Source organism: Pseudokineococcus sp. 1T1Z-3 (assembly GCF_037482365.1).
Lineage (GTDB): Bacteria > Actinomycetota > Actinomycetes > Actinomycetales > Quadrisphaeraceae > Pseudokineococcus.
This window is the reverse complement of the sequence record NZ_JBBHZF010000026.1, coordinates 55,610-113,280: the sequence shown is the minus strand read 5'-3', so window position 1 is coordinate 113,280 and position 57,671 is coordinate 55,610. Positions and strand designations below refer to the sequence as shown.

Here is a 57,671-nt window from a genome sequence, read left to right as displayed (position 1 = left end):
CTCGCCCTCGTCGTCGAGGGGGTAGCCGAGGATCGTCAGCGGGTCGCGCTCGTCCTCCTCCACCTGCCCCTCGGTGCCCGGGTCCCCGTCCTCGCCGGAGGCCGCGCCACCCCCCGCGGCGCGCACCCTCCCGGGCGCGTCGACGGCCGGCGCCCCCAGCAGCTGGCGCGCCTCGGCGGCCACGGTGACCGAGCCGGTGACGAGGACGCCGCCGCTCCCCTCCCCCGAGGAGCCGACGTCGGCGAGGTCGACGGCGAGCGCGAGCGCCTCGTCGAGCCGCTCGGCCACGTGCACCCTGTCCTCGCCGAAGACCTCGCGCGCCAGCTCGGCGAGCTCCTCGACCTCGACCGCCCGCGGCGAGCTGGACCGGGTGACGACGACCTCGGCCAGCACCGGCTCCAGCAGCGCGAGGACGCCCTCGGCGTCCTTGCCCTGCAGCACGCCGACGACCCCGACGCCGTACGCCACGGCGAAGGCCTCCTCGAGGGCGTCGACGAGCCCCGCGACGCCGGCCGGGTTGTGCGCGGCGTCGACGAGCACGAGCGGCGAGGGCCGCAGCACCTCCAGCCGCCCGGGCGAGGCGACGTCGGCCATCGCCGCCTCCAGCACGCCGCCGTCGACCGCACGCTCGCCGCCGCCCAGGAGGGCCTCGACGGCGACGACCGCGAGCGCGGCGTTGTGCGCCTGGTGCGCGCCGTGCAGCGGCAGGAACACGTCCTCGTACCGCGCGGCGAGCCCCTGGACGGCGATGACCTGACCGTCGACCGCCACGGTGCGCCCCGCGAGGGCGAAGTGCTCGCCCTCGGCGACGAGGCGGGTGCGCAGCGACGCGGCCCGCTCGGCGATCACCGGCAGCACGCCCTCGGGCTGGCGGCCCACGACGGCGATGGCGTCGCGCCGCAGGATCCCGGCCTTCTCCCCCGCGATCGCCTCGACGGTGTCCCCGAGCAGCTCGGTGTGGTCCAGGGAGATCGGCGTGATGACCTGCACGGCGGACTCGACGACGTTCGTCGCGTCCCACGTGCCCCCGAGCCCGACCTCGACGACGGCGACGTCGACCGGCGCCTCGGCGAAGGCCGCGAAGGCCATGACGGCGAGCGCCTCGAAGTAGGTCAGCGGCACCTGCCCGCGCCCGCGCAGCTCGCCGTCGACGAGGGCGAGGAACGGCGCGACGTCCTCGTGCAGGTCGGCGAAGGCGTCGTCGGCCAGGGGCACCCCGTCGACGCTCACGCGCTCGGTGACGCTGTGCAGGTGCGGGCTCGTGAAGCGCCCGGTGCGCAGGCCGTGCTCGCGCAGCAGCCGCTCCGCCACGCGTGCCGTCGAGGTCTTGCCGTTCGTCCCGGCGACGTGGACGACCGGGTAGGCCCGGTGCGGGTCGCCGAGCAGCTCCAGCGCCCGGCGCACGGGGTCCAGCCGCGGCTGCACCGAGCTCTCGGGGGTGCGGGCGAGCAGCTCGGCGTGCGCGGCCCGCAGCCGCTGCGCCGGCGACCCGGTCGAGGACGGCGTCGGCGCGCTCACCGGGCCCCCTCCGGGACGCGCCCGACCTGGGCGGGGACCCGTTCCACCCGCACCCGGACCCTCACGTCGTCCCCGACGCTCCCGTCGGAGATCCCGCCCGCCGGGTCCTCCGGCGCGTCGGCCAGCGCCCCGGCGGCCCCACCGAGGTCGCGGGCGGCGGCGAACGTCACCGCCCCGACGCTGTCGGCCAGCACCTCGCCCATGAGCAGACCCTGGTGGGTCATCACCGCCTGCCACACCGCCTCGTCGCCGAGCACGGTGAGCCGGATCCGCTCCCCCACCGCCAGCCCCGCGTCGCGGCGGGCCTGCTGCACCGTCCGGACGACGTCGCGCGCCAGCCCCTCGGCCGCCAGCTCGGGCGTGACCTCGGTCGAGAGCACGACCCACCCGGCCCGCCCGGGCAGCAGCGCCGTCGCCGTCCCCGGCGCCTGCTCGCCGACCACCCGCTGCACCTCGTACTCCCCCTCGACCAGCTCGACGCCGCCCGCGACCACGGTGCCGTCGGCGCGGACCTCGACGTCGCCCGCCTTGGCCGCCCGCAGCGCCACCTGCACCTGCTTGCCCAGGCGCGGCCCCGCGGCGCGGGCCAGCACGACGACCTTCTCCTGCACCCCCGTGGTCGCGTCGGCGACGTCGACGAAGGTGACCTCGCGGACGTTGACCTCCTCGCGCACGAGGTCGGCGAAGCCCGCCACCTCCGCGGCCCGCTCGACGACGACCTCCAGGCGCGCCAGCGGCAGCCGGGTGCGCAGCCCGGCGCCCTTGCGCAGCGACGACGCCGCCGAGCAGACCGCCCGCACCCGGTCCATGACCGCGACGAGGTCGCCGTCGTGGGCGAGCCCGTGCCCGCCCTCGGCGAGCGGGCCGGGCACCGGCCAGTCGGCCAGGTGCACGCTGCGCCCGCCCGTCAGGCCGCGCCAGACCTCCTCGGTCGTCAGCGGCAGCAGCGGCGCCGCCACCCGGCACACCACCTCCAGCACCCGCGCCAGCGTGTCCATCGCGGCGGCGTCCTCGGCCCAGAAGCGCGCCCGCGAGCGCCGCACGTACCAGTTGGTGAGGACGTCGACGTACTCGCGCACCGCCTCGCAGGCCCCGGCGAGGTCGGCGACGTCCATCGCCGCCGTGACGTCGTCGACGAGCGCCGCCGTCCGCGCGACGACGTAGCGGTCCAGCGGGTCGGGCGAGGCCTCGGCGTCCAGCCGCGCCTCGCGGCCGGCTCCCTCGTCGGCGCTGTTGGCGTACAGCGCGAGGAAGGACCACGCGTTCCACAGCGGCAGCAGCACGGCGCGCACGCCCTCGCGGATGCCCGCCTCGGTGACGACGAGGTTGCCGCCGCGCAGCACGGGCGAGGCCAGGAGGAACCACCGCATGGCGTCGGAGCCGTCGCGGGCGAAGACCTCGCCCACGTCCGGGTAGTTGCGCAGGCTCTTGGACATCTTCTGGCCGTCGTCGCCGAGGACGATGCCGTGGCTGACCACGCGCCGGAACGCCGGCCGGTCGAACAGCGCCGTCGCCAGCACGTGCAGCGTGTAGAACCACCCGCGCGTCTGGCCGATGTACTCCACGACGAAGTCGCCCGGGTAGTGGTGGGAGAACCAGTCGGCGTTCTCGAACGGGAAGTGCACCTGCGCGAAGGGCATCGAGCCGGAGTCGAACCAGACGTCGAGCACCTCCGGCACCCGGCGCATGGTCGAGCGGCCGGTCGGGTCGTCTGGGTTCGGCCGGGTCAGCTCGTCGACGTACGGGCGGTGCAGGTCGGTCGGACGGACGCCGAAGTCGGCCTCCAGCTCCTCCAGGGAGCCGTAGACGTCCGTGCGCGGGTAGGCCGGGTCGTCGGAGACCCACACCGGGATGGGGCTGCCCCAGAAGCGGTTCCGGCTGATCGACCAGTCCCGGGCGCCCGCCAGCCACTTGCCGAACTGGCCGTCCTTGACGTGGCCGGGCACCCACTCGACCTGCTGGTTGAGCTCGACCATGCGGTCGCGGACCTTCGTCACCTCGACGAACCACGAGGAGACGGCCTTGTAGATCAGCGGGGTCCGGCACCGCCAGCAGTGCGGGTAGGAGTGCACGTAGGAGTCCGCGCGCAGCAGGTGCCCGGCCTCGCGCAGCCGCCGCGTGATCGGCGTGTTGGCCTCGAAGACCTGCTGCCCCTCCAGGCTGGGCACCACGGAGGTGAAGCACGCCCGGTCGTCGACCGTCACGACGGTGGGGATGCCGTGCTCGGCGCAGACCCGCTGGTCCTCCTCGCCGTAGGCCGGGGCCATGTGCACGACGCCGGTGCCGTCCTCGGTCGTCACGTGGTCGCTGGGGACGACGACGAAGGCCCGCTCGGTGCCGAAGACGTCGGCGTCGGTCAGGTCGTCGAACAGCGGGGTGTACCGCCGCCCGACGAGGTCGGCGCCCGTGAGGCGTGCCACGACCCGCGCCTGAGGCTCCTCGCCGAGGTCGAGCGCAGCGGCGTAGGCGCCCAGCCGCGCCGCCGCGAGGACGTACCGCTCCCCCGCCCCGCCGTCGGCGGCCTGCGGGCCGGCCTCGACGACGACGTACTCGACGTCGGCGCCCACCGCGACGGCGAGGTTGCTCGGCAGCGTCCAGGGCGTCGTCGTCCACGCCAGCAGCCGCTCACCGGTCTCCAGGCCGAACCACACGGTGACCGCGGGGTCCTGGCGCTGGGCGTAGACGTCGTCGTCCATCCGCAGCTCGTGCGTGGACAGCGGCGTCTCGTCGCGCCAGCAGTACGGCAGCACCCGCTGGCCCTGGTAGACGAGGCCCTTGTCGTGGAGGGTCTTGAAGGCCCACATCACGCTCTCCATGTAGGAGAGGTCCAGGGTCTTGTAGTCGTGCTCGAAGTCGACCCAGCGGGCCTGGCGGGTGACGTACTCCTGCCACTCGCCGGTGTAGCGCAGGACGCTCTCGCGGCAGGCGTCGTTGAAGACGTCGACGCCCATCTCCAGGACGGCGCGCCGCCCCCCGATGCCCAGCTGGCGCTCGGCCTCCAGCTCGGCGGGCAGGCCGTGGCAGTCCCAGCCGAAGCGGCGCTCGACCCGGCGCCCGCGCATCGTCTGGTAGCGCGGGACGGCGTCCTTGACGTAGCCGGTGAGCAGGTGCCCGTAGTGCGGCAGGCCGTTGGCGAAGGGCGGGCCGTCGTAGAAGACGTACTCGTTGGCCCCGTCGACGCCGCTCTCACGGGCCTGGACGCTGGCGCGGAAGGTGTCGTCGGACTCCCAGTACGCGAGGACGCGCTGCTCCAGCCCGGGCAGGTCCGGAGAGGACCCGACACCGGGCTCGGGCGTGCCGGAGCCAGGACGGTGGCCAGCGCTGGCCTTGGGGTAGACGCCTCGTGCGCTCATCGGTACCTCCTCGCCCCGGGCGCGCGCGGCGCGCGCCTGGCCACGAGGACGAGGGCCCGGCGTCCGGCCGGTGCTCCCGCGGTACCACCTCGCTTGCCCCGCGTCACCCCCCGGTCGGTCCCGGTAGGCGGCGCGACGCCGCTCGTCTGCCAGCGGTGACGGGCTGGTCCCGTCCGGGTCTACTAGGGCCCGCCCTCACGGGGAGGGTCATGACCTGTTCTTCCGGAGGCTCACCGGTGATGGCCGGGTCGGTGCCTGTGCGGACAAGGCTACGCGGCCCGGGGCGAGGGGCGCCACGGCGTCCGTCGCGACCCTCGCCCCCGCCAGGCCGGTCAGTCGCAGCGCGCGAGCTCGACGTCGCGGTCGGTGGCGAGCTTCGCGGCCTCGTCCTCGTACCCGCGGATGGCGTCCACCTTGGCCGCCGAGGCCGAGGTGGTGTCGAAGGTGTAGCCGAGCCACTCCTTGGCCAGGCGGCGGGCCAGCTCCAGGCCGACGACCCGCTGGCCGAAGCACAGCACCTGGGCGTCGTTGGACAGGACGGCGCGCTCGACGGAGAAGCTGTCGTGGGCCGTCACCGCGCGCACGCCCGGCACCTTGTTGGCGCTGATGGCGACGCCGAGGCCGGTGCCGCAGACCAGCAGGGCACGGTCGGCCTCGCCCGCGGCCACGCGACGGGCGGCCTCGACCGCGACGTGCGGGTAGGCCGTCGACTCCTCGCCGTTGACGCCGACGTCGACGACCTCGGCGACGCGCTCGTCGGCCTCCAGGTCCGCCTTCAGCGCGTCCTTGTACTGCACGCCCGCGTCGTCGGCCCCGACGACCACGCGCCACTTCTGCTCGGCCATGTCTCCTCCTGGGTGATGTCCTTCGTGCCGTCCGGTCGTCGGGAGACGACCGCTGGTCTGCTCGCGTCAACGTCGCCGCGGCGGCCCGTCATGCCCCGGTGCTCACCCCCGCAGGTGCCCGGCCAGGGTCCGCACGACCATCCCGAAGGACGTCGCGCCCGCGTCGGGGGTGCCGACGCTGCGCTCGGCCAGCGGCCTGGCGCGGCCGACCTGGGGGCGCAGGTCGGCGGTCTGCTGCGCCGCCTCCTCGGCGGCCCCGGTGGCGGTGGCCCACGCCGTCGCGAGGTCGTCGCCGGCCTCGACCCGCTCGCGCAGCGTCGTCCGGAACGGCTCGACCGCGTCGAGCATCGTCTTGTCGCCCACCGACGCGCCGCCGAGACGCAGGAGGGTGTCCATGCCGGCGTCGACGGCGTCCGCGACGTCGGCCGCCGTCGGCACGTCCTCGTCGCCGACGCGCGTCCCGACCGCCGTGACCGCCGCGCCCCACAGGACGCCGGAGGTGCCGCCCGCGCGGTCGGCCCACGCCCCGCCGGCGGCGCGCAGGACACCGCCGGCCCCGCGGCCCTCCTGCTCGGCCCGCTGCGCCGCCTCCCGGGCCGCGCCGGTGCCGCGGACCATCCCGCGGCCGTGGTCGCCGTCCCCCGCGACGGCGTCGATGCGCCCGAGCTCCTCCTCGGCCTCCGCCATCCGTGCCGCGACGGCCTCGACGGCGGCGACCACGTCGGCCGCGAGCGCCCGCGAGGCCTGCGAGCCCGGCTGCACCTGCCCCGTCGGCGCCTCGGCGGCCGCGGCGGCGTCGTCCGCGGACCGCTCGGGGCCCTGCTCCAGGTCGGCGACCGAGCCCTTGCGGTAGGCCGGGGTGTCGGCGGCCGCCCGCCACCAGCGCTCGAGGTCGTCGTCGAGCCACATGAGGGTCAGGGAGACCCCGCCCATGTCGAGGCTCGTCACGAGCTCGCCGACCTCAGGCTCGACGACGTGCAGCCCGGCGTCGCGCAGCAGCCCGGCGACGGTGCGCCACAGCACGAAGAGCTCCTCGTACTTCACCGTGCCGAGGCCGTTGAGGACGACGGCGACGCGCTCCCCGCCGCTCTCCGGCGCCTCGGCGAGGACGCCGTCGACGAGGGTCTTCGCCAGCTCGGCGGCCGTGGGCATCCTCTCGTCGGAGACGCCGGGCTCGCCGTGGATCCCGAGGCCGAGGCTCATCGACCCGTCGGGCACCGTGAACAGCGGCTCGTCGGCGCCCGGCATCGTGCACCCGGAGAAGGCGACGCCGAGGCTGCGGGTGCGGTCGTTGGCGTGGTGGGCGGCGGCGACGACGCCGTCGAGGTCGAGGCCCTCCTCCGCCGCCGCCGACGCGCACTTGAAGACCGTGACGTCCCCGGCGATGCCGCGCCGCTTGGTGATCTCCTGCGCCGAGGCGCTCGCGACGTCGTCCGTGACGGCGACGTAGGCCGCGCGCAGCCCCTCCCCGCGCAGGTGCTCGACGGCCAGGCCGAAGTTCATGACGTCGCCGGCGTAGTTGCCGGTGGTCAGCAGCACGCCGGCGCCGCCGTCGGCCGCCCGCGCGACCGACGCCGCCTCCGAGGCCGACGGCGAGGTGAAGACGTTGCCGACGACCGCGCCGTCGGCGTAGCCGGGGCCGACGACGCCGCAGAAGGCCGGGTAGTGGCCCGACCCGCCGCCGACGACGACGGCGACCTTGCCCTCCCGGGTGGCGCGCGCCCGCACCACCCCGCCCGGGACGCCCCTCACCCGCCCCGCGTGGGCGTCGAGGAAGCCGGCGAGGGCGTCCTCGGTGAAGCGGGCCGGGTCGTCGTGCAGGCGCGTCATCGCGTCTCCGCTCGTCCTGGCCGGCGGGCCGGCCACGTCGTCGGCGACGCCCCTCGTGCGGCGTCGCACTGTTGCACTGTTGACAATGGCGACATCGGGCGTCGCCCGCAAGTCCCGCGGACCCGTCGGCCTGGGAGCAGCGGTCGGTCCGGGGGTGAGCAGTCGGTCCGGGGACGAGCGGTCGGTCTGGGAAGATCGGGCCATGCCCGACGCGCGCGCCCCGCAGGTCCCCGACAAGCCCTCCCTCGACGCTCTCGAGGAGCGGTGGGCGCCCGTCTGGGAGCAGCGCGGCACCTACCGCTTCGACACCAGCGCCACCGAGGGCGGCGAGCTGGCGCGCCCCGACGTGTTCTCCATCGACACGCCCCCACCCACGGCGTCGGGCTCGCTGCACGTGGGGCACGTCTTCTCCTACACCCACACCGACCTCGTGGCCCGCTTCTGGCGGATGCGTGGCAAGCGCGTCTTCTACCCGATGGGCTGGGACGACAACGGCCTGCCGACCGAGCGGCGCGTGCAGAACTACTTCGGCGTCCGGTGCGACCCGACGCTGCCCCACGACCCCGACTTCGAGCCGCCGCTGCGCGGGGCCGAGGGCAAGAGCGTCAAGGCCGCCGACCAGGTTCCCGTGGACCGGCGCACCTTCACGCGGCTGTGCGTCGAGCTGACGCAGGAGGACGAGAAGGCCTTCGAGGCGCTGTTCCGCCGCCTGGGCCTGTCGCTGGACTGGAGCCGGCAGTACCAGACCATCGACGAGCGCTCCCGGGCCGTCTCCCAGCAGGCCTTCCTCGCCGAGCTGGGTCGCGGCCAGGCCTACCAGGCGCAGGCGCCGGGGCTGTGGGACGTGACCTTCCAGACCGCCGTCGCCCAGGCCGAGCTGGAGGCGCGCGACTACCCCGGTGCCTTCCACCGCGTCGCCTTCGCGGGCGCCGGCGGGCCCGTCCACATCGAGACGACCCGCCCGGAGCTCCTCCCCGCGGTCGTCGCCCTCGTGGCCCACCCCGACGACGAGCGCTACCAGCCGCTCTTCGGGACGACCGTGCGCTCGCCGCTGTTCGACGTCGAGGTGCCCGTGCTGGCCCACCCCGGCGCCGAGCACGACAAGGGCGCCGGCATCGCCATGTGCTGCACCTTCGGCGACCTCACCGACGTCGGCTGGTGGCGGGACCTCGACCTGCCCACCCGCCCCGTCGTCGGGCGCGACGGTCGGCTGCTGCGCGAGACGCCGCCGTGGATCACCGCCGAGACCGGGCGCGAGGTCTACGCGGGCATGGCGGGCAAGACGGCGTTCTCCTCCCGCGAGGCCGTCGTCGCGGCGCTGCGCGAGAGCGGTGACCTGGACGGCGAGCCGGTGCCGACCCAGCGCAAGGCCAACTTCTTCGAGAAGGGCGACAAGCCGCTCGAGATCGTCACGAGCCGCCAGTGGTACATCCGCAACGGCGGCCGCGACGGCGACCTGCGCCACGCCCTGCTCGACCGGGGCGCCGAGCTCGCCTTCCACCCCGCCTTCATGCGGGTGCGGTACGGGAACTGGGTCGGCGGGCTCACCGGCGACTGGCTCGTCAGCCGCCAGCGCTCCTACGGCGTGCCGATCCCGGTCTGGTACCCGGTGGACGAGGACGGCGAGCCTGCCTACGACCGCCCGCTCACGCCCGCCGTGGCCGACCTGCCGGTGGACCCCTCCTCCGACGTGCCGGCCGGGTACGCCGAGTCACAGCGCGGCGAGCCGGGCGGCTTCGTCGGCGAGGCCGACGTCATGGACACGTGGGCGACGTCGTCGCTCACGCCGCAGATCGCCGGCGGGTGGGGTGCGCACGGCGGCGACGAGCGGCTGTGGTCGCTCGTGGCGCCCTACGACCTGCGCCCGCAGGGCCAGGACATCATCCGCACCTGGCTGTTCTCGACGGTCGTGCGCGCTCACCTGGAGCACGACGCGCTGCCCTGGCGGAACGCCGCGATCAGCGGGTGGATCCTCGACCCCGACCGCAAGAAGATGAGCAAGTCCAAGGGCAACGTGGTCACCCCCTCGGGGCTGCTGGAGGAGCACGGCTCCGACGCCGTCCGGTACTGGGCCGCCTCGGCGCGCCTGGGCACCGACGCGACCTTCGACGTCGCGCAGATCAAGGTCGGCCGGCGCCTGGCCATCAAGGTGCTGAACGCCAGCAAGTTCGTGCTGGGCTTCGGCTCGGCGCCCGGGACCGACGTCGTGGAGCCGCTGGACCGGGCGATGCTCGCCGGCCTCGCCCGCGTCGTCGACGAGGCGACCACGGCGTTCGAGGCCTACGACCACCAGCGGGCCCTCGCCGTCACGGAGTCCTTCTTCTGGCGCTTCTGCGACGACTACCTCGAGCTGGTCAAGGACCGCGCCTACGCGGGCGGGGCGTCCGACGTCGGCCCGGGCGCGCGATCGGCCCGGGCGGCGCTGTCGACGGCGCTCGACGTGCTGCTGCGGCTGCTCGCGCCCGTCCTCCCCTTCGCGACGGAGGAGGTCTGGTCGTGGTCGCACGAGGAGGGCTCCTCGGTGCACGCGGCCGCCTGGCCGCAGTCCGGGCCTCTCCTCGCGCTCGCGGGCGACGCCGACCCGGCCGTCCTCGGCGTCGTCGGCAGCGCGCTGGCCGGCGTCCGGAAGGCGAAGTCGCAGGCCAAGGTGTCCCAGCGCACGGAGGCCGCGCGGGCGCTCGTGACCGCCCCGGCCGCCGAGCTCGAGCTGCTGCGCCAGGCCACCGACGACCTGCGCGGCGCGGGCCGGGTGGAGACCCTCGACCTCGCCGTCGGCGGGGAGACCGTCGTCGTCTCCGACGTGGAGCTGGCGACCGCCGACGCCTGAGGGCTGGTTGTCAGCCCCTCTGGTGACGCTCCGCCCGGGCTCTCGTGACAGAGGCGGGCACGCGTGTCCCCAGACCCCCAGGTTCGACCGACTGGGGACGTCGACGCCCACGTCTCACGAGACCGGAGCGGCCAGCCGTCGGCGTCGAGCGGCGTGGACGCGCAGCAGCTGCTCGCGGCAGCCACCAGGGTCGGTCGTCAGCCGCTGGTGGGAGAAGCGGAGCGTCTGGATGCCGAGCTCGGCGAGACGGGCGTCGCGGGTGAGGTCGCGCTCTCGCTGCTGCGGACCGTCGTGGTACCGACGCCCGTCCAGCTCTCCGACCAGCCGCGTCTGCTCGCCGAAGAGGTCAGCGACGACGGCGCCCGCCGAGGTCGAGCAGCTGCGCCATCTCACGTCGGCCCGCGAGCCGGGAACGGCGCGCCACCTCCTGCCGCAGCCGCGGTGCCGTCGTCAGCCGCCGCTGACGGCCGCGAGCACCAGCGCCCGCCGGGCGTCGTCCACGAGCAGGGCCAGGACTCGACGCGGCCCGCTCGACCGAGACGACGGGGACTCCCCCGCGGCACCGGGCCGACGTCACCGGGAGACGCGTGCGGTGCACCCGGACCTCGACGACGTGGTCACTGCCCGCCCGCGGACGTCTCTCATGGGGGACGAGTACGTCGACGGCACCGCCGTCGGGGCTGGGAAGGCTTCGCAGTCGAAGCGCGCTGAGGTGGCTCGCGCCTGCGTCCCCGGTTGCCTGCCCGACGGCGACGGGGGACGTGGGCACCCGAGTCCTGATGCGAAGCCGGGCCCCGCGTCCCCGGAAGGGCTCGTTCGACGACCGGGGACGCTCCCGCTCGCGCCGGACGCGAGGGCGAGATGCTCGACTCAGGCCGACTTCTCGCGCCGCTCCCGCTTGCGGGGCGGGGCGGCGGCACCACCGCTGCGCGGCACCAGCGTGGGGAGGACGTTCTCGCGCACGACCTCGCGGGTCATGACCACGCGGGCGACGTCCTCGCGGGAGGGGATGTCGAACATGACCGGCATCAGCACCTCCTCCATGATCGCGCGCAGGCCGCGGGCGCCGGTGCCGCGCAGGATGGCCTGCTCGGCGACGGCACGGACGGCGTCGTCGGTGAACTCCAGCTCGACGCCGTCGATCTCGAACATGCGCTGGTACTGGCGCACGAGGGCGTTGCGGGGCTCGGTGAGGATGCGCACGAGCGCGTCGGCGTCGAGCTTGCTCACCGTCGTGATGACGGGCAGGCGGCCGATGAACTCGGGGATGAGCCCGAACTTGGTGAGGTCCTCGGGCATGACCTGGCCGAAGACGTCGACGTCCTCGTTCTTGGTGTGCAGCTGGGCACCGAAGCCCACGCCGCCCTTGCCCACGCGCGACGCGATGATCTCCTCGAGCCCGGCGAACGCGCCGCCCACGACGAAGAGCACGTTCGAGGTGTCGATCTGGATGAACTCCTGGTGCGGGTGCTTGCGCCCGCCCTGCGGCGGCACCGACGCCGTCGTCCCCTCGAGGATCTTCAGCAGCGCCTGCTGCACGCCCTCGCCGGAGACGTCGCGGGTGATCGACGGGTTCTCGCTCTTGCGGGCGATCTTGTCGACCTCGTCGATGTAGATGATGCCCTGCTCGGCCTTCTTGACGTCGTAGTCAGCGGCCTGGATGAGCTTGAGCAGGATGTTCTCGACGTCCTCGCCGACGTACCCGGCCTCGGTGAGCGCCGTGGCGTCGGCGATGGCGAAGGGCACGTTGAGCATCCGCGCGAGGGTCTGCGCGAGGTAGGTCTTGCCGGTGCCCGTGGGTCCGATGAGGAGGATGTTCGACTTGGCGAGCTCGACCGCGTCCTCGCGGGAGGTGCCCGTCGGCGGGGCCGCCTGGACCCGCTTGTAGTGGTTGTAGACCGCCACGGCCAGCGCCTTCTTGGCGGCGTCCTGGCCGACGATGAACTCCTCGAGGAAGTCGAAGATCTCGCGCGGCTTGGGCAGCTCGACGAGGCCCAGCTCGGTCGCCTCGGCGAGCTCCTCCTCGATGATCTCGTTGCAGAGGTCGATGCACTCGTCGCAGATGTAGACGCCCGGCCCGGCGATGAGCTTCTTGACCTGCTTCTGGCTCTTGCCGCAGAAGGAGCACTTCAGCAGGTCGCCGCCGTCACCGATGCGCGCCACGACCTGCTCCTCGTCTGCCGTCCGACCCGGCGGTCGCCGAGCACTGCTCCATCACACACCACACGGCGCCACCTGTCAGCGCCGACGCCCCGGCCGGCGGCGTCTCCACCCGGCCGGGCTCCCGGTCGGGTGACCCGGCGACCCCTGCGTCGAGCCGAGAACCGCTCGCGTTGAGGGGACGTCGTCGCCCGGGCACCGACGGGTACCCGGGCGACGACGAGACCTGCGCGCTCGGCCTCAGGCCGGGATCGCCACGTTGCCCTTGCGGCTCGGCAGGATCTGGTCGACGAGGCCGTACTCCAGCGCCGCGTCGGCCGTGAGGATCTTGTCGCGCTCGATGTCCAGCCGCACCTGCTCGACGTCGCGGTTGCTGTGCTTGGCCGTCGTCTCCTCCAACCAGTTCCGCATCCGCAGCGCCTCGGCGGCGTGGATCTCGATGTCCGAGGCCTGCGCGTAGTCGCCGCTGGAGAGCGCCGGCTGGTGGATGAGCACCCGCGCGTTGGGCAGGGCGAGACGCTTGCCGGGCGCACCGGCGGCCAGGATCACGGCCGCCGCCGAGGCCGCCTGCCCGAGGCAGACGGTCTGGATGTCCGGCTTGACGTACTGCATCGTGTCGTAGATCGCCGTCAGCGCCGTGAACGAGCCACCCGGGCTGTTGATGTACATGACGATGTCGCGGTCGGGGTCCATGGACTCCAGGACCAGGATCTGCGCCATGACGTCGTCGGCGGAGGCGTCGTCGACCTGCACCCCGAGGAAGATGACGCGGTCCTCGAAGAGCTTGTTGTACGGGTCCTGCCGCTTGAAGCCGTAGGCGGTGCGCTCCTCGAACTGCGGGAGGATGTAGCGGCTGCTCGGGCCGTGCAGGGCCCGGCCGCCCACGCCCTTGGCGTGCGTGCCGTGGTCAGTCATCGGGCGCTCCTCAGCTCGTGCCGCCGCCGCCGCGGACGTCCGCGGCGTGGGCCTCGACGTGGTCGATGAAGCCGTACTCGAGCGCCTCGGCGGCCGTGAACCAGCGGTCGCGGTCGTTGTCGAGGTTGATCTGCTCGACGCTCTTGCCGGTCTGCTCCGCCGTGATCTCCGACAGCGTGCGCTTCATGTTGTTGATGAGCTCGGCCTGGATCCGGATGTCGCTCACCGTGCCGCCGAAACCACCCGACGGCTGGTGCATCATGATCCGCGCGTGCGGGGTCGCGTACCGCTTGCCCTTGGCGCCGGAGGAGAGCAGGAACTGCCCCATCGAGGCGGCCAGGCCCATGCCGTAGGTCGCGACGTCCGGCGTGACGAACTGCATCGTGTCGTAGATGGCCATGCCGGCCGTCACCGAGCCGCCGGGCGAGTTGATGTAGAGGTGGATGTCCTTGTCGGGGTCCTCCGCCGCCAGCAGCAGCATCTGCGCGCAGATGGCGTTGGCGTTGTCGTCCCGGACGTCGGAGCCCAGCCAGATGATCCGCTCGCGGAGCAGCCGCTGGTAGATGTGCTCGTCCAGCCCGACGTTGCCGCCCGACGGCCTGCCCCGGCCCTCGGCGGCGTCGTGCCCGCCTGGTGTGTGCACCACGCTTCTCGCTCCGTCCTCGCCGGGGCCGGTGCGCTGCGCGCGCCGTCCCGGTCGTCTCTTCCGGTCGTCCTTGCTGGAGCGCCCGTCTTCTCGTGGAGGCCGGTCCCGCTGCCGCCCGGACGTCGGGTGGTCGTCCGCCGCGTCGCCGCGGGTGGCCTGTGTCAGCCCGTCACGGTCTGGCAGCGACCCTAACCCTCGGCCCCCGGCCCCCGTTCCGGCGCCCCGGCCGTGTTCGCCGACGGCGCACGGGTGGTCGCGGCCTCACCCGGACGGCGCAGTCTCAGGACGAGGGTCGCCGGCGCCCCAGCCCCGTGGGCCGGGGCGCCGGAACCGCCTCAGGCGCGGGTCGCGGCGTCCTCGGCCGGCGTCTCGGCGTCGCCCGCCGGGGCCTCGCCGGCCCCACCCTCGGGGGCCTCGGCCTCGGCAGCGGGGGCCTCGGGCGCGTCCTCGTCCTCGGAGAGGTCGACGCGGTTGCCGGAGGCGTCGGTGATGGTGGCGCCCTCGAGCACGACGGCGAGCCCCTTGCGGCGGGCGACCTCGGAGACCATCGCCTGCACCTGCCCGGCCTCCTGGATGGCCTGCGCGAAGGCGCTGGGCTCCATGCCCATCTGCGGCGCGGTCTGCACGAGGTACTCGACGAGCTCCTCCTGGGAGACCTGCACCTGCTCCTTCTCCACGACGGCGTCCAGCAGCAGCTGGGTACGCAGCGCCTGGCGGGTCTCCTCGACCACCTCGGCGCGGTGCTCGTCGTCCTCGAGCCGCCCCTCGCTCTCGAGGTGGCGCTGGACCTCCTGCTCCACGAGGCCCTCGGGCACGGGGACGTCGACCCGCTCGCGCAGGACGTCGAGGATCTTGTCGCGCGCCTGCACGCCCTGCTCAAGGACGGCGGCCTTGCGGGACTGCTCGCGCAGGTCGGCGCGCAGCTCCTCGGCGGTGTCGAACTCCGAGGCCATCTGCGCGAAGTCGTCGTCGGCCTCGGGCAGCTGACGCTCCTTGACCGACACGACCGTGACGGTCACCTGCGCGTCCTGGCCGGCGCGGTCGCCGCCGGCGAGGGCCGAGGTGAAGGTCGTGCTCTCCCCGGCGGACAGGCCGGTGACCGCCTCGTCGGTGCCGTCGAGCATCGTCGCGGAGCCGACCTCGTAGCTGATGCCGTCGGCGGTGTCGATGACCTCGCCGTCGATCTCGGCCGAGATGTCGACCGAGAGGAAGTCGCCGTCCTGCACGGGGCGGTCGACTCCGGTGAGGGTGCCGAAGCGGGCCCGCAGCGCGTCGAGACGCGTCTGCACGTCCTCCTCGGAGATCTCGACGTCGTCGACGGAGACCTCGAGGGAGGCGTAGTCGGGCAGGTCGACCTGCGGGCGGACGTCGACCTCGGCCGTGAAGGCCAGCTGGCTGTCGGCGTCGACCGGAACCTGCGTGACCTCGACCGACGGCTGGCCGAGCACCCGGAGCTCCTGCTCCTGGGCGGCCTGGCTGTAGAAGGTCGGCAGCGCGTCGTTGACGGCCTCCTGCAGGACGGCACCGCGGCCGACGCGCTGGTCGATGATGCGGGGCGGCACCTTCCCCTTGCGGAAGCCGGGGACGGTGACCTGCTTGCCGATCTCGCGGTAGGCCTTGTCGAGGCTCGGCTGCAGCTCGGCCAGGGGGACCTCGACGGTCAGCTTGACCCGGGTCGGCGTGAGGGTCTCGACGGCGCTCTTCACTGCGAGGGCTCCAGATGCTGTGGGACGGTGCGCCTCGACCCCGGGAAACGGGGCTGTCCGCCTTCGGACGGCGGACGGGCGGCGGGCCAGCGCCCCACGGTAGTGCCCGGCGGCACAGCGGCCGAACCGAGCCGTCGCCCGCCCGCCCCTGGAGGGGCTGGGCGGGGAGGCCAGCAGTGGACGTCGGCGCACTGGTCGGGGTACCCGGATTCGAACCGGGGGCCTTCCGCTCCCAAAGCGGACGCGCTACCAAGCTGCGCCACACCCCGTGGCCGGTCGTGGTGACGAGCAGCACGAGCCGGCCTGCTCGCCGGCAGGGTCAGCGTAGTCGCGTCCTCGCCGCCGTCGACCGACCTGGTGGCGAAGGGCCGACGGCGGGGTCGCTACCCTCGTGCGGTCGACGTCTTCGTCGGCGCTGCGGGTGTAGCTCAATGGTAGAGCCCCAGTCTTCCAAACTGGCTACGCGGGTTCGATTCCCGTCACCCGCTCCACGGGCCTCCGGGCGCCGGTCGTCACCTCAGGCCCGGACGAGCCGCCCGATCGCCAGCCGCGCGGGCAGCGCGTACCCGAGCACCACGGGCGCAGGGCCGTCGAGCACCAGCGACGTCGCGCACCCGCTCCCCCGGGCGACGACCTCGTGCTCGAGCCGCAGCCGCACGCCGGGCAGCGCGGGGCGGGCCAGGCGCACCGTCCACGCCCAGCGACGCGCGGCCTGCTCCACCTCTCCCACGGACGCCGCCACGCGCAGCCCCAGCGGCCCGACGACGACGCCTTCCGCGCCGCTCGCCAGGTGCGCGGGCAGCGACGTCGAGCGCACCTGCGGCGACCACTGCGACCAGCGCGAGGTGCGGGCGTAGCGGTCCCAGGCCTCCTGCGCCGTCGCGTCGCCCGCGGCGGCGAGCCGGAGCCTCAGACCTCCTCCGGGGCCCGCCACAGCACGACGACCGACCGGTCGTCGTCCTCGGCGGCCACGGCGTCGACCAGTCGGCGGGCGCTGCCCCGCAGGCCGGGGCCCGTCGTCAGGTCCCCGGCGGCGCTCGCGAGCAGGTCGATGCCGTCGGCCAGGTCGCGACCGGGTGCCTCGACGACGCCGTCGGTGTACAGCAGCAGCGCGTCACCAGGTTCCAGGACGCCTCGGGCGGACGGGAAGTCGACGTCCTCCAGCAGCCCCAGCGCGGGGCCTCCCTCGACCTCGGTGACCACCCAGCGCCCGAGCCCGCCGGGGCCGCCGCGGTGCCGCAGCAGGGGAGGGTGCCCGGCGCTCGCGGCCTCGAAGGCGCCGGTGCGCAGGTCGAGGGAGACGTGCAGCGCCGTCGCGAAGCCCTCGCTCCACCCCTGCTCGAGCAGGTAGTCGTTGGCCGCGGGCAGGAGGCGCTCGGTGGGCAGCGCCCCGAGCAGGCCCCCGTAGGCGCCGGCGAGCAGCAGGGCCCGGGTGCCGGCCGCGGTGCCCTTGCCCGAGACGTCGACGAGCAGGACGTCGAGCCGCTCCTCCCCCGACCGGCGCGCGAGCAGGAAGTCACCCGCGAAGCCGTCGCCGTAGGCCGAGCGGATGGCGTGCTCGAGGTGCCACGGCTCGGCCAGCGACGTGACCCGGCTCTGCGCACGCAGCCGGTCACGCAGGTCGACGAGCATCGACTCGCCCTGGGCGCCGTGGACGCCCAGCCGCTCGCGGCTGCGGGCGATGAGGACGACGACGCCCGCGACCGCGGCCAGCACCCACAGCACCGAGGGGTTGATCTGCGTCGAGATCGCGTCGACCGTCGCGCGGGTCACGCCGCGGGGGAGGATGCCGTCGTTGCGGCGCGGCACCACGTAGGCCAGGGCCGTCACGACGAGGAACAGCAGCATCGCCAGCTGCCGCAGGCGCAAGAAGTAGCCGCCGAGGACGATGACGACCGAGAGGGCCGACGCCGGCGCCCACAGCGGCACCGCGATCGCGGCGATCACCCAGGCGACGACGAGCCCGGTCGCCACCGAGAGCCGGAAGGTCTGCGAGGGCAGCAGCCGCAGCTGCACCAGCCAGGTGATCCGGCGACGTCGCTCGGCGAGCCAGCTGCCGACGCCGCTCGGCACCCACGTGGGGGCACCCGCCCGCCGCCCAGGCAGGGGGCGGCTGTCGGTGGTCACCTGGGCAGACTAACGAGCGGTCCCCGGCTGCCGCGGCGCTTCTGCGGCGCGACCGGCGGGGCGGTGGCTCAGCCCGCGGCGGCGCCCGACGCCCTCGACGCGGGGAGGACCGGTGGCACGGGCTCGGCGAGGTCCACCGCCGGCGCGAGGACCGCCGGCACGCCGTCCTGGCACACCGGGCACCAGTAGAGGTTGCGCCCGACCAGCTCCCGCGTGAGGACGGTGGTGGCGCACACCCGGCAGGGCAGGCCGTGGCGCCGGTAGACGTAGTGGCTGTCCTCGCGGCGGACGCGCCCGCGACGGCGCCCCTCGGGGCGGTCGGCGGGCAGCGTCGTGACGATGGACCCGCGCCGGACGCCGTCCTTGAGCAGGACGACGAGGTCGTCCCAGAGCAGCCGTGCCAGCTCCTCGCCGACCTGCGTACCCGGCGTGAAGGGGTCGAGGCGGGCGCGGAAGAGCACCTCGGCGCGATAGACGTTGCCGACGCCGGCGACGACCTTCTGGTCCATGAGCTGGGCGGCGACGCTCGTGCGGCTGCGGGCGAGACGGGCGGCGAAGGCGTCGCCGTCGCCGTCCCGGCGCAGGGGGTCGGGCCCGAGGCGGGCGCGCGCCGCCTCCTTCTCGGCCGTGGTGACGACCTCGCAGGCGGTGGGCCCGCGCAGGTCGGCCCAGACGCCCTCGCCGTCCTCGCCCGGGCCGGTGAGCCGGACCCGCAGGGCGCCACGGGGCTCGGGCGGCTCGCCCGTCCCGAAGGCCCACTTGCCGTAGAGGCCGAGGTGCACGCGCATCCACCGGCCGCCGTCGAAGCCGAGGAACATCTGCTTGCCGTGCGCCTCGGCGCGCTGCAGGTGCGTCCCGTCGATGAGGGCGGCGCCGTCGGTGAAGCGGCCCTGCGGGCTGGAGACGCGCAGCTCCTGGCCGCGGAAGTCGCGCGCGAAGACGTCCGCCAGCCGGCGGACGCTGTGCCCCTCAGGCACCGGCGGCGCCCGCGGTGGCCCGGGCCTGCCGCTCGTAGTCCCCGACCTGGCGGATGCGGCGGGCGTGCCGCTCGGCGCCGGAGAAGGGCTCGTCGAGGAAGGCGTCGACGATGGCGGTCGCCTCCTCCACCGAGTGCTGGCGCGCGCCGATGGCGACCACGTTGGCGTCGTTGTGCTGGCGGGCCAGCCGGGCGGTGTCGAGGTTCCACGCCAGGGCCGCGCGGACGCCGAGGACCTTGTTGGCGGCGATCTGCTCGCCGTTGCCGGACCCGCCGACGACGACGCCGAGGCTGCCCTCGTCGGCCACGACGGCCTCGCCCGCGGCGGTGCAGAAGGCCGGGTAGTCGTCCTCGGCGTCGTAGATCTGCGGGCCGTGGTCGACGACCTCGTGGCCGGCCTCACGCAGGTGCGCCGCCAGGTCGCGGATGAAGTCGAACCCGGCGTGGTCGGTGGCGACGTGGACACGCATGGGGTGATCTCAGCACATGGGCTGGCGGTGCGACGGGGGGCGTCGGGGCGGGTCTGGGACGCTCGGGCCATGGCGAGGGTGCTCGGGGTCGACGGCTGCCGCGGGCGATGGGCGGCGTGCGCGTGGGAGGGGCCGGGAACGGCGCCCGTGCTCACCCTCGAGGCCGACCCGGCCGGTGTCCTCGCCGCCGCCGACCGGCACGGCGCCGAGGTCGTCGGCCTCGACCTGCCGCTCGGCCTGGTCACCGAGGGCGAGCGGGCGGCCGACGCGGCGGCCAGGGCGTACCTGCTCGTGGCGGCCCGCCGCCGTCCCGGTCCCAACGCGCGGGGCGCGGCGTCGCGGGTCTTCGTGACGCCGGTCCGCCAGGTGGTCGCCCACGGCGGCACCTACGCGCAGGCGCGCGAGCTGGCGCGGTCGCTCGGCGCGCCGGCGCCGAGCGCCCAGGCCTACGCGCTCCTCGGCCACGTCCGCGCGTGGGACGCCGTCGCCGCCGAGCGGGTCGACGGCCCGGGACGGCTCGTCGAGGTCCACCCCGAGCTGTCCTTCACCGAGATGGCCGGCCGGCTGCTCGCCCCCAAGCGCAGCGCCCGCGGCGCCCGGCAACGGCTGACGGTGCTGGCAGGCGACCGCGGGCTCGGGTGCAGCGACGCGGCGCTGACCTCGGCGCTGGAAGCAGCCGACGTCCACATCGCCCTCGACGACGCGCTCGACGCGATGGCCGCCGCGTGGTCGGCCTGGCGCGTCGTCGAGGACGTGGCCGTCCTCGTGCCCGAGCACGAGCAGTGGGACGGACGACGGGCGGTACGGATCCACGTCTGAGGGGGCACCTACGTCGGCTTACCCAGCCAGGTGCCCCCACCGCGCCTCGAGCTCGGCCCACGGCCCCACCTCGGCGAGGTGGCCCTCCTCCAGCACGACGACGCGGTCGGCGCGGGCAAGGGCCGAACGCTTGGAGGTCGAGCCGACGACCGTCGTGCCACGGGAGCGCAGCGCCTCCCACAGCTCGACCTCGGTGCGCGCGTCGAGCGCCGAGGAGACGTCGTCGGCCACGAGCAGCTCGGCCTCCGTCGCCAGCGCCCGCGCCAGGGCGAGGCGCTGGACCTGGCCTCCGGACAGGCGGACGCCGCGGTGGCCGACGAGCGCGCCGTGACCGCCCGCGCGCTCGACGTCCAGGCCCATGCGGGCGTCCGCGAGCGCACCCTCCGGAGTGCGGGCGTGGTCGAGCACGACGTTGTCGGCGAAGGTCCCCGACAGCACCCGCGGCACCTGGCCGACCCAGGCGACCTGGCCGGGACGCAGGAAGACCTCGGGGTCGTCGACGTCCTCGCCGTTCCACAGCACCCGGCCCTCGTGGTCGACGAGGCCCGCGAGCGCGCCGAGCAGCGTCGACTTGCCCGACCCGACGCGCCCGAGCAGCAGCACGAGCTCGCCCGCCTCGACCTGCAGGTCGACGCCGGCGACACCGACCGTGCCGTCCTCGTGGACGCCGGCCACGCCCTCCAACCGCAGCGACCGCAGCGGGGTCCGCGGCGCCTCGGGCGGTGCCGGCGCCGTGCCCCCGACGAGGTCGACGCCCGGCGGCAGGCTGACGAGGTCCCCGTGACCCGCGAGCACCGAGGCGGCCCGCAGCCAGCGCCGCGCCACCGGCAGCTCGGTGATGGCCGCGCCCGCCACCGTCCCGAACCACGTCGAGCCGCTCACCGCACCGGTGACGAGGATCGCCGTCGCCAGGTCGAAGACGTCGAGGAGGTAGAGCACCCAGCCGGCGGCCACACCTGCCTGCGCGAGCACCACCGGCACGCCCTGCATCAGTGCCTTGAGCCGATTCTCGCGGACGGAGGCCCGCACCCGGACGTCGTCCACGGCAGCCAGGTGCCGGCGGACCGGGGCGACGGCGGACGCGAGCTTGACGGTGCGGACGGCGTCGAGCGCCGAGACGAGCGAGGAGCCGAAGACGGCGCGCTGGTCTCCCGCCACCCGCGCGGCCCGGCCGACGGCCGGTGCCCCGAGCGCGGAGACCAGCGCAGACCCGAGCAGCACCCCGGCCACGACCCCGCCCGCGAGCAGGCTCTCCTGCGCCGCCAGCGCCGTCACGGCCACGACGACGACGCCGATGGAGATGTCGACCCAGCGGTCGCAGTAGATCATCAGCCGGTCGCTGTCCAGGGCTCGTGCCGTCACCTCGCCGGGTGTCGTGCGCGCCAGCCGCCGTTGCGCGGTCTGCCCGCGCAGCACCGCCAGGCGCAGCCGCAGCGCCATCGCCACCCACCACAGCGGGTACAGCCGGAAGGACATGAGCAGGCAGAAGGGGGCGAGCAGGACGGCGACGACGAGCGGCGCCAGCAGCGCCCACGGCTCCTGCCCGTCCCTGAGGTCGGCGACGGCGAGCCCCCACAGCCAGGCCGTCACCGCTCCCGTCCCGCCGAGCAGCGAGAGCCCGAGGAAGCCGACCGACGCCGTCAGCCCCCAGCGCTTGTGCGTGAGCAGCGAGCGGACGACGGTGCGCGGCACCGAGGTCGCCGGCTGAGGTGCCGGCGGAGGCGTCGGTCGCCGCGGCGCCCGGTGCGTGGGCGCCGCGACCACGGGCCCCTCGTCGGTACCGCCCGCCGCCGCCAGGAGGTCCCGGAAGGGGCCAGGGGCGGCGGCCAGCTGGGTGCGCGGGCCGTGCTGGACGAGCCGGCCGTCCTCCAGGACGGCGACGGTGTCGGCGCGCCGGGTCGTCGTCAGCCGGTGCGCGATGAGGATCCCGGTGCGCCCGGCCAGCAGCCGCTCCGAGGCCCGGGTGACCCGCGCCTCGGTCTGGGGGTCCATCCGCGCCGTCGCCTCGTCGAGCACGACGAGGGAGACGTCGCGCACGAGCAGCCGCGCGAAGGCGACGAGCTGCTCCTCCCCCGCCGACAGCGTCGTCCCGCCGGAGCCGAGACGGGTCGCCAGGCCGTCGGGCAGCCCGTCGACCCAGTCCTGCAGCCCGAGCGCGTCGACGGCCCGGTCGACGGCGCCGTCCTCGACGTCGGCGAAGAGGGTGATGTTGTCGGCCAGGCTCGCGGCCAGGAGCTCGGTGCGCTGGGTGACGACGCCGACGCCGCGGCGCAGCGAGGCGACGTCGGCCTCGGTGACGTCCACCCCGCCGACGAAGACGCTGCCGGGCGCCGGCTCGACCGCGCGCGAGAGCGCCTTGGCGAGCGTCGACTTGCCCGAGCCGCTGCGCCCGACCAGCGCGCACGTGGTGCCCTCCTCGACGACGAGGCTCACGCCGTCGAGCGCGAAGCCGCCCTCGTAGCCCACTGACAGCCCGTGCAGCTCGACCCGCGCCGGGCCGGGCGGCACCGGCCGGCCACCGCGCGGCTCCTGCTCCGCGCCGAGCAGCGCCCGGATGCGGGTGAGCGCGCCGAGGCCCTCCTGGATCTCCGGCAGGTGGTTGCTGACCTGGACCAGCTGCCCCACGAACAGCGCGACGAGCAGCCACAGGGTGACGAGCTGCCCCACGTCGAGGCCGCCCGTGACGACCAGGGCCACCCCGCCGACGACGACGCCGGCGAGCAGGAGGTTGAGGACCACGCCGGCCCGCGCGGCGAGGTCCGCGGCGGCATGGCTGACGTCGCGGACCCGCCCGAGCAGCGCCCGGCTTCGGATGGCGTACTGCCGCAGCACGTGCGGCTGCCCGAGCGAGGTGCGGACGTCGTCGCGCCCGGCCACGGCCTCCTCCAGGTGGGAGGAGTGCTCGGACCAGGCGACCTCCTCGAGCACCTTGAGCCGCGCCACCTCGGGCGCCCGGCGCCGCACCGCGAGCCACGTCAGGGCGGCGACAACCGGGAAGGCGACGAAGGCGGGCCAGGCGATGAGCCCGGCCACGACCCAGGCGGCGACGCTGCGCAGCGCCGCGCCGAGCGTGGACCAGCCGACCCCGCGCAGCAGCTGCGACAGCTGCCAGGCGTCGTCGTCCACGCGGTCGAAGAGCTCACCGACGCCCTGCTCCTCCAGAGCCGTGACCGGCTGGCCGAGCGCGCGGTCGACGAGGTCCCCGCGCAGACGGCCCTCGGCCCGGCCGACGACGCCGGAGAAGATCGTGCGGCCGGCCGTGTCGAGCAGGGCGAAGCCGACGAGCACCGCCGCCAGGCTGGCGACCAGCGCCGGCGTCGGTCCCTCGACGGCGCGGCCCGCCAGGACGGCCCCGACCGTCTCCCCCACCGCGGCCAGGGCGGCGGCGGCCAGGGCCACCCACGTCCCCGGCGCGGCGAGCCGTCGCCGGTCCAGCGGCGCCGGGTCGGTGGGACGTCCACCGGCGCCACCGCCGTCTCCCGGGCTGGCCGGCCCGCCGTCGCTCGCGGGCTGCCGGCCCTGCGCGGGGACGTCGGCCGTCGCGACGTCCTCGGCCCTGGCGCTGCTCACGACGGATCCCCTCGACCTCTCGGCCGCTCGGCCGGGCGCCTGCCAGCGCACCCGCGGTCGCGGGGCCGTCTGGCCGCTCGCCGCACGCTAGACGCGGGCACCGACGACGGCCCAGGCCATTTCGCCGACGGCCGCGGTCCCTCCATCGACAGGCCGGGGAAGACGGCGACGGCGGTCGGGACCTCAGTCGAAGATCGGCCCCTTGTCCCGCGAGCGCTTGAGCTCGTAGAAGCCGGGCGTCGAGGCGACGGCGAGGACGCCGTCCCACAGGCGGCCTGCTGCCTCGCCCTTCGGTGCCGGGGTGACGACAGGCCCGAAGAAGGCCGTACCCGCGACCGCGATGACCGGCGTCCCGACGTCCTGGCCCACCCGGTCGATCCCGTCGGAGTGGCTGCGCCGCAGCGCCTCGTCGTAGGAGTCGGTGTCGGCCGCGTCCAGCAGCCCCGCCGGCAGGCCGACCTCCTCGAGCGCCTCGGCCAGGACCTCCCGGTAGTCCGTGCGCCCGCCGGGGTGGACCCGGGTCCCGATGGCGTCGTAGAGCGGCTTGACGTGCTCGGCGCCGTGCTCGACGGCAGCGGCGGTGACGACGCGGACCGGCGCCCAGCCCTTGGTCATCAGCTCCCGGTACTTCTCGGGGAGGTCCGCCCCCTCGTTGAGGACGGCCAGGCTCATGACCCGCCACGTGACGTCGACGTCACGGACCTGCTCGACCTCGCCCATCCACCGCGACGTCATCCACGCCCACGGGCAGATGGGGTCGAACCAGAACTCCGCCTGCGCCCGCTCGCCGTCGTGGTGGCCGTCCGTGCCGCTCCGCTCGCTCATGCCCGGCCCAGCGCCCCGGGGCATGGCAGCATTCCGACGGCGGACGCACCTCCGGCTCCCCGGGGTGGGGACGCCCGACCACCGCGCTCGCCGGGTCCACCGGCCCGCGCGCCGACGAGACCGCAGGAGCTCCCGTGCCCGGCACCAACCTGACCCGGGACGAGGCCCGCGAGCGCGCCGCCCTCGTCCGGGTCGAGTCCTACGACGTCACGCTCGACCTCACCCGCGGCGCGGAGGTCTTCACCTCCACCACGGTGGTGCGCTTCAGCGCCCGCGAGGGGGCCTCGACGTGGCTGGACCTGGTCGCCCCCGCCGTCACCGAGCTGGAGGTCAACGGCGAGCGGCGCGACCCCGCGGACCTGGTCGCCGACGGACGCGTGCAGCTGGACGGGCTCGCCGAGGACAACGTCGTCCGGGTCGTCGCCGACTGCGCGTACATGACGACGGGCGAGGGCCTGCACCGCTTCACCGACCCCGTCGACGACGAGGTCTACCTCTACAGCCAGTTCGAGGTGGCCGACTCCCGCCGGGTCTTCGCCGTCTTCGAGCAGCCCGACCTCAAGGCGACGTTCCGCTTCACCGTGACGGCGCCCGACCACTGGACCGTCGTCTCGGTCTCCCCCACGCCGGAGCCCTCCAGCGCCGGGCCCGGCCGCGCCACGTGGTCCTTCGAGCCGACGCCGCGCCTGGCCTCCTACGTGACGGCGGTCGTCGCCGGGCCCTACCACCGGGTCGACGGCGAGCTGACCAGCCGGGACGGGCGCATCGTCCCGCTCGGCGTCCTGTGCCGGCGGTCGCTGGCCGAGCACCTCGACGCCGAGGAGCTCATGGACATCACCCGGCGCGGCTTCGCCCACTTCGAGGCGCTCTTCGACCTGCCCTACCCCTTCACGAAGTACGACCAGCTCTTCGTGCCCGAGTTCAACGCCGGGGCCATGGAGAACGCCGGCGCGGTGACGTTCCTGGAGGACTACGTCTTCCGCAGCCGCGTGCCCGAGGCCGTGGTCGAGCGTCGCGCCGTCACCGTGCTGCACGAGCTGGCGCACATGTGGTTCGGCGACCTCGTGACGATGCGCTGGTGGGACGACCTGTGGCTCAACGAGTCCTTCGCGGAGTACGCCTCGACCCTCGCCACGGCGGAGGCGACGCGCTGGGAGTCGGCGTGGACGACCTTCTCGATCATGGAGAAGTCGTGGGCCTACCGGCAGGACCAGCTGCCCTCGACCCACCCCGTGGTCGCCGACATCCGTGACCTGGAGGACGTCGAGGTCAACTTCGACGGCATCACCTACGCCAAGGGCGCCAGCGTGCTCAAGCAGCTCGTGGCGTGGGTCGGCAAGGAGGAGTTCGACGAGGGCGTGCGCCGGTACTTCCGCGCCCACGCCCACGGCAGCACCGAGCTGTCCGACCTCCTCGTCGAGCTGGAGGCGACGTCGGGCCGGGACCTGCGCTCCTGGTCGGCGCTGTGGCTGGAGCAGGCCGGCGTGACGACGCTGCGCCCGGAGGTGGAGGTCGACGGCTCGGGCGTCCTGACGGGCGTCGCGGTGCGCCAGGAGGCCCCGCCGGAGCACCCGGTCCTGCGCCCGCACCGCCTGGCGATCGGCTGCTACGACCTCGTCGACGGCCGGCTGCAGCGCACCCACCGGGTCGAGCTCGACGTCGACGGCGAGCGCACCGAGGTGCCCGAGCTCGTCGGCCGCCCCCGGCCGGCGCTGCTGCTGCTCAACGACGACGACCTCGCCTACGCCAAGGTGCGCCTGGACGAGCAGTCGTGGGCGACCGCGGTCGAGCACCTGTCGCTGCTGGCCGAGGGGCTGCCGCGCACGCTCGTGTGGTCCTCCGCGTGGGACATGACGCGCGACGCCGAGACACCGGTCGGCGACTTCGTCGAGCTCGTGCTGCGCGGCCTCGAGGCGGAGAGCGACTCCTCCGTCGTGCTCGTGCTGCTGCGGCAGCTCGCGACGGCGCTGCGGCTCTACGTCGCCCCGGAGCACCGGGCCACGCTGCGCGCCGACGTCGCGGGACGCCTGCTGGAGGCCGCCCGGCGCGCCGCACCGGGCAGCGACCTGCAGCTGCAGCTCGTGCGAGCCGCTGCGGCGCAGGCGTCCACGCCCGACCAGCTGTCGGCGGTGCGCGGTGTCCTCGACGGGCGGGCGCCGCTGCCGGGCCTGGAGGTCGACGTCGACCTGGCCTGGGAGCTGCTCACGGCGCTCGTGGCCGCGGGCGACGCCGACGCCGGCGAGGTCGACGCCATGGCCGAGCGGGACGGGACGGCGCGCGGCCAGCGCCTCGCCGTCACCGCCCGGGCCGCGCGACCGGAGCCGGCGGTCAAGGAGGAGGTGTGGGCCTCGGTCGTCGACCGCGGCGACACGCCCGTCGCGCTGCAGGGGGCCGCGATCGACGGCTTCACGCGCGTGCGCGACCCCGAGCTGCTGGCGCCCTTCATGGACCGCTACTTCGCCTCGATCGCGCGCGTCTGGGCCGAGCGCACCAACGAGACCGCCCAGCAGGTGGTCCTGGGGCTCTTCCCCGACGAGGCCGAGGGCGCCGAGGTCGTGCGCCGCACGAGCGAGTGGCTGGAGGCCAACCCCGACGCCCCCTCCGGGCTGCGGCGGCTCACCCTGGAGAACCGCGACAACGTCGAGCGGGCGCGGCGTGCCCAGGAGCTGGACCGACGCTCGCGCGGCTGAGCCGGCCTCGTCCGGCGTCTGGGGACGCCCACGCCCGGCTTCCATCGGAGGCCGGGCATCGGCGTCCCCAGACGGTGTAGCGCAGCGACCGGGGACGCCCAGGGCCGGGGCGCGGTGCGTCGTGCCGGTCGACGCCACCGCGGTCGCGTCAGCCCGACCTGGCCCATCACCGCGGAGGTCTGAACTGGAGCACCCTTGTGGGTCCGCAGATCGCGGCGCAGACTTGCCAGACCGAGGCGCCCGCCCGCCGCCCGGACCCGAGGAGGTCGCCGTGCCCGACCAGACCCGCTCCCCGCGCCCCAGCAGCACCCGCAGCAGCACCCCTGACGTGCTGCCCGTCCTGTCCCGCGGCCGCCACCGCAGCCCCCGCCACGGGGCCTGCTTCATGGAGATGGCCTCCTTCCTCGCCGGCGAGCGGTGGAGCGACCACCCCCGGTGCACCCACCCGCTGCTCGCCCGGCTGGCCCGCGAGGTCAACGACCGCACGAGCGACGACGCCCGGCCCCGCCTGGGCCTGCTCGTGCCGGCGGTCGTGGGGCTCACGGACGAGGACCCGGCCACGGACGCCCGCCTCGCCCTGACGTGCGCCCGCCGGGCACTGCCCGTGGCGCCTGAGGACCAGCAGCGCGCGCTCGCGGTCTCCCTGCTCGTCGGCGAGGAGATGCTCGCCGACCTCGAGGGCCGGCCCGAGGGCAGCCTCAGCGCTGCGACGGCGGCCGCGCTGCAGGACGTCCCGCTCGCCGCGGCGTGGGCCCGCCAGTTCCTGGCCCGGACGGGTCACGAGCGGCGCTCCAGCCGCGGCCGCAGCGCGCTGCTGCGCGACTACCGACGGCACGGGGCGACGTCGGCCGTCAGCACGGCCGTGCGGGGCATCTCCCTCGCCGCGCGCGCCGACGTCGACGCCGAGCTGCACGACCTGCTCGCCGAGGCGGTCGCCCTGGTGGCCGCCGCGCCGACGTCGACGACCCCGGTCGCCGAGCAGGCCTGGGCGGCCGGGTGGGACGACGCCTGCCGGCTCAGCGCGGCGGGTCGTCGCTGAGCAGCGCCGCGAGCAGCGAGCGCACCCGGGGCCGGCTGGGCAGGTCCTCGACGAGCACCGGGTCGCCCGCGCCGTCGCCGAGCGGTACGCGCCAGTTCGGGTACTGGTCGTAGGTCCCCGGCTGGTTCTGGGTGCGCCTCTCCCCTACCGCGTCCGGCAGCGAGACCCCGAGCAGCCGGCTGGGTGCCGCCCGCAGGAGCCGGTGCAGCCCGTCGACGAGCTGGCGCTCGGTCGGGTCCTCGGGCACGAGGCCGCGCTCGGAGAGCTGCGCGAGGACCGATGCGCGGTCGGCCTCGTCGACGCGCCGCTCCTCCTCGACGTCACGGGTCAGCAGGCCCAGGCGGTCGCGCAGGTCGATGTGCTCGCCCGCGAGGTAGCCCGCCGTCGGCGGCAGGTCGTGGGTCGTCACCGTCGCCATGCAGAGCTCGCGCCACCGCTCGGGCGGCAGCGGCGAGCCGTCCTCCGTCCGCTCGAACCACAGCACCGAGGTGCCGAGGACGCCGCGCTCGCGCAGGTGGTCACGCACCCAGGGCTCGACGACGCCCAGGTCCTCCCCGACGACGACGGCGCCCGAGCGCTGGGCCTCCAGGGCGAGGATGCCGACCATCGCCTCGTGGTCGTAGCGGACGTAGGTGCCGGCCTCGGGCCCCAGCCCGGCCGGGACCCACCAGAGCCGGAACAGGCCCATGACGTGGTCGACCCGCACCCCGCCCGCGTGCCGCAGGACGGTGCGGATCATGTCCCGGTACGGCGCGTAGCCGAGCCGGGCGAGGCCGTCGGGCCGCCACGGCGGCTGGCTCCAGTCCTGCCCCTGCTGGTTGAAGGCGTCCGGCGGCGCGCCGACCGTGATGCCCCGCGCGAGAGCTGGTCCGAGCGTCCAGGTGTCGGCGCCGGTGGGGTGCACGCCGACGGCGAGGTCGTGCACGATCCCCAGGGCCATGCCGGCGCGGGTCGCCGTCCGCTGGGCGTCGTCGAGCTGGGAGTCGACCACCCACTGCAGCCACTCGTGGAAGCGGACGTCCCCGGCGACCTCCTCGCGCAGACGGGCCTGTCCCTCGCTGCCGTGGTCGTGGGCCTCCGGCGGCCACTGCGAGGACGGCAGCCCGAAGCGGTCGGCGAGCGCGCACCACGTGGCGAAGTCGGTGAGCCCCTGGCCCTCCCGCGCGACGAAGGCGTCGAGGTCGGCCTCGCGCGCGGCCGAGCGGCCGGAGTCGAAGACGGTGCGCAGCGCCGAGCGCTTGGCGGCCCACACGGCGTCGCGGTCGACGAGCGCGCCCTGCGCGGACACGGAGCGCTGCTCCTCGGCGGCCCACTCCAGCAGCGCACGCTCGGTCGAGGGCAGGTAGGCGGTCTCGCGGACGTCCTCGACCCGGATGTAGACCGGGTTGACGAAGCGGCGCGTCGTCGGCAGGTACGGCGAGGGCTCCATCGGCGCGACCGGCTCGGCGCTGTGCAGGGGGTTGACGAGGACGAAGTCGGCGCCGTGCTCGCCGCCGCTCCAGCTGGCCAGCTCGGCGAGGTCGGCGATGTCCCCCAGGCCCCACGAGCGGCGCGAGCGCACCGAGTACAGCTGGACCATGAGGCCCCAGTGCTGGCCGTCACGCACGCCCTCGGGCAGCTCAAGCCGGGAAGGGGTGACGACGAGCGGCGCGCTGGCGGTCGGCTTACCGCCGCGGTCCGCGCCGACGCGGACCCGCAGCTCGTGCCAGCCGAGCGGGGTGTCGGCGGGGACGGCGAAGACGGCGCGCCCGACGAGCCCCCCGTCGACCTCCCGCGGGTCGGTCCAGACTCCAAGCTGGCTGAGCGGGACGGTGCCGCCGCCCTCGAGGAGCAGCTCGGCGTCGACGTCCTCGCCGTCGGGCAGGTGGACGGCGACCTCGCCCACCCGGCCGTCCCGCAGCACCACGACGGGCGGCAGCGTGCGCCGCCACGGCGCCTCGTCGTGGGCGAGCAGCGCGGCCTCGACGGCCTCCTCGCCGTCGGCGTCGACGTCGAGCGCGGCCAGGACCGCGACGACGGTGCTGGCCGGCACGTCGACGTGCTTGCCCTGCCAGTCGTCGTACTCGACGGCGACGCCGTAGCGCTCGGCGAGCTCCGTGAGGCGGGCGGAGGGGGCGTCGTCGGGCATGGAGCTCCGTCCGTGCGGGTCGTGGCGAGCAGGGCTGGCGATCACGTCGGGGGTGAGGTGCTCCCCGACGTCCGGGTCGGGTGACGAGCCAAGGCCCGTCCGCGCGCGATGCTGCCAGAGCGCCCCGGAGCGGGCCCCTCGACGCCCCCACGTCCACCCCTGCCCTCCGGCGGCCGCACCCGCGGGCGGCCGCCGCGTGGCGGGGCGGCGTCCGACCTGAGGACGACGACCCCCGGTATGACGACCGAGGCGGTCGGCGGCTCCTACGCTCGGCGGGTGGACGAAGGAACGGGCCGCTACGCCGGCACGGCTCCCCGTCCGGGGCGGGTGCGGGGGCCTCGACCGGTCCGGCCGACGACGCTCCCGGACGCGCGCCAGGGCGACGACCGCAGCCGTCGCTGGGACGGCCCCGAGAGGGTCTTCGACCGGGTGTCGGCGTGGGTGCGCGAGCACCCGCTGGTCGTGGACCTGCTGCTGACGGCGGGGCTCGTGGTCGTCCTCGTCGGGCCCGAGCTGCTCTACCCGATCGACGAGCGGTTCCTGCGAGCCACCCTGGCCGTGGCCCTGGTGCTGCCGGTCGCCCTGCGGCGCGTCGCCACGCGACTGGCCTTCGTCCTGGAGGTGGTCGCCGGTCTCCTCGGCCTCCTCCTGCTGGGCTACGGATGGTTGCCCGCCTCGGCGGCCGCCCTCGTCGTGGTGCACGCGGTCGTCGCCTACGACTCCCGGCGGGCCGGCCGGCTCGTCCTCGTCGTCGGGGTCGTCTCCGCGGTGGCGCTCGTGGGGCGCACCTACGGCTTCTCCTCGACCGGCCTCGGCGTCCTCGACTTGCGCCCGTACATCCTCGCCGGTGGCGGCGTCCTGCTCGTCGTCGCGGCGTGGTCGATCGGCCACCTGACCCGCGTGCGCGCCTCGCACGAGCGCGCGCTCGCCGAGCGGGCGCGGCTGCTCGAGGCCGAGCGCGACCAGCAGGCCGTCATCGCCACCGCCGCCGAGCGCGCCCGCATCGCGCGGGAGATGCACGACGTCGTCGCCCACTCCCTCTCGGTCGTCGTCGCCCAGGCCGACGGCGGGCGGTACGCCGCGCGGGCTGACCCGGCGGCGGCGGTCCGGGCGCTGGAGACCATCGCCGGGACAGGCCGGCAGGCGCTCGGGGACATGCGGGGCCTGCTCGGGGTGCTGCGCCAGGACGAGGCGGCCCGGCGCACGCCGCAGCCCGGGTCCGGCGACGTCGAGTCCCTCGTCGCCGAGGTGCGGGCGGCGGGTCTCGACGTCCGCCTGGAGGAGACGGGCGCGCGCCGGCCCCTGCCGCCGAGCCCTGGCCTCGCGGTCTTCCGGATCACGCAGGAGGCGCTGACCAACGTGCTCAAGCACGCCGGCCCGCAGGCCCGTGCGCTCGTCCGGCTGCGGTGGCTCGCCGACGCCGTGGAGGTCGACGTCCTCGACGACGGGCGCGGCGCCGCCGCGACGCCCGGGCACCCCGGCGGGCAGGGCCTGGTGGGGATGCGCGAGCGCGCCGCCCTCGTCGGCGGCCGCGTCGAGGCGGGCCCGATGCCCGGTGGGGGGTGGCGGGTGCGGGCGCTCCTGCCGGACGACGCCCCGCCGGTCGCCGTCCCGCCGCCCGCACGCACCGCCACCGGCTCCGCCGAGCCCCCCGCACCGGTCCGCACGTGGTGAGCGAGAGCTCTGGGCGGGACGACGCCGGACCGCTGCGCGTCGTCCTCGTCGACGACCAGCCGCTGGTCCGGGCCGGCTTCACGATGGTCGTCGACAGCCAGCCCGACCTGGAGGTCGTCGGTCAGGCCGGCGACGGCGCCGCGGCGCTGCAGCTCCTCGGGGACGTCCCGGCCGACGTCGTGCTCATGGACGTCCGGATGCCGCGCATGGACGGGCTGGAGGCCACCCGCCGGCTCACCTCCCGCCCCGACGCGCCGAAGGTGGTGGTGCTCACCACCTTCGACCTCGACGAGTACGTCATGAGCGCCATCGCCGCCGGCGCGAGCGGCTTCCTGCTCAAGGACGCCGAGCCCGAGGATCTGCTGCGGGCCATCCGCACCGTCCACGCGGGCGACGCCGTCATCGCCGCACGTGCGACCAGGGCGCTGCTGCAGCACGTCGGGCCGATGCTGCGCACGGCGACGACCACCGCCGAGGTCGCCGCGCCCGACCACGCGGACGCCGCGGCCCTCGCGACGCTGACCCCCCGGGAGCGGGAGGTGCTGGCGCTCATGGCCCGCGGGATGTCCAACGCCGACCTCGTGGCCTCCCTCGTGGTCTCCGAGGCGACGGTCAAGACCCACGTCGGCCGGGTGCTCGCCAAGACCGGCTCGCGCGACCGGGTGCAGGCCGTCGTCCTGGCCTACCGCTGCGGGCTCGTGCGGCCCGAGGACCTCCTGCGCGACGCCGCGGGCTGACGCCCTCGCCGCCCAGGTCGGCGACGGCGTCCGACCACGGTCTGACGAGGGCACGTGCGCAGGACCAGACCTGCGACCGACGCGGCCGCAGGACGGGCGTCCCTAGCGTCGCCGTCGAGCGCCGCACCCGGCGCCGAGCACCCGACCCGGAGGTCTCGCCGTGCCCCTCGCCCGACCCCGCCCCGCCCCGCCCGCACCGTCGGCCAGCGCCTCGGCCGGCGCCACCGAGGCCGTCGCCGCCGTCCGCGCGCAGGCGCTCACCAAGGTCCACGGCCGCGGCGAGACCGCCGTGACCGCGCTCGACGGCGTCGACGTCTGCGTGACCCGCGGGTCCTTCACCGCCGTCATGGGCCCCTCGGGGTCGGGCAAGTCGACGCTGCTCAACTGCCTCGCGGGGCTCGACGACGCCACGTCGGGCCGCGTCTGGGTCGGGCCGCAGGAGGTCACCGGTCTCTCCGAGAAGGCCCTGACGCGGCTGCGGCGCGACCGCATCGGCTTCGTCTTCCAGTCCTTCAACCTGCTGCCCGTCCTCACCGCGGGCGAGAACATGCTGCTGCCGATGGTGCTGGCGGGGCGGCGGCCCGACGAGGCCTGGCGCGCAGAGGTCGTCGAGCGGCTCGGGCTGGGCGACCGCCTGGGGCACCGCCCCGCCGAGCTCTCAGGGGGCCAGCAGCAGCGCGTCGCCGTGGCCCGGGCGCTGCTGCCCCGCCCGGACGTCGTCCTCGCCGACGAGCCGACGGGCAACCTCGACTCCCGGACGGGCGCGCAGGTGCTGTCGCTGCTGCGCAGCGCCGCCCGCGAGACGGGCCAGAGCGTCGTCATGGTCACCCACGACCCGGCCGCGGCGGCCTACGCCGACCGCGTCGTCCTGCTGGCCGACGGACGCCTCGCCGGCGAGGTGGCCGACCCCACCCCCGACTCGGTGCTCGCGGCGCTCGCCGCGCTGGGGGGCTGAGACGTGCTGCGCCTCAGCCTGGCCCAGATCCGGCACACGGCCGGACGGCTGCTCGCGAGCGCCACGGCCGTCGTCATCGCCGTCGCCTTCGTCGTGGTGACCCTCGTCGGGGGCGCGACGTCGACGGCGGGCGTGCGCGGCGCGCTGGCGGCCCCCTACGTCGGCGCGGACCTCGTCGTCAAGCCCTCCGGCCAGCTCCCGCCCGGCAGCGAGGACGACCCCTTCGCCCTGCCACCCTCGCTGGCCGGGGCCGCCGACGCGGTGCGCGGCGTCGACGGGGTGGCGGCCGTCGCCGTCGACCCCGACCTCGCCGTGGAGCTGGCCGTCGACGACGCGTCAGGGTCGACGTACGTCTCCGTCCAGGCCGTCGAGCCGCCGGGCTCCCCGCTGCGCTGGCAGCACGTCTCGGCCGGGCGCCTCCCCGAGCGGCTGGGCGAGATCGCGGTGAGCGACCGCGTCGCGGCGGCCGTCGGCGACGTCGTCACGGTCGTCCCGCCGACATCGCCGCCGACCGGGGAGCCGACTGAGGGCTCCGCGGCGGAGGGCTCGCCGGAGCCGCCGACGCACCCGGCCGAGGACGTCGAGGTCGTCGGCGTCCTCGACACGGACGGCGACCCCCAGGCGAGCCTCATGCCGCAGGCCGCGGTGACCAGCGACCAGGCGGCGGCGTGGGCGGTGTGGCCGGCGGCACGGCTGCGGGTCGCGGCAGCACCGGGCACGGGCACGCAGGCGCTCTCCGCCGCCGTGACGCAGGTCGCCGGGAAGGCGCTCGGCGTCCCCGTCACGACCTCACCGGCCGAGGAGGTGGTCGACCGCGCCGTCGACGAGCAGACCGGCGGGGCCCTGGAGCTCGTCGCGCTGCTCCTCGCCTTCGCCGTCGTGGCCCTGCTCGTGGCGGGCCTCGTCATCGCCAACACCTTCGCCGTGCTGCTGGCGCAGCGGACCCGCGAGCTGGCCCTGCTGCGCTGCGTCGGCGCCTCGCGCGCCCAGGTGCGCCGCGGCGTCCTGGCCGAGGCGCTCGTCGCCGGGCTCGTCGCCTCGGCGCTGGGCACGGCGGCCGGGGTCGCCCTCGTGGCGACGGGTCTCGCCGTGGCCGGCCGGCTCGACCTGCCCGTCCCGCTGGCGGACCTGGCGGTGCCGTGGTGGGCGGTCCTCGCCGGGATGGCCACGGGCACCCTCGTCACCGTCCTCGCGGCCACGAGCCCCGCCCGGGCGGCGACCCGGGTGTCACCGCTGGCGGCGATGCGCCCGCTCGACAAGGCGCCGCTGCGCTCGGGCGGAGGACTCCTGCGGCTGGTGCTCGGCCTCGTGCTCCTCGTGCCGGGCGCGGCCGTGCTCGCGGTGGCGTCCGCGCGCGGCGAGCTGGTGCTCGGCGTCGCCGCCGGCGTGCCGACGTTCCTCGGCGTCGTCCTGCTCTGCCATCGGGTCGTTCCGCCGGTCGTCGGCCTGGCCGGGCGGCTGGCCGCCCGGCTCGGCGGGGTGCCGGGGCGGGTCGCCGCGGGCAACGCCGTCCGGGTGCCCCGGCGTACGGCGGCGACGGCGACGGCACTCCTCGTCGGCGTGACGCTCGTCAGCACCTTCCTCGTCGGCGCGGCGTCGACCCGGGCGACGGTCACCGAGCGGCTCGCCGCCCAGTACCCGGCGGACGTCGTCGTCCTCGGCATCGACCTCTTCCTCGGCGACGACGGGAGCGAGGCCGGGCTGCCGGCGGAGCTGGCGCCGCAGGTCGGAGACGTCGACGGGGTGACCAGGGCGTCGGAGGTGACGGGCGCCGAGGTGGACCTGGACGGCCTGGCGGTCACCGCCCTCGGGCTGGACGCCGGGACGGACGCCGTCGTTCGCTCGCCGAGCGCGGTGGCGCCGGCCGACGGAGAGGTCCGCGTGGGGCCGGGCTACGCCTCGCTGAACGGGCTGACCGACGGGCAGGTCGTCGTCGCGACGGGTGCCGCGGGCTCGGCGGACCTCGTGGTGCGAGTCGGTGGGAGCAGCGACTGGCCGGTCGTGGCGACGGCGCAGCTGGACCGGCTGGCCGGGACGGCACCCGTCGTCCAGGTCTGGGGCCGGTTGGCCGATCCCGACGGCGCCGGCACCTTGGCCACGGTGGACGCCGTCGGCGCGGTGGCGACGGAGGCCGTCCCCGGCGCCGTCGTCCAAGGAGCCGCGCTCGTGCGCCAGGGCCTCGACGACGTCCTCGAGACGTTGCTGCTCGTCGTGACGGGCCTGCTGGGCGTCGCCGTCGTCATCGCGCTCGTGGGCGTCGGCTCGACGCTCTCGCTGTCGGTCGTCGAGCGGCGCCAGGAGATCGGGCTGCTGCGCGCGCTGGGCCTGCCGGCGAGCGGGGTGCGGCGCACGCTGCTGTGGGAGGCGGGGCTCGTCGCCGGGGTGGCGTCGGTGCTCGGTGTCGCCCTCGGTGTCGTCTTCGGCGTCGCAGGGACCTCGGCGGCCCTCGCGTCCGAGGCGAGCGTCGTCGTCGACGTCCCGTGGCTCCGGGTGCTCGCCGTCGTCGCCGCGGCGACGACGGCCGGGATGCTCGCCTCGGCCCTGCCGGCCCGCCGCGCCGGCTGCATCCCGCCCGTGGCGGCGATGGCGGCCTGAGCCTGCTCGGCCTGGCCCGGTCGGGCACGAGGCAGCCGGGTGGTGGTGCGCAGCGGGGGGACGCACCACCACCCGGCCCGACCGGGACGGCGAGAGGCGTGCCGGCGGGGGCGGTTGTCGGTGCCCGCTCCTACGGTGGCGGCGTGACCGACGCCTCCAGCCTCCCCACCCACGGCCCCGCCGCGTCGACGACGCCGCAGCCCTACCCGCCCGCGCGACGTGACGACGTCGCGGAGGACCTGCCGGCCGGCTCGCCCAGCGCGACGGTCAGCGACCCCTACCGGTGGCTCGAGGACGCGGCGTCGGAAGAGACGCAGGCCTGGTCGCAGGCGCAGGACGCCCTGCTCGCCGAGCACCGCGCCGGGTGGACCGGGCGCGAGGAGGTGCAGCAGCGGCTGACGCAGCTGCTGTCGACCGGGGCGGTCGGGGTCCCGGTCTGGCGCGGCGCGCGGCGCTTCTCCACCCGCCGCGAGCCCGGCGCCGAGCACGGCGCTCTCCTGGTGCGCGAGCCGGCCGACCCGGCCGACCCGGGCGGCGAGCAGGTCGAGCGGGTCCTCGTCGACCCGGTCGTGCTGGACCCGAGCGGCCTGACGACGCTCGACGCCTGGCAGCCGAGCGTCGAGGGCGACCTGCTGGCCTACCAGGTCTCCGAGGGCGGCTCGGAGGAGAGCGTGCTGCGGGTGCTCGACGTCGCGAGCGGCGAGGTGGTCGACGGGCCGCTGGACCGGGCCCGCTACTCCCCCGTCGCCTGGCTGCCCGGCGGCGGCGCCTTCTACTACGTGCGCCGGCAGGCCCCCGAGCTCGTGCCCGACGGGGAGGAGCAGTTCCACCGGCGCGTGCTGCTGCACGTCGTCGGCGCGCCCGAGAGCGAGGAGGTCGAGGTCTTCGGCGCCGGTCACGACCTGCGCACCTACTTCGGCGCCTCGGTCTCCCGGGACGGGCGGTGGCTCTCCGTCGTCGCGTCCGTCGGCACCGATCCCCGCAGCGACGTCTGGCTCGCCGACCTCGGCGAGGGCTCCGCCGCCGCCGCTGCGCCGCCGCTGCACGAGGTGGTCGTCGGGCAGGACGCGAGCACCTCGGTGCGCGTCGGCCGCGACGGCCGGCTCTACGTGAGCACCGACCTCGGCGCGCCGCGCGGGCGCCTGGCCGTCGCCGACCCGCACTCCCCTGGGCCCGAGCACTGGCAGGACCTGCTCGCCGAGCGTGACGACGCCGTCCTCGGCGGCTGGACCGTCCTCGACGGCCCCGAGCTCGGCGACGCACCGGTGCTGCTCGCCGCCTGGACGACGCACGCGGTGAGCAGCGTCGCCGTCCACGACCTGGCCACGGGCGCCCTGCTCCGGGAGGTGCCGCTGCCGGGCACGGGCAGCGTCGGCAATCTCGTCTCGCGCCCCGAGGGCGGCCACGAGGCGTGGTTCACCTTCACCGACCCGACGACGCTGCCGCACGTGCACCGCTTCGACGCGCGCACCGGTGAGGTCGAGCTCGTCGAGGGGCCGCCGGGGGCCTCCGCCTCGGACGAGCCCGAGGTCGCCACGACGACCCAGCAGCTGGAGGTAACGAGCGCCGACGGCACGACCGTCCGGGTGCTCGTCACCGCCCGCGCCGACGCGCTCGACGACGACGGCCGGCCGCTCGCCGCCGCGCCGCTCGTCCTCTACGGGTACGGCGGCTTCGGCATCTCGCTGGGCCCGACCTGGTCGGCGTCGACGCTCGCGTGGGTCCGCTCCGGCGGCGTGTGGGCGCAGGCCGGGCTGCGCGGCGGCGGCGAGGAGGGCGAGGAGTGGCACCGCGCCGGCATGGGCCCGCACAAGCCGCGGGTCTACGAGGACCTCGAGGCGGCCGCCGACGGGCTCGTCGAGCGCGGGTGGACGACGACCGGGCAGCTGGGGATCTTCGGCGGCTCCAACGGCGGGCTGCTCGTGGGGGCGGCGCTGACCCGACGTCCGTCGGCCTACGCGGCGGTCGTGTGCTCGGCGCCGCTGCTCGACATGGTCCGCTTCCAGCTGCACGGCCTGGGTCGCACGTGGGCCGGTGAGTACGGCGACGCGACCGACCCCGAGCAGCTCGGCTGGCTCCTGGCGCACTCGCCGTACCACCACGTGCGCGCCGACGAGCCCTACCCCGCGACGCTCTTCACCGTCTTCGACGGCGACAGCCGGGTCGACCCCCTGCACGCGCGCAAGCTGTGCGCGGCGCTGCAGGCGGCGACGTCCCGGTCCGCCGACGAGGCACCGGTGCTGCTGCGCCGCGAGAAGGACGTCGGCCACGGCGCCCGCGCGATCAGCCGCACGGCGGGCCTGTCCGCCGACGTCCTCGCCTTCCTCGGCGACCGCCTCGGGCTGGACGTGGCCCGGGTGCCGTGAGCGGCTAGCCCGCCGCCGCCCGGGCCACCTCCAGGCGGCGCTGCAGCTCGCGGGCCTGGTCGTCGGTCATGCCGATCAGCGGGGTGGTGTCGCCGAAGCGGCCGTGGCCGCGGAGGTACGGGGTGTCGCTGTAGGTGTCGGCAGGCCGGACCTCGGCGACGTCCGCCCACGGGGTCACGCAGCCGCGGCCGACGGCGGCCCTGCGCCGGACGCCCCCCGGCTCGAGGTGCTGCCGCTCGTGCACCGCCGCCAGGTAGGTGACCGCCCCGCCGACGAAGACGAACGCCCAGATGGCGGCCAGGACGTACCCGAACCCGCCGCCTCCCTCGGACGCGGTCACGACCACCTGCAGCACGACCGCGAGCACGACCGCGACGAGGTAGCCGAGCACGAAGCGCCTCATGCGTCGCGACTGGGTGGAGAAGCTCGTCGGCAGCCCCTCGACGTCCACGACGAGCGCGCCCGACGTCGCCCCCTCGCTCACGGCGCCTGACCCGCCCGCTCACGGGCCTCGTCCAGGCGCCGCTGCAGGTCCAGCCCCTGCTGGCGCGTCATGCCGCCCAGCCGGATCGTCCGGCGGCCCGTGGCCGTCGGGAGGATCTCGCCGTAGCGGTGGTGCACGCCGGGTGCTCGGACCTCGCTGACCTCGGCCCACGGTCGAGGCGCACCACCCCGGAGACCTCGCCGCTCCCGGTAGCCGGAGGCCTCGAGCAGGACGTGGTCCATGCGTGAGAGGACGACCAGCAGCCCGCCGAGGAGGAGCTGGGACCCACCCGCCACGAGGCCGAGGGCACCCGCCCCCGAAGCCTCGACGGCCAGCAGCACGAGAGCGACCAGGCCGACCAGGGCGACGAGGACGCCGACCACCAGCTGCACCCGCTGCATCGGCCGCGCCCACCGCCGCGGGAAGCCGTCGAGGTCGAGGCGCACGTCGCCCGTCACCCGCTCCCTCTGCGCCCCCTCGTCGACCACGACCGGAGTCTGCCGCCGAGTGCGACGACGACGTCGCACTCGGCGTCGCTTCGCGACAAAGTCACACATCGCGAAGAAGGGGGCGCTTCGAGCGCCCCGCCGGACTGCCGCGCGCGCCGGCCCCGGCGGGTCGAGCATGGGTCCATGGGTGAGACGCAGGGGGACAGCCAGCACGAGGGCTCGACGGAGCCGGGCGCCGTCCGGAGCCCGGTCAACGGGCCGGGCGACGGCGACCTCGGCGGCAGCGACGTGCGCGGGGCCGACCTGCGCCGGGACGCGAGCGCCGTGGACGACGCCGTCCGCGCCACCTACCGGAAGGACGGCTCGACGCCGCTCGTGCTCGTCACCGGCGTCACCGGCTACATCGGCGGACGCCTCGTGCCGCAGCTGCTGTCCGCCGGCTACCGGGTGCGGGCGATGGCCCGCCGCCCCGAGCGGCTCGCCGACCGCCCCTGGTACGACGACGTCGAGATCGTCGACGCCGACGCCCACGACGTCGAGCAGGTGTCGGCGGCCCTGCGGGGCGTCGACGTGGCCTTCTACCTCATCCACTCCCTCGGCTCGGGCAAGGACTTCGAGCGTCTCGACCGCTACACCGCCCGGACCTTCGTCACGGCGGCGCGGGACGAGGGTGTCGGCCGCGTCGTCTACCTCGGTGGGCTCTACCCCGAGGACGTCGAGCTCTCCGACCACCTCAGCTCGCGCAAGGAGGTCGGCGACATCTTCCTCGCCTCCGGGGTGCCGTCGGTCGTGCTGAAGGCCGCCGTCATCATCGGCTCGGGGTCGGCGTCCTTCGAGATGATGCGCAACCTCACCGACCTGCTGCCGGCGATGGTGACGCCGAAGTGGGTCACCTCGCGCATCCAGCCGATCGCCGTGCGCGACGTGCTGCGCTACCTCGTCGGCACGGTCTCCCTGCCCGAGGGCACCAACCGGGGCTTCGACATCGGCGGCCCCGACGTCCTCACCTACCGCGAGATGATGCAGCGCTACGCCGCCGTCGCCGGCCTGCGCCCCCGCGTCATCGCGCCGCTGCCGGTGCTGACGCCGGGGCTGGCCTCGCACTGGACCGGGATGGTCACGCCCGTCCCCAAGAACATCGCCAAGCCGCTCATCGGCAGCCTCGTGCACGACGTCGTCTGCAAGGAGGACGACCTCAAGCAGTGGGTGCCCGACCCCGACGACGGCCTCATCGGCTTCGAGGAGTCCGTGCGGCTGGCCCTCACCCGGATCCGCGACTACGAGGTGGAGACGTCCTGGCGCTCGGCCAGCCTGCCGGGGGCCCCCAGCGAGCCGCTGCCGACGGACCCCGACTGGGCCGGCGGCGCGCTGTACGAGGACGACCGGAGCACCGTCGTGCAGGCCCCCGCCGAGCACCTGTGGGCCGTGCTGCAGGGCATCGGCGGCACCAACGGCTGGTACTCCTTCCAGCTCGGGTGGTGGACCCGGGGGGTCATGGACCAGGTCTTCGGCGGGCCGGGGCTGCGGCGTGGTCGGCGCGACCCCCTGCACCTGAGCGTCGGGGACGCCCTCGACTGGTGGCGGGTCGAGGCGATCGAGCCCGGGAGGCTCGTGCGCCTGCGCGCCGAGATGCGGCTGCCTGGCCTGGCGTGGCTGGAGCTGTCCGTCGAGACGGGCGCCGAGGCCAAGCATTCCGGCCGCATGCCCGAGGGCACCGCCGACGACGCCGTCGTGTTCCACCAGCGGGCGCTGTTCCACCCTCGCGGTCTGCCGGGGCGCCTGTACTGGACGGCCATCGTGCCTTTCCACGCCGTCGTCTTCGGCGGCATGCAGCGCAACGTCGCCAAGGCGGCCGAGGACGCCTACGCGAGCAACCCCGACGCCGGCGCGCTGCTGCGCGAGCAGGCGGAGGCCGAGATGCGCCAGCGGGCGCCCGCCGCCTGAGGCCTGACCACCACCCAGCCGCGGTGGGGCCTCACCCGTGGCTGGGCGAGACTGGGACGCGTGCGCATCCAGGGACCAGCCGGTCAGCAGACCTTCTACGACGCCGTCGGCGGGCACGAGACCTTCGTGACCCTGGTCGACCGCTTCTACGAGGGCGTCGCCCAGGACGACGTGCTGCGCCCGATGTACCCCGAGCAGGACCTCACGGGGGCGCGCGAGCGCCTCACGCTCTTCCTCGAGCAGTACTGGGGCGGCCCGACGACGTACTCCGACACCCGGGGCCACCCGCGGCTGCGGATGCGGCACGCCGGCTTCGCCGTCGGGCCCGTCGCCCGCGACCGCTGGCTGCTGCACATGCGCGCGGCCGTCGACTCCCTGGACCTGCCCCCGCTGCTGCACGCCGAGCTGTGGGACTACCTGGAGCGGGCCGCGCACAGCCTCCTCAACACCTTCGACGGCTGAGCCTGCGAGCGGGCGGGACACGCGGTCCGCCCCGGCGGCGGCCACGCTCGCGCCGGTAGGTTCGCGGGGTGTCGACACCTCCCGAGACCGCCGTCGAGCCGACCCCCGCCGCCGCCGGCGGGCAGTGGTGGCGCTCCGCCGTGATCTACCAGGTCTACCCGCGCTCCTTCGCCGACTCCGACGGCGACGGCATGGGTGACCTGCCCGGCATCACCGCCCGGCTGCCGCACCTGGTCGAGCTGGGTGTCGACGCGCTGTGGCTCTCGCCGTTCTACACCTCGCCCCAGCACGACGCCGGCTACGACGTCGCCGACTACCGCGACGTCGACCCCCGCTTCGGCGAGCTCGCCGACGCCGACGTGCTGCTGGCCCGGGCGAAGGAGCTGGGGCTGCGGGTCGTCGTGGACCTCGTGCCCAACCACACCTCGTGGGACCACGCCTGGTTCCAGCAGGCGCTGGCCGCGGCGCCCGGCAGCCGCGAGCGCGCCCGCTACCTCTTCCGCGACGGCCGGGGCGAGGACGGCGAGCTGCCGCCGACGAGCTGGCGCTCCGTCTTCGGCGGGTCGGCGTGGACGCGCGTCACCGAGCCCGACGGCCGCCCCGGCCAGTGGTACCTGCACCTGTTCGACGTCTCCCAGCCCGACCTGGACTGGACCAGCCCCGAGGTCGTCGAGGAGTTCCACGACGTCCTGCGCTTCTGGCTGGACCGGGGCGTCGACGGCTTCCGGGTCGACGTCGCCCACGGCCTCGTCAAGGCCGAGGGACTTCCGGAGTGGGACGCCGAGACCGAGATGATCACCGGCACCCTGGCCGGCCAGCACGGGGAGGCCCGCACGCCCCCGCCGATGTGGGACCAGGAGGGCGTGCACGAGATCTACCGCGGCTGGCGGAAGGTGCTCGACTCCTACGACGGCGACCGGATGCTCGTCGCCGAGGCGTGGGTCGAGCCGCTGGAGCGCCTGGCCCGCTACGTGCGCGCCGACGAGATGCAGCAGGCGTTCAACTTCGCCTACCTCGTCGCGCCGCTGGAGGCGACGGCGCTGCAGGAGGCCGTCGACGCGACCGTCGAGGCGATGGGCGCCGTCGGGGCCCCGCCCACCTGGGTGCTCAGCAACCACGACGTCGTCCGGCACGCCACCCGGCTGGTCATGGACGCCGGCGGCAACCCTGACGGGCTCGACCCCGACGCGCCGCCGCCGGACGCCGCCCTCGGCCTGCGGCGGGCCCGCGCGGCGACGCTGCTCATGCTGGCGCTGCCGGGCAGCGCCTACCTCTACCAGGGCGAGGAGCTGGGCCTGCCCGACGTCGCCGTCCCGGCGGACGCCCGGCAGGACCCGACGTGGGAGCGCTCGGACCACGCCGTCCGGGGCCGCGACGGGTGCCGGGTGCCGATGGCGTGGGAGTCGGGCGCGCCCTCGTACGGCTTCGGCCCGACGTCGGCGTCGTGGCTGCCACAGCCACCGGAGTACGGCGAGCTCGCGCTGGACCGCCAGCGCGACGTCCCCGGCTCGACGTACGAGATGTACCGGGCGGCGCTGCGCCTGCGGCGCGACCTGGGTCTCGGCTCGTCGGCGGCGCTGGCCTGGACCGACCTCGGCGGCACGGCAGAGGTCGAGGACGGGGTCCTGGCGCTGCGCTCCGCCGGGGTGCTCGTCGTCGCGAACCTCGGCGAGGCACCGGTCCCGCTGCCGGACGGCGCCGAGGTGCTGCTCGTCAGCGGCGAGCTGGCGGCCGACGGCGACGCGCGGATGCTGCCGCCCACGACCACGGCGTGGTTGCGCGACGTCACGGGCGGCTGACCGGGTTCCTCCGAGAGGCTCGCCCCACTACGGTGGCTGCACCGCTCAGGTGAGCGGCTCCTTCTCGCAGATGAGAGCCACGGTGAGCCTCGACGACGTCCGTCCGCCGGTCCCGCGCGCGGCGCGCGAGCGCGCCGGGACGACGACGACCCGCGGCTCGCGCGCCACGGGCACCGCCGCGGAGCACCCGCCGGGGCCGACCGGTCTCGTCCTGCTCGGGGAGGTCGCCCGCCGCTTCCACGTCCTCGGGCACAGCAAGGTCGCCATCGCCGAGGACCTCGGCATCAGCCGTTTCAAGGTCGCCCGCCTGCTCGACGAGGCCGCCGAGCGCGGCGTCGTCCGCGTGACCGTCGTCGTGCCCGGCGGTACCGACCCCGAGCGCTCGGTCGCCCTGGCCCAGGTGCTCGGGCTGGAGCGCACGGTCGTCGTCGAGGTCCCGACCGGCGACGTCGACGGCGTCCGTCGGCACGTCGGCCGCGCCCTCGCGGGTCTGCTGGAGGAGCTGCTCGTCGAGGGCGAGGTGCTCGGTCTCACCTGGAGCCGGACGCTCGCGCACGCCGCCGCCGAGCTGGGGCAGCTGCCGCGCTGCACCGTCGTCCAGCTCGCCGGGGCGCTCGACGACGGCGGCGCCAGCACGGTCGAGATCGTCCGCCGCGCGGCCGCGGCCGGGGGTGGGCGCGCCCTCCCGGTCTACGCCCCGCTCGTCACCGCGGACGCGGAGACGGCGACCGCGCTGCGGCGCGACCCCGGCATCGCGGCCGCCCTGCGCGGCGTCGACCGGCTCAGCACGGCCGTCGTCGCCGTCGGCGGGTGGGCGGAGGGCTCCTCGACGATCTGGCCGGCGGTCACGGCGGAGGAGCGCGCGGCAGGCGTGGCCGGTGGGGCCGTCGCCGAGATCAGCGGGCGCCTGCTCGACGCCGACGGCCGGCGCGTCCCGAGCGGCTTCGACGACAGGGTCGTCGCCCTGGAGCTGGAGCAGCTGGAGCGTGTGCCGGAGGTGGTCGCCGTCGCCTACGGCGCGGCCCGCGCGCCCGCCGTCCTCGCCGCCGTGCGCTCAGGGCTGCTGACGAGCCTGGTCGCCGACGCCGGGTTGGCCGACGCCCTGCTCGCCCTGCCGCCCGAGCTGCTGCCGGGGTGCGACCCGGACGACGAGCTGCCCGGGGACGCCGACGTCTGAGCTCCGGCCGGCCGGCCGTCGTCGCGGCGGGGCGGTCCTCCTCAGCCCGTCGCCTGCTCCCGCTGACGGCGGCGCAGCTCGACGGGTGGGCCGGACATGTCCTCGAGCATCGTCTTCTCCTGCGGCGTCATGCGCCGCGGGCGGCCGGTGCCCAGGTCGACGAGCACGATGGTCGACTCGGCGCGGGCGTAGACCACCCAGCCCTCGGCGTCGGGGCGCAGCGTCGCCCCTCCGCCCGGCGCGTCACCCGCACGACCGCGGATCTCGTAGCCGAGGTCGAAGCTGGCACCGGACAGCCGGCTCGCCCAGAACCGGACGGTGACGGGCTCGTACTGGTACTCCAGCGGGGCGAGGTACTCGACCTCGTTGCGGGCGACGATGGTGCCGGTGCGGCCGGGGGCGTCCGACGTCGTCTCCCCGCTCCGGAAGCGGAAGCCGAGGATGCGCGCGTCCTCCATGAGCCGCACGTACTGCACGTTGTTGACGTGCCCGTAGGCGTCCATGTCGGACCAGCGCAACGGGACGAGGACCTCTCTGGCGGGCATAGGCGAATCGTCGCAGGGGCCGACCGGTGCTCCTGCCGCGGCTGGTGGCGCGGACACCGGGGTGTCCCCGACGCCGGCGGCTCGAAGACTGCGGCGGCACCGAGGTGACGACCTCCGAGGCAGAGGAGTGGGTCGCCGCGACGACGACGAGAGGTGCTCCCGCTGGACGCTCCGCGGGCCCGCGGTCGGCGGCGAAGCCGGCCGCCCAGGCCACGCGGCACGAGGCGGGGCGGGTGGTGCGTGTCCTGCCCGGCGCCGGCCCTCGACGCCGTGCACGTCGAGGTGCCGCACCGACGCCGGGTGGTCGCGGACCCGGGGCTCGTCGCCGTCCACCGCGCCGGAACCGACGTCGCCGTCGACGTGGGCGACGGCGACGACGAGGGCCTCTCGACACGCAGACGCCATGCCGCGAGGCACCGGTACGGTCGCCCGGTGCTGGACACCGACGGAGCGCAGCAGCTACCCCGCCTCGACGACGACCACGCCGGTCGACCCGGTGAGGCGCTGAGCGCGCTGCTCGGCGTCCTGGACCTCGCCGCGGAGGGCCTCGACGACCGCGGCCAGGACCAGTTCTCCGGTGCGAGCCTCCCCCAGCCCCACGGCCGGGTCTTCGGCGGGCAGGTGCTGGCCCAGTCCGTCGTCGCGGCCTCGCGCACCATCGCGGACGCCACCGCGCTGGAGGGCGCCGACGACGACGCGCTCGCCGGGCCGGAGAGCCGGCCGCTGCACTCGCTGCACGGCTACTTCCTTCGGCCTGGGGACTCCTCGGCGCCCATCACCTTCGCCGTCGAGCGCCTGCGCGACGGCCGCTCCTTCAGCGCCCGGCGCGTGCACGCCCTGCAGGGCGGGCGGCCGATCCTGTCGATGATCGCCTCGTTCCAGGTCCCCGCCGACGGCCGCGAGCACCAGGACCCCGCCCCCGTCGTGCCCGGCCCCGACGACGTGCCCGGCACCGAGCAGATGCTCGGCACCGAGGCGGCGCCGCCGACCTGGCGGGCCCCCGACGGCGACGTCGCCGCGACCGACGGCGGGCGCGGCGCCGACCTGCTCACGTGGGCCCGGACGTGGGCCGCGCAACGGCCCGTCGAGGTGCGGCACGTCCCCGTCGCCGACCTCCCGCCCGGGGAGGAGCAGGTCGTGTGGCTGCGCGCCCGCGGCGACCTGCCCGACGACCCGGTGCTGCACCGCGCCCTGCTGGCCTTCGCGAGCGACGACTCCCTTCTGGAGCCCGTCATGTCCCGCCAGGGCCTCACGTGGGCCACCCGCGGCATCCGCGTCGCGAGCCTGGACCACGCGATGTGGTGGCACCGCCCCGCCCGGGCTGACGAGTGGCTGCTCTACCGGCAGCGCTCCCCCAGCGGCTCCAGCGACCGCGGCCTCGCGACCGGGTCGATCTTCCGTCGCGACGGCGCCCTCGTCGCGACCGTCGCCCAGGAGGGCATGGTCCGCGCCCCCCGGCCGTCCTGAGGCCGCGAGCCCCCGGACTTCGTCGCCGTTCTCCGTCCGCACGGCCCCGTCGGACGGGCTTCGTAGCCCTTCTCCGTCCTCCGGACCCCACCAGACGGACTTCGTGGCCTCTCTCCTCCCGAGGCATCGACGACGACGGCCCGGCACCACCAGGTGCCGGGCCGTCGTCGTCAGAGCGCTCGACGTCGTCAGTCGCGCGTGAGCCGCCGGTAGGTCACGCGGTGCGGGCGGGTGGCGTCGGGACCGAGCCGCTCGACCTTGTTCTGCTCGTAGGAGGCGAAGTTGCCCTCGAACCAGTACCAGCTGGCCGGGTTCTCGGGCGTCCCCTCGTAGGCGAGGATGTGCGTGCAGACCCGGTCGAGGAACCACCGGTCGTGGGAGATCACGACGGCGCAGCCCGGGAAGTCGAGCAGCGCGTTCTCCAGGCTGCCGAGGGTCTCGACGTCGAGGTCGTTCGTCGGCTCGTCGAGCAGCAGCAGGTTGCCGCCCTCCTTGAGCGTCATCGCGAGGTTGAGGCGGTTGCGCTCGCCACCGGACAGGACGTCGGCGGGCTTCTGCTGGTCGGGGCCCTTGAAGCCGAAGGCCGAGACGTAGGCCCGCGAGGGCATCTCCACGTTGCCGACCTGGATGTAGTCGAGGCCGTCGGAGACGGTCTCCCACAACGTCTTGCCGTGGTCGAGGCCCTGGCGACCCTGGTCGACGTAGGAGATCTTCACGGTGTCGCCGACCTTGACGCCGCCGCCGTCGGGCTCCTCCAGCCCCACGATCGTCTTGAAGAGCGTCGTCTTGCCGACGCCGTTGGGGCCGATGACGCCGACGATCCCGTTGCGCGGCAGGGTGAAGGACAGGTCGTCGATGAGGACGCGGTCGCCGAAGCCCTTGCGCAGCCCTGAGACCTCGATGACCTGGCTGCCCAGGCGCGGGCCCGGCGGGATCTGGATCTCCTCGAAGTCGAGCTTGCGGGTGCGCTCGGCCTCGGCCGCCATCTCCTCGTACCGCGCCAGACGGGCCTTGGACTTGGTCTGGCGGCCCTTGGCGTTGGAGCGGACCCACTCCAGCTCGTCGGCCAGGCGCTTGGCCATCTTGGCGTCCTTCTTGCCCTGGACCTCCAGGCGCGCCTGCTTCTTCTCCAGGTAGGTGGAGTAGTTGCCCTCGTAGGGGTAGAGCCGGCCGCGGTCGACCTCGGCGATCCAGCCCGCGACGTTGTCGAGGAAGTACCGGTCGTGCGTCACGGCCAGGACGGCGCCGGGGTAGACGGCCAGGTGCTGCTCCAGCCACGTCACGCTCTCGGCGTCCAGGTGGTTGGTGGGCTCGTCGAGCAGCAGCAGGTCGGGCTTGGACAGCAGCAGCTTGCACAGGGCGACGCGACGCTTCTCCCCGCCGGACAGGACGGTGACGTCGGCCTCGCCGGGCGGGCAGCGCAGCGCGTCCATCGCCTGCTCCAGCTGGGAGTCCAGGTCCCAGGCGTCGGCGGTGTCGATCTCCTCCTGCAGCGCGCCCATCTCGCTCATGAGGGCGTCGAAGTCGGCGTCGGGCTCGGCCATCTCCAGGCCGATCGCGTCGAAGCGCTCCTTCTTGCGGACGATGTCGCCGAGGCCGTCCTTGACGTTGCCGAGCACGTCCTTGTCCGCGTCCAGGCTCGGCTCCTGCTCGAGGATGCCGACGCTGTAGCCCGGGGACAGCCGCGCCTCCCCGTTGGAGGGCTGGTCGAGCCCCGCCATGATCTTCAGGATCGTCGACTTGCCCGCGCCGTTCGGCCCGACGACGCCGATCTTGGCGCCGGGGTAGAAGGACATGCTGACGTCGTCGAGGATCACCTTGTCGCCGTGCGCCTTGCGCGCCTTGGTCATGGTGTAGATGAACTCGGCCATGACGCCAGGCTAGTGGGCGGCGCCGGGCCCTCCCGCCGCGCCGTGGCGGCCTCGGCGACCGTGCCGGCCGGCACGGCGAGCGAGCCGCCCGGTCGTCGGCGACAGCGCCTCGCGCACCTGCTCGTGCTCGGCGAGCACCGCGGTCACCGGCCGGAGCACGGCGTCGACGGCGACCGTGCGCACGGCGGCGTCCAGGCGCTCCTGGGCGCTCCGGCGCTCCCGCCGAGCCCCCGCCGCCGCGACCCGACGCGCGAGCGCCGCCAGCACCGCACCGAGCAGGAGCCCGCCGACGAGCAGGGCCGTCGGCAGCGGGAGCACCCGGGTGCCGTCCTCACGCGCCGGCCCGACCGCCGGCACGGGCAGGGGCGGCAGCTGCAGCCACGCGGCGACGCCCAGCCCGACCAACCACACGAGCCCGGCGAGCGCGGCCAGCGCGAGCAGCAGCTGGGCGACCGCCGCGACGCCCCACCAGGCCGGCGTCGCCCGCGGCAGCTCGACGCCGACGACGGCGCGGTCGAGGGCGTCGGCGACGTCGGTGCCCTCGGGCGCGGCGGCGGTCCGCACGGCCCCGGCCCAGCGCGGGGGCAGCCCTGCGGCCGCCCGCACCCCGACCTCGCGGCCGGCGAGGTCGACGGCGGCGCGCTGCGACGGCGTCGGCGCGGGCACCGAGCTGACGACGAGCTCCGGCGCGCCGCTGCCGGTCTCGGCCATGCGGCGCTCCAGCCCGAGACGCCGCAGCGGCTCGCGCCGCAGCCGGGAGGTCCACCGGAGCAGGGGCCACCCCGTGCGGCGCAGCGCGCGCCGACGGTGGTCGGCCTCGACGGCGCCGACGACGGCAGGCACCCCGGCCGCCGCCCCGAGCGCGACCACGAGCTCGTCGGCGCCGTCGACGTCCTCGGGCGCGGGGACCTCGCGCGGCTCGGGCGCCGTCGAGCGGGCCAGGTGGGCGCGGACGTCCTCGAGGTCGGCCTCGGTGCGCCGCAGCGCCAGCGCACGGGCGGCCACGGCGTCGGCCAGCCGGGCGCGCAGCGCGCCGACGCCCTCGCCCGTGCGGGCCGACGTCGTCACGACGTCGACACCGGGCAGGCCGTCGGCGACCAGGAGCCGCCGCAGGTCGGCCTGCGCCGCCCGGGCGTCGTCGGGCGGCAGCCGGTCGACCTGGTTCAGCGCGAGCAGGACGACGTCGTCGTGGCCGGCGAGACGCCGCAGGTAGGTGGCGTGCAGCGCGTCGTCGGCGTACTTCTGCGGGTCGACGACCCACACGAGCAGGTCGACGAGGCGCACGAGCCGGTCCACCTCGAGCCGGTGGGCGAGGGCCGTCGAGTCGTGGTCGGGCAGGTCGAGCAGCACGAGGCCGTGCAGGTCGGCCTGGTCGCCGGCGTCCAGCGCGCTCTCCCGCTCGGTGCGGTGCCGGCGCGGCACCTCCAGCCAGTCCAGGAGCTCCTCGGACGGCTCGGGGCCCCAGACGCACGCGGTCGGCGTCGCCGTCGTCGGGCGCCGCGCACCGACCTGGGAGAGCGGCAGCCCCGCGAGGGCGTTGAACAGGCTCGACTTGCCGCTACCCGTGGCGCCGGCGAGCGCGACGACGGTGCGACCGCTGCCCAGCCGGAGCCGCTCGTCAGCGCGCTGCAGCACCGGCTCGGCGGCGGCGACGGCAGCCGGGTCGAGGCGCGCCCCGCCGAGCGCGACGGCCGCGCGCAGGGCCGCCGCCCGCTCGGCGAGGGCGGCGCCGTCGACGACGCCCTCGGGCGCGGCGGTCCCTCGCCGTCCGAGCCGTGGGCTCACGCGTCCACCGCCCGCGCCGCGGCCACGTCGGCGAGCGCGGTCTCCAGGCGCCCCGCCGCCTCCCGGTCGACGCCGACGCCGTCGAGGGCCTCCACCAGCCGGCGGCGGGGGACGTCGACGAGCTCGTCGACGCGGCGCAGCAGGTCCGCCCGGGCCTGGGCGGCGAGCGCGCGCACGGCGGCGTCCCCGAAGACGGCCTCCAGCAGCCGCTGCCCGACGGCGGCGGCGCCGACGCCGACGCCCACCTCGGCGCCGGTGGGGATGAAGGCGGTGCTGGCGAAGACGACGACCATGAGCGCGACGCCGAGCGCGTTGACGCCGAAGGACAGCACCCGCGCCCGGGTCCGCCGCCCCTCCCCCTCGGCGCGGACGAGGTCGAGGACGCCCCGCTGCCAGTCGCGCACGAGCCGGGTGACGCGCTCGTCGAAGCCGTCGGGCAGCTCCAGGGCGGGCCCGGCGACCGCGAGCGCCTGCGCACCCGCCGGTCTCGTCTCCCAGCGCTCGCGTGTGCGGTCCAGCGCCGCGACGCACCGGGCGCGGACGAGGTCGGCGACGCCGGAGCGGACGGCCTCGCCGACGGGCTCCGGCCCCGGGGCGGGGCCGCCGCGGACGAGGGCGCCGAGCCGGTCGCGCAGCCGGCCGACCGCGGCGTCCAGGGACCGGAAGAGCTCGCCGGTGCCGACGAACTCCTGCCAGCGGGCGAGCACCTCGCCGCGCAGGAGGGTGCCGTCGGTCAGCTCGGTCTCCAGCTCCTCGCGGCCGACGGCGAAGGCGGCGACGACGTCGGCGCGCAGCGCCTCGGCGGCGGCGCTCTGCGCGGTCGCTGCACCCGCGACCGGCGCGAGCCGGTCGGGCAGGGAGTCCAGGGCGCCGGTGAGGGTGCGGCGGACGACGGTCGAGCGCTGCCGGGCGTCACCGGCGAGGGTGTCGAGCCACCCGCGCAGGGGCGCCACCGCTGCCTCGGGCAGCAGGCCGTCGACGGCCGCGTCGCCGTCGCTGCTCTCCAGCACGGTGAACAGCGGCGCTCCGCCCAGGCCGCCGTCGCGGAGCATGGTCGCGAGGTGGCCACGCACCTCGCGCAGCACGGCGGCGTCGCCGGGGCCGGAGGGCACACGGTCGAGGACGACGGCGACCGAGGCGCCCCGCCTCGCGGCGCCGGCGAGCAGCTCCCACGGGACGGCGTCGGCGTAGCGCGAGGCCGTCGTGACGAACACCCAGAGGTCGGCGGCCGACAGCAGCTGGACCGCGAGCGCGCGGTTGGCGTCGACGACGGAGTCGACGTCAGGCGCGTCGAGCAGCGCCAGGCCGACCGGGACGGCAGTCGAGGCCACCAGCCGCAGGCCGCTGGCGGCCGGGCTCTCGGCGGTGGCGGGCCCGCCGGGCTCCTCGGCGCCGGTCGAGCGCGCGAGCGCCGGCAGCACCCGCTCCCCGGTGAACCAGGCGGCGTCGTCGGGGTGGTGGGCGAGGACGGGCGCCCGGGTCGTCGGCCGCAGCGCCCCGGCCCGCGAGATGCGCTCGCGCAGCAACGAGTTGACGAGCGTCGACTTGCCCGCCCCGGTGGACCCGCCGACCACGGCGAGCAGCGGCGCGTCGATCTGCCGCAGCCGCGGCAGGAGGTAGTCGTCGAGCTGGTCGCGAAGCCCGGCGGCGGCCGTGCGGCTGCGGCCGGCGTCGGGCAGGTCCAGGGGGAGGTAGAGGCCGTCGAGCTCGCCGCGCAGCCGCTCCAGCGCCGTGAGGAGCTGCCCGCCGTCGCCCGCTCCGCTCACGGCGCACAGCCTGCCAGGCGGGGCCGGCGTCCCCGGTCGGCTGGTCGGCGCCCCCGGCAGGGATCGAACCTGCGACCGTCAGATTAGAAGTCTGCTGCTCTGTCCGCTGAGCTACGGGGGCACGGCCGCTGGGCGCTGCTCGGCCGTGACGAGGGTAGCCCTGGAGCGTCGCCCGGCCGAGGGACCGGCGGGCTAACGGGCGCTCAGCGCGTGCGCGGCGGGCGGGGTCGCGCCGGGCGGCGGACCGCCAGGCCCGACGAGGAAGTGCGCCCGCAGCTGCCAGAGCTCGACGAGCACCCGGGCCTCGCGGTCGGCGGCGTGCCGGGAGGCAGTCCCGTGCTCCACCCGCTCGCGCAGGAAGGCGAGCTCGCAGGCGGTCTGCTGGAACTCGGCCATGGCGTCCTGGGCGTCGGGACCGCCGAGCCGCCGCGCCCAGCGGCGGGCCCGGCGGCGCTCGGCGAGCGAGGCCACCATCGCGGCCTCGGCCCAGGTGAGCCAGCCGGCGCGGGCGTAGACGTCGAGGTGCTCGCGCACGACGCGGTGCTCGCGGCGACGGGCGAGCACGGCGAGCGTGACGGCGCCGACGAAGACGGGCACCTGGAGGAGAGGGTAGACGAGCGGGAAGCCCAGCGGCACGAAGGTCGAGCCGTTCCACAGGCCGTGCAGGACGACGGCGAGGGCGAGCCCGAGGAAGGGCAGGAGCCAGCGGCCCCTCCAGCTCCGGCTGACGGCCAGGCCGACGCCGATCCCCACGAGCACCGTGAAGAGCGGGTGGGCGAAGGGAGAGACGACCGCGCGCAGGACGAAGGTGGCGGCGAGCTGCGACGTCCCGCCCTGCACGAGGGCGGTGCTGAAGTAGAGGACGTTCTCCACGAGGGCGAAGCCGATTCCGACCATGCCGGCGTAGACGATGCCGTCGACGACGCCGTCGAACTCCCGGCGCCGCAGGAGCAGCACGGCGACGACCCCGAGCGCCTTGACGGCCTCCTCGGTCAGCGGCGCGACGACGGCCAGGGTGGTGAAGCCCGGGGGGCCGGCGTCGTCGAGCAGCACGCTCGCCTGCGTGTTGACGGCCAGCGCCGCGGCGGTGGCCACGCCGGCGCCCCACCCGAAGGCGAGGAGCAGCATCCCGGGGGGCTCGGCCTCGTAGCGGTCGAGCCACAGGAAGATGGCGACGACCACGAGGACGGGCAGCAGGGCGAGGGCGGCCCCGACGACCACCGCCTCGGCGCCGTTCTGCAGCAGCACCAGCCAGAGCACCTGCAGCACGCCCGCCACGACGACCCCGGCGAGCACGGTCGCCACGAGGACCTGGACGGCCCGCCGGCCGCGACCGGAGCGCCGGTCGGCCGCTGCGGCGCCCACCCGCTCCTGCACCTCGAGCGGCGAGGGCGGCGGCGGGCCGTCCACCTCTGCCGGAGACGGCTGCTCGGTCATGGGGGGCACGCTAGCCAGCGCGGCCGACAGCCGCCCCGAGACCGGGCCACGTCGCCCACGAGGTCTCGCCCGGCTGGCGAGCGGGGCCCCGTCGGGGGCGACGCCTAGAGTTCCTGCGGTGACCTCCCCCTCGGCTCAGCGCATCGTGTGGATCGACTGCGAGATGACGGGTCTCGACCTCGAGGCCGACGCGCTCGTGGAGGTCGCCGTCCTCGTCACCGACTCCGACCTGCAGGTCGTCGGCGAGGGGCTCGACGTCCTCATCGCCCCGCCCGAGGAGGCGCTCGCGCAGATGCGCGACGTCGTCCGAGAGATGCACACCGCCTCGGGGCTCCTGGAGGAGCTGGCGGCCGGGACGACGCTGGAGGACGCCCAGCGCCAGGTCCTCGACCACGTGCGCGAGCTCGTGCCCGACGCGCGCAAGGCGCCGCTGGCGGGCAACTCCGTGGGCACCGACCGGGGCTTCCTCGCCCGGGACATGCCCGAGCTCGTCGACCACCTGCACTACCGGATCATCGACGTGTCCTCGGTCAAGGAGCTGGCACGCCGCTGGTACCCGCGGGCGTACTTCGCCTCTCCCGAGAAGGCCGGCGGTCACCGGGCCCTCGCCGACATCCGCGAGAGCATCGTGGAGCTGCGCTACTACCGGGAGACGGTCTTCGCGGCGCCCCCCGGCCCCGACAGCGCCGCCGCGCGCGCGGCGGCCGCGCGGGTCACGGGCGCCTGAGGTCTCGCGCCGACGCCGGGGGCCCGCGCCCCACCGCCGGGTCTCCCCGTCCTGGGCGGGCGGTCGATAAGGCTGACGACGGGCCGCCGCACGGCGGGTATGCTCGACCCCGCCCACGAGGCCTCGACGGCACGCGCTCGCCGAGACCTCCCGGGCGACATGGTGGGTGTAGCTCAGTCGGTAGAGCACCTGGTTGTGGTCCAGGTGGCCGCGGGTTCAAGTCCCGTCACTCACCCCGCTCGAGGGCGGCCCCGCGCGTCGGGGCCGTCCTCGCCAGCTCCCGGCCCGGCCCCGCCCTCGGAGCGGCCGTCACCCGGACGGCTCAGTCGTCCGGCGGGTCCTGCCGGCACCGTGCTCTTCTCTGCGACACTGATGCATCGCCCCCACCCTCAGGGCGAGCGCGCGAGGAGGCCACCATGACGCCCGAGAACCCGACGTCGACAGACCGCCGGGAGACCGCCGACGGGGTACCCGAGGAGACCGCCGGCTCCAGCGGCAGCGACCACGTCATGGACATGCTCGGCGAGCACGTCCCCCTGTCGCTGCTCATGGACCTGACCTCTCCGAAGGGTCCGGACAGCGAGACCATCCTCGACGACGAGGGACTTCCCGAGGACTCCTGGTGGGGCGAGGCCGAGGAGCCGACCGGCGCGAACGGCACCACGGCGGACGGCGACGCCGCCGACCAGGTCGGCGACTGAGGCGGTGGCCGTCAGGGCCCGCGGGGCCGCGACCGTCGATTTCCGCCGACGGCCAGGCCGCGTGTACCGTGGTCCCCGCACGCGCTGCTAGCTCAATTGGCAGAGCAACTGACTCTTAATCAGTGGGTTCTCGGTTCGAGTCCGAGGCGGCGCACTTCTCACGACCCTCGTCCGACGCCGTCGGGCGGGGGTCGTTGTTGTGCACTCCGAGCGTCCATGACGCCGGCGAGCAGCTCGATGCGCTGCGCCACCGACACGATGTCGCGCGGCTTCCGGTTGCCCGCCTTCCATTGCGGGTAGCGCGGGTAGGGCACCTGCAGCGCCTCCGCAGAGGCGCTGCTGCATCTCGCACATCTGACGCACCTTGCGCAGGCGATCGGCGAAGGTCGACTGCGGAGTCACGGCAGCGCCCGCATCCCGCTGCTGCTCCCCGACCCCCGAGCACCCCACCGAGACGCCCTAGCCACGCACCTGACATCGCGAGCCCAGCGCTCGCCGTCCGACCCGCGAGGGCCGGTACCCGACCCCCGGGTGCCGGCCCTCGCTCGTGCCTCACCGACTGGCAAGAGCCATCTGATGCCCATGCGTCATGCCGCGGCGTTCGCCCGGGTCGCGACCCGGCTTGTGCGGCCGCGGCTTGGCCCTCCTCCAGGAGCCCGGCTAGGTCGACCGGGGCTACGAGGGCTACAGGGCCAGTCGCTGACGGTGGTCGAGTCCGTCGTCGACCACCACACCGTCGACCAGCCGCCCGTCGACCAGCCGCCCGTCCCTGCGGGTGGGCCGCGACGGCCGCTCGGACCTGCCGGGCCCGCTCGCGCAGTGGGGCGTCGGTCGCACCGGCCGAATCCGCCTCATCGCGGCGGGCCTGGCCAACCACGCCGGCCGCACCTTCCACCCCTACCAGGGCAACTCCCGGGCCGTGGGCGTCGAGGTCGCGAACAACGGCACCACCGAGGCGTGGTCCGGGACCGTCCTGCTCGCGCTCATCGCTCTTAACGAGGAGCTGCTCCGCCAGTTCGGCCTCCCAATCGGCCGGCTCTTCGGTCACAAGGAGATCGCCGCGCCCGCCGGCCGCGGGTCCGACCCGCACTTCCTCATGGGCCCTTCCGGGCTTGCCACGACCTCATGAGCACCCCCCGAGCAGGAGGCTTCCTCATGGCCCTCACCGACAAGCAGCAGGACCAGACTCTGCGCCTGAACGTCCCGCGCCAAGGACATCAACGAGCGCGTCCTCGTCGAGCTCCCGGCCCCCGCCCGCCGGGTCCAAGGTCTTTCGCTCCGCCGAGCATGGCCACGACGTCGACGGGCAGCGCCTCACCCTCTTCCAGCTCGTCGCCAAGACCTTCCACGAGGCCACCCACCGCCTGCCCGCACGCAAGCCCGGCGCCCTCGTCCGCGACGACACCCTCCTCGGCTACGCCGCCCAGTCCCACGCCGACGCCGCCGCTGACACACGCGCGACCGTCCTGCGGATCGAGCGCCATCCGCGACCTCGCCGGCGCCACCACTGACACCGACCAGCCCCTCAGCGAGGCGCAGATCACCGCCGCCGTCACCGGCGGCGCCGTCGCCGTCGCCGTCGACGCCCCCGGGGCCCTCACACCTGGAGCCAGACCATGACCACCGCCTACCCCGCCGACCCGGCCAGCACCACCACCACCGACCCTGCCGACTTCCCCGAGACCGGCCACTTACACAACGCCCAGCCCCTCGAGCGCGCCAGCGACTACCTCAAGGCCGTCGCCAGCATCATCGGCGCCACCCTCGTGGCCCTCGTCGCCGCGCTCGCCAACACTCAGGTCTCCACCGTCGAGCGCCTCGACGTCTGCGTCGCGTTCGTCGGCGCCGTCGTCGCCGCCGCGGTGCAGGCGCTCGCCGTCGCCGTGCTCGGTGACGGCATCGACCTGTCCGCGTGGCTGCAGGTCGCCATCGCCGTCCTCACGGCCGCCGGCGTCGTCATCCTGCCCCACACCGACCCCTGGGCGGAGTGGGTCCAGGACAACCAACTTGGCACCTGACGCCACACGCGCCACCCAGCACGACAGCGCCCCCGCCCAGCCTTGAGGCCGAGCGGGGGCGCTCTTCGTCGTCTCGGGCCCGCCCGTTCTGCCCAGCGGCCTCGGTGCATCGGCGTACCGTCGTGCCATGAAGCCGCGGGGGCAGGCGCCGGAGGGGCACACGATGGTGGACGGTGACGCCCCGGAGGACGACGCCGACTACGTCCCCGACGACGAGTTCGTCGCCGCAGGGCGCGCCGTCGCAGAGCAGTACTCGGAGCTGATGCGC

General features: G+C 75.6%; 43 protein-coding genes and 5 tRNA genes (2 of these 48 running past the window's edge). 22 read left to right on the top strand and 26 right to left on the bottom strand.

All coding sequences use genetic code 11. From position 1 onward, the window contains the following. The 4 genes from WDV86_RS12590 to WDV86_RS12575 all read right to left on the bottom strand — a co-directional run. A protein-coding gene (locus WDV86_RS12590; RefSeq protein WP_339567984.1) for a bifunctional folylpolyglutamate synthase/dihydrofolate synthase crosses the window boundary here: on the bottom strand, window positions 1-1,518 show its 5' portion. The gene continues 87 nt to the left of window position 1, outside the view; the window shows 1,518 of its 1,605 coding nt (coding positions 1-1,518); the start codon lies at window positions 1,516-1,518; the stop codon falls past the left edge of the window. Then, the gene (gene ileS / locus WDV86_RS12585) at window positions 1,515-4,871 is read right to left on the bottom strand and encodes an isoleucine--tRNA ligase (protein ID WP_339567983.1); all 3,357 of its coding nucleotides are present in this window, start codon (window positions 4,869-4,871) and stop codon (window positions 1,515-1,517) included. The genes WDV86_RS12590 and ileS overlap by 4 nt, the downstream gene beginning before the upstream one ends. A 332-nt stretch (window positions 4,872-5,203) precedes the next feature. Further along, window positions 5,204-5,716, bottom strand: coding sequence for a ribose-5-phosphate isomerase (locus WDV86_RS12580; RefSeq protein WP_339567982.1), 513 nt, complete (start codon window positions 5,714-5,716; stop codon window positions 5,204-5,206). 102 nt (window positions 5,717-5,818) lie between these two features. After that, window positions 5,819-7,546 carry a dihydroxyacetone kinase family protein gene (locus WDV86_RS12575; RefSeq protein ID WP_339567981.1) on the bottom strand — a complete coding sequence of 576 codons (1,728 nt, stop codon included), beginning with the start codon at window positions 7,544-7,546 and terminating at the stop codon, window positions 5,819-5,821. A gap of 202 nt (window positions 7,547-7,748) precedes the next feature. Between WDV86_RS12575 and valS the strand changes: the two genes are divergently transcribed. Beyond that, window positions 7,749-10,373, top strand: a complete 2,625-nt coding sequence (gene valS / locus WDV86_RS12570) for a valine--tRNA ligase (protein ID WP_339567980.1) — start codon at window positions 7,749-7,751, stop codon at window positions 10,371-10,373. 114 nt (window positions 10,374-10,487) lie between these two features. Here the strand turns inward: valS and WDV86_RS12565 are convergent, their stop codons facing one another. The 6 genes from WDV86_RS12565 to WDV86_RS12540 all read right to left on the bottom strand — a co-directional run bounded on the left by WDV86_RS12565 (window position 10,488) and on the right by WDV86_RS12540 (window position 16,069). Then, window positions 10,488-10,766: a DUF559 domain-containing protein gene (locus WDV86_RS12565; protein WP_339567979.1), complete on the bottom strand. Its 279-nt coding sequence runs from the start codon at window positions 10,764-10,766 to the stop codon at window positions 10,488-10,490. Window positions 10,767-11,243: 477 nt separating this feature from the next. Further along, the gene (clpX, locus tag WDV86_RS12560) at window positions 11,244-12,536 is read right to left on the bottom strand and encodes an ATP-dependent Clp protease ATP-binding subunit ClpX (RefSeq protein ID WP_339567978.1); all 1,293 of its coding nucleotides are present in this window, start codon (window positions 12,534-12,536) and stop codon (window positions 11,244-11,246) included. 237 nt (window positions 12,537-12,773) lie between these two features. Continuing rightward, complete coding sequence (locus tag WDV86_RS12555) at window positions 12,774-13,448, bottom strand: ATP-dependent Clp protease proteolytic subunit (protein ID WP_339567977.1); 675 nt, start codon at window positions 13,446-13,448, stop codon at window positions 12,774-12,776. A gap of 10 nt (window positions 13,449-13,458) precedes the next feature. Next, window positions 13,459-14,025, bottom strand: coding sequence for an ATP-dependent Clp protease proteolytic subunit (locus WDV86_RS12550; protein ID WP_445263078.1), 567 nt, complete (start codon window positions 14,023-14,025; stop codon window positions 13,459-13,461). Window positions 14,026-14,429: 404 nt separating this feature from the next. Further along, window positions 14,430-15,800 (bottom strand): trigger factor, encoded by a 1,371-nt coding sequence (gene tig, locus WDV86_RS12545; protein ID WP_339567976.1) that lies wholly within the window; start codon window positions 15,798-15,800, stop codon window positions 14,430-14,432. Between the two features lie 192 nt (window positions 15,801-15,992). Next, a tRNA-Pro gene (locus WDV86_RS12540) sits at window positions 15,993-16,069 on the bottom strand. Window positions 16,070-16,217: 148 nt separating this feature from the next. Here WDV86_RS12540 and WDV86_RS12535 point away from each other — a divergent pair. Next, window positions 16,218-16,291, top strand: a tRNA-Gly gene (locus tag WDV86_RS12535). A 26-nt stretch (window positions 16,292-16,317) separates the two neighbouring features. On the opposite strand, the gene WDV86_RS12530 is transcribed toward WDV86_RS12535, so the two are convergent. The 4 genes from WDV86_RS12530 to WDV86_RS12515 form a co-directional block, all read right to left on the bottom strand. Continuing rightward, window positions 16,318-16,734, bottom strand: a complete 417-nt coding sequence (locus WDV86_RS12530; protein ID WP_339567975.1) for an SRPBCC family protein — start codon at window positions 16,732-16,734, stop codon at window positions 16,318-16,320. Further along, window positions 16,710-17,927 (bottom strand): PP2C family protein-serine/threonine phosphatase, encoded by a 1,218-nt coding sequence (locus WDV86_RS12525; RefSeq protein WP_339567974.1) that lies wholly within the window; start codon window positions 17,925-17,927, stop codon window positions 16,710-16,712. The genes WDV86_RS12530 and WDV86_RS12525 overlap by 25 nt, the downstream gene beginning before the upstream one ends. Before the next feature lie 68 nt (window positions 17,928-17,995). After that, window positions 17,996-18,904, bottom strand: a complete 909-nt coding sequence (locus WDV86_RS12520) for an Fpg/Nei family DNA glycosylase (protein WP_339567973.1) — start codon at window positions 18,902-18,904, stop codon at window positions 17,996-17,998. Further along, window positions 18,897-19,373, bottom strand: a complete 477-nt coding sequence (locus tag WDV86_RS12515) for a ribose-5-phosphate isomerase (protein WP_339567972.1) — start codon at window positions 19,371-19,373, stop codon at window positions 18,897-18,899. Before WDV86_RS12515 ends, WDV86_RS12520 begins: the two co-directional genes overlap by 8 nt. A 69-nt stretch (window positions 19,374-19,442) precedes the next feature. Here WDV86_RS12515 and WDV86_RS12510 point away from each other — a divergent pair, with 69 nt between their 5' ends. Next, window positions 19,443-20,192, top strand: coding sequence for a DUF429 domain-containing protein (locus WDV86_RS12510; RefSeq protein ID WP_339567971.1), 750 nt, complete (start codon window positions 19,443-19,445; stop codon window positions 20,190-20,192). A gap of 18 nt (window positions 20,193-20,210) precedes the next feature. Here WDV86_RS12510 and WDV86_RS12505 read toward each other — a convergent pair whose 3' ends face one another. Together WDV86_RS12505 and WDV86_RS12500 are read right to left on the bottom strand one after the other, a co-directional pair. Further along, window positions 20,211-23,762, bottom strand: a complete 3,552-nt coding sequence (locus WDV86_RS12505) for an ABC transporter ATP-binding protein (RefSeq protein ID WP_339567970.1) — start codon at window positions 23,760-23,762, stop codon at window positions 20,211-20,213. 183 nt (window positions 23,763-23,945) lie between these two features. Beyond that, window positions 23,946-24,587, bottom strand: a complete 642-nt coding sequence (locus WDV86_RS12500) for a mycothiol-dependent nitroreductase Rv2466c family protein (protein ID WP_339567969.1) — start codon at window positions 24,585-24,587, stop codon at window positions 23,946-23,948. Window positions 24,588-24,721: 134 nt separating this feature from the next. On the opposite strand from WDV86_RS12500, the gene pepN reads away from it, so the two are divergent. Next, window positions 24,722-27,277: an aminopeptidase N gene (gene pepN / locus WDV86_RS12495; RefSeq protein ID WP_339567968.1), complete on the top strand. Its 2,556-nt coding sequence runs from the start codon at window positions 24,722-24,724 to the stop codon at window positions 27,275-27,277. 271 nt (window positions 27,278-27,548) lie between these two features. Continuing rightward, entirely contained in the window at window positions 27,549-28,316 is a 768-nt protein-coding gene (locus WDV86_RS12490; protein ID WP_339567967.1) for a hypothetical protein, read from the top strand. Here WDV86_RS12490 and malQ read toward each other — a convergent pair. Beyond that, the gene (gene malQ / locus WDV86_RS12485; RefSeq protein WP_339567966.1) at window positions 28,294-30,444 is read right to left on the bottom strand and encodes a 4-alpha-glucanotransferase; all 2,151 of its coding nucleotides are present in this window, start codon (window positions 30,442-30,444) and stop codon (window positions 28,294-28,296) included. The two genes, WDV86_RS12490 and malQ, sit on opposite strands and share 23 nt — an antisense overlap. A gap of 276 nt (window positions 30,445-30,720) precedes the next feature. Here malQ and WDV86_RS12480 point away from each other — a divergent pair, with 276 nt between their 5' ends. The 5 genes from WDV86_RS12480 (at window position 30,721) to WDV86_RS12460 (ending at window position 38,771) form a co-directional block, all read left to right on the top strand. Further along, a complete protein-coding gene (locus tag WDV86_RS12480) occupies window positions 30,721-32,118 on the top strand; it encodes a sensor histidine kinase (RefSeq protein WP_339567965.1) in 1,398 nt (465 codons plus the stop codon). Next, a complete protein-coding gene (locus WDV86_RS12475; protein ID WP_339567964.1) occupies window positions 32,115-32,855 on the top strand; it encodes a response regulator transcription factor in 741 nt (246 codons plus the stop codon). Before WDV86_RS12480 ends, WDV86_RS12475 begins: the two co-directional genes overlap by 4 nt. Before the next feature lie 160 nt (window positions 32,856-33,015). After that, on the top strand, window positions 33,016-33,810 hold the full coding sequence (locus WDV86_RS12470; RefSeq protein WP_339567963.1) for an ABC transporter ATP-binding protein: 795 nt from the start codon (window positions 33,016-33,018) through the stop codon (window positions 33,808-33,810). A 3-nt stretch (window positions 33,811-33,813) separates the two neighbouring features. Then, window positions 33,814-36,405, top strand: coding sequence for an FtsX-like permease family protein (locus WDV86_RS12465; RefSeq protein ID WP_339567962.1), 2,592 nt, complete (start codon window positions 33,814-33,816; stop codon window positions 36,403-36,405). Between the two features lie 143 nt (window positions 36,406-36,548). Continuing rightward, window positions 36,549-38,771, top strand: a complete 2,223-nt coding sequence (locus WDV86_RS12460) for a prolyl oligopeptidase family serine peptidase (RefSeq protein ID WP_339567961.1) — start codon at window positions 36,549-36,551, stop codon at window positions 38,769-38,771. A 4-nt stretch (window positions 38,772-38,775) separates the two neighbouring features. On the opposite strand, the gene WDV86_RS12455 is transcribed toward WDV86_RS12460, so the two are convergent. Both WDV86_RS12455 and WDV86_RS12450 read right to left on the bottom strand, forming a co-directional pair. Beyond that, a complete protein-coding gene (locus WDV86_RS12455; RefSeq protein ID WP_339567960.1) occupies window positions 38,776-39,255 on the bottom strand; it encodes a hypothetical protein in 480 nt (159 codons plus the stop codon). After that, a complete protein-coding gene (locus tag WDV86_RS12450) occupies window positions 39,252-39,743 on the bottom strand; it encodes a hypothetical protein (protein WP_339567959.1) in 492 nt (163 codons plus the stop codon). Before WDV86_RS12450 ends, WDV86_RS12455 begins: the two co-directional genes overlap by 4 nt. Window positions 39,744-39,887: 144 nt before the next feature. Between WDV86_RS12450 and WDV86_RS12445 the strand changes: the two genes are divergently transcribed. From WDV86_RS12445 to WDV86_RS12430, 4 genes are all read left to right on the top strand, one after another. Further along, window positions 39,888-41,648 carry an SDR family oxidoreductase gene (locus tag WDV86_RS12445; protein WP_339567958.1) on the top strand — a complete coding sequence of 587 codons (1,761 nt, stop codon included), beginning with the start codon at window positions 39,888-39,890 and terminating at the stop codon, window positions 41,646-41,648. Window positions 41,649-41,708: 60 nt separating this feature from the next. Then, entirely contained in the window at window positions 41,709-42,110 is a 402-nt protein-coding gene (locus WDV86_RS12440) for a globin (protein WP_339567957.1), read from the top strand. A gap of 68 nt (window positions 42,111-42,178) precedes the next feature. After that, window positions 42,179-43,909 carry a glycoside hydrolase family 13 protein gene (locus WDV86_RS12435; RefSeq protein WP_339567956.1) on the top strand — a complete coding sequence of 577 codons (1,731 nt, stop codon included), beginning with the start codon at window positions 42,179-42,181 and terminating at the stop codon, window positions 43,907-43,909. Window positions 43,910-43,991: 82 nt separating this feature from the next. Continuing rightward, a complete protein-coding gene (locus WDV86_RS12430; RefSeq protein ID WP_339567955.1) occupies window positions 43,992-45,086 on the top strand; it encodes a sugar-binding domain-containing protein in 1,095 nt (364 codons plus the stop codon). A gap of 41 nt (window positions 45,087-45,127) precedes the next feature. Here WDV86_RS12430 and WDV86_RS12425 read toward each other — a convergent pair whose 3' ends face one another. Next, the gene (locus WDV86_RS12425) at window positions 45,128-45,631 is read right to left on the bottom strand and encodes an acyl-CoA thioesterase (protein WP_339567954.1); all 504 of its coding nucleotides are present in this window, start codon (window positions 45,629-45,631) and stop codon (window positions 45,128-45,130) included. Window positions 45,632-46,063: 432 nt separating this feature from the next. Here WDV86_RS12425 and WDV86_RS12420 point away from each other — a divergent pair, with 432 nt between their 5' ends. After that, window positions 46,064-47,098 (top strand): acyl-CoA thioesterase, encoded by a 1,035-nt coding sequence (locus WDV86_RS12420; RefSeq protein ID WP_339567953.1) that lies wholly within the window; start codon window positions 46,064-46,066, stop codon window positions 47,096-47,098. A 188-nt stretch (window positions 47,099-47,286) separates the two neighbouring features. Here WDV86_RS12420 and ettA read toward each other — a convergent pair whose 3' ends face one another. From ettA to WDV86_RS12395, 5 genes are all read right to left on the bottom strand, one after another. Further along, window positions 47,287-48,969, bottom strand: a complete 1,683-nt coding sequence (gene ettA / locus WDV86_RS12415; protein ID WP_339567952.1) for an energy-dependent translational throttle protein EttA — start codon at window positions 48,967-48,969, stop codon at window positions 47,287-47,289. Window positions 48,970-48,978: 9 nt separating this feature from the next. Further along, window positions 48,979-50,754, bottom strand: coding sequence for a GTPase (locus WDV86_RS12410; protein WP_339567951.1), 1,776 nt, complete (start codon window positions 50,752-50,754; stop codon window positions 48,979-48,981). After that, the gene (locus WDV86_RS12405; RefSeq protein ID WP_339567950.1) at window positions 50,751-52,520 is read right to left on the bottom strand and encodes a hypothetical protein; all 1,770 of its coding nucleotides are present in this window, start codon (window positions 52,518-52,520) and stop codon (window positions 50,751-50,753) included. The genes WDV86_RS12410 and WDV86_RS12405 overlap by 4 nt, the downstream gene beginning before the upstream one ends. Window positions 52,521-52,568: 48 nt before the next feature. Beyond that, window positions 52,569-52,641, bottom strand: a tRNA-Arg gene (locus WDV86_RS12400). Window positions 52,642-52,712: 71 nt separating this feature from the next. Further along, entirely contained in the window at window positions 52,713-53,957 is a 1,245-nt protein-coding gene (locus WDV86_RS12395; protein ID WP_339567949.1) for a PrsW family intramembrane metalloprotease, read from the bottom strand. Between the two features lie 142 nt (window positions 53,958-54,099). Here WDV86_RS12395 and orn point away from each other — a divergent pair, with 142 nt between their 5' ends. From orn to WDV86_RS12370, 5 genes are all read left to right on the top strand, one after another. Then, a complete protein-coding gene (gene orn / locus WDV86_RS12390) occupies window positions 54,100-54,684 on the top strand; it encodes an oligoribonuclease (RefSeq protein WP_445263077.1) in 585 nt (194 codons plus the stop codon). A 162-nt stretch (window positions 54,685-54,846) separates the two neighbouring features. Next, window positions 54,847-54,919 (top strand) — tRNA-His (locus WDV86_RS12385). Window positions 54,920-55,100: 181 nt separating this feature from the next. Next, complete coding sequence (locus WDV86_RS12380) at window positions 55,101-55,385, top strand: hypothetical protein (protein ID WP_339567947.1); 285 nt, start codon at window positions 55,101-55,103, stop codon at window positions 55,383-55,385. An 81-nt stretch (window positions 55,386-55,466) separates the two neighbouring features. Then, window positions 55,467-55,539, top strand: a tRNA-Lys gene (locus WDV86_RS12375). A 621-nt stretch (window positions 55,540-56,160) separates the two neighbouring features. Beyond that, window positions 56,161-56,514, top strand: coding sequence for a peptidoglycan recognition protein family protein (locus tag WDV86_RS12370; protein WP_339567946.1), 354 nt, complete (start codon window positions 56,161-56,163; stop codon window positions 56,512-56,514). Window positions 56,515-56,602: 88 nt separating this feature from the next. Here WDV86_RS12370 and WDV86_RS12365 read toward each other — a convergent pair whose 3' ends face one another. Beyond that, window positions 56,603-56,869: a hypothetical protein gene (locus WDV86_RS12365; RefSeq protein WP_339567945.1), complete on the bottom strand. Its 267-nt coding sequence runs from the start codon at window positions 56,867-56,869 to the stop codon at window positions 56,603-56,605. Window positions 56,870-57,001: 132 nt separating this feature from the next. Between WDV86_RS12365 and WDV86_RS12360 the strand changes: the two genes are divergently transcribed. Together WDV86_RS12360 and WDV86_RS12355 are read left to right on the top strand one after the other, a co-directional pair. After that, window positions 57,002-57,403 (top strand): hypothetical protein, encoded by a 402-nt coding sequence (locus tag WDV86_RS12360; RefSeq protein ID WP_339567944.1) that lies wholly within the window; start codon window positions 57,002-57,004, stop codon window positions 57,401-57,403. Between the two features lie 127 nt (window positions 57,404-57,530). Further along, on the top strand, window positions 57,531-57,671 hold the 5' portion of the coding sequence (locus WDV86_RS12355; RefSeq protein ID WP_339567943.1) for a hypothetical protein. Its footprint extends 15 nt past the window's final position; only the first 141 of its 156 coding nucleotides appear in the window; it begins with the start codon at window positions 57,531-57,533; its stop codon lies off the right edge, out of view.

Coding starts and splice junctions, on each gene's coding strand:
- ileS (WP_339567983.1), bottom strand. CDS start 4,871: ATGAGCGCACGAGGCGTCTACCCCAAGGCCAGCGCTGGCCACCGTCCT.
- WDV86_RS12580 (WP_339567982.1), bottom strand. CDS start 5,716: ATGGCCGAGCAGAAGTGGCGCGTGGTCGTCGGGGCCGACGACGCGGGC.
- WDV86_RS12575 (WP_339567981.1), bottom strand. CDS start 7,546: ATGACGCGCCTGCACGACGACCCGGCCCGCTTCACCGAGGACGCCCTC.
- valS (WP_339567980.1), top strand. CDS start 7,749: ATGCCCGACGCGCGCGCCCCGCAGGTCCCCGACAAGCCCTCCCTCGAC.
- WDV86_RS12555 (WP_339567977.1), bottom strand. CDS start 13,448: ATGACTGACCACGGCACGCACGCCAAGGGCGTGGGCGGCCGGGCCCTG.
- WDV86_RS12515 (WP_339567972.1), bottom strand. CDS start 19,373: ATGCGTGTCCACGTCGCCACCGACCACGCCGGGTTCGACTTCATCCGC.
- WDV86_RS12510 (WP_339567971.1), top strand. CDS start 19,443: ATGGCGAGGGTGCTCGGGGTCGACGGCTGCCGCGGGCGATGGGCGGCG.
- WDV86_RS12500 (WP_339567969.1), bottom strand. CDS start 24,587: ATGAGCGAGCGGAGCGGCACGGACGGCCACCACGACGGCGAGCGGGCG.
- malQ (WP_339567966.1), bottom strand. CDS start 30,444: ATGCCCGACGACGCCCCCTCCGCCCGCCTCACGGAGCTCGCCGAGCGC.
- WDV86_RS12445 (WP_339567958.1), top strand. CDS start 39,888: ATGGGTGAGACGCAGGGGGACAGCCAGCACGAGGGCTCGACGGAGCCG.
- WDV86_RS12425 (WP_339567954.1), bottom strand. CDS start 45,631: ATGCCCGCCAGAGAGGTCCTCGTCCCGTTGCGCTGGTCCGACATGGAC.
- ettA (WP_339567952.1), bottom strand. CDS start 48,969: ATGGCCGAGTTCATCTACACCATGACCAAGGCGCGCAAGGCGCACGGC.
- WDV86_RS12395 (WP_339567949.1), bottom strand. CDS start 53,957: ATGACCGAGCAGCCGTCTCCGGCAGAGGTGGACGGCCCGCCGCCGCCC.
- WDV86_RS12380 (WP_339567947.1), top strand. CDS start 55,101: ATGACGCCCGAGAACCCGACGTCGACAGACCGCCGGGAGACCGCCGAC.
- WDV86_RS12365 (WP_339567945.1), bottom strand. CDS start 56,869: ATGGCGCTCGATCCGCAGGACGGTCGCGCGTGTGTCAGCGGCGGCGTC.
- WDV86_RS12360 (WP_339567944.1), top strand. CDS start 57,002: ATGACCACCGCCTACCCCGCCGACCCGGCCAGCACCACCACCACCGAC.